This is a genomic window from endosymbiont of Acanthamoeba sp. UWC8 (assembly GCF_000730245.1).
Taxonomy (GTDB): Bacteria; Pseudomonadota; Alphaproteobacteria; order Rickettsiales; family Midichloriaceae; genus Jidaibacter.
On sequence record NZ_CP004403.1, the window covers coordinates 1381383 to 1439053 of the forward strand.

Annotated in this window: 46 protein-coding genes and 1 rRNA gene (2 of these 47 cut by a window edge); 25 read left to right on the forward strand and 22 right to left on the reverse strand. The window is 34.9% G+C overall.

Features of this window, described 5'->3' with window-relative positions:
* From I862_RS06725 to I862_RS06740, 4 genes are all read right to left on the reverse strand, one after another.
* Positions 1-321 carry the 5' portion of a DUF6468 domain-containing protein gene (locus tag I862_RS06725; protein ID WP_038540381.1) on the reverse strand. 168 nt of this gene lie to the left of the window's left edge, so 321 of the gene's 489 nt are visible here — the first part of the coding sequence; its start codon is at positions 319-321; its stop codon lies off the left edge, out of view.
* Positions 322-325: 4 nt separating this feature from the next.
* A complete protein-coding gene (locus I862_RS06730; RefSeq protein WP_052646530.1) occupies positions 326-1351 on the reverse strand; it encodes a FliM/FliN family flagellar motor switch protein in 1026 nt (341 codons plus the stop codon).
* A gap of 3 nt (positions 1352-1354) precedes the next feature.
* Positions 1355-1903, reverse strand: a complete 549-nt coding sequence (locus tag I862_RS06735) for a flagellar basal body-associated FliL family protein (RefSeq protein ID WP_052646531.1) — start codon at positions 1901-1903, stop codon at positions 1355-1357.
* Between the two features lie 75 nt (positions 1904-1978).
* Positions 1979-3766: a M3 family oligoendopeptidase gene (locus tag I862_RS06740; RefSeq protein WP_038540384.1), complete on the reverse strand. Its 1788-nt coding sequence runs from the start codon at positions 3764-3766 to the stop codon at positions 1979-1981.
* A 71-nt stretch (positions 3767-3837) separates the two neighbouring features.
* On the opposite strand from I862_RS06740, the gene lptE reads away from it, so the two are divergent.
* Positions 3838-4350, forward strand: a complete 513-nt coding sequence (gene lptE / locus I862_RS06745; RefSeq protein WP_038540387.1) for an LPS assembly lipoprotein LptE — start codon at positions 3838-3840, stop codon at positions 4348-4350.
* A gap of 32 nt (positions 4351-4382) precedes the next feature.
* Here the strand turns inward: lptE and I862_RS06750 are convergent, their stop codons facing one another.
* The 3 genes from I862_RS06750 to I862_RS06760 are packed head-to-tail and all read right to left on the reverse strand — an operon-like array spanning position 4383 to position 5877.
* Positions 4383-4811, reverse strand: a complete 429-nt coding sequence (locus I862_RS06750; RefSeq protein ID WP_038540391.1) for a hypothetical protein — start codon at positions 4809-4811, stop codon at positions 4383-4385.
* Between the two features lie 19 nt (positions 4812-4830).
* Entirely contained in the window at positions 4831-5280 is a 450-nt protein-coding gene (dut, locus tag I862_RS06755) for a dUTP diphosphatase (RefSeq protein ID WP_038540394.1), read from the reverse strand.
* A gap of 6 nt (positions 5281-5286) precedes the next feature.
* Positions 5287-5877 carry a TlpA family protein disulfide reductase gene (locus tag I862_RS06760; protein WP_158499295.1) on the reverse strand — a complete coding sequence of 197 codons (591 nt, stop codon included), beginning with the start codon at positions 5875-5877 and terminating at the stop codon, positions 5287-5289.
* 218 nt (positions 5878-6095) lie between these two features.
* Here I862_RS06760 and argH point away from each other — a divergent pair, with 218 nt between their 5' ends.
* The gene (gene argH / locus I862_RS06765) at positions 6096-7568 is read left to right on the forward strand and encodes an argininosuccinate lyase (RefSeq protein ID WP_084173816.1); all 1473 of its coding nucleotides are present in this window, start codon (positions 6096-6098) and stop codon (positions 7566-7568) included.
* 21 nt (positions 7569-7589) lie between these two features.
* Positions 7590-7712, forward strand: a complete 123-nt coding sequence (gene lptM / locus I862_RS08650; RefSeq protein WP_233485241.1) for an LPS translocon maturation chaperone LptM — start codon at positions 7590-7592, stop codon at positions 7710-7712.
* A 161-nt stretch (positions 7713-7873) separates the two neighbouring features.
* Here lptM and I862_RS07960 read toward each other — a convergent pair whose 3' ends face one another.
* The 4 genes from I862_RS07960 to I862_RS06785 form a co-directional block, all read right to left on the reverse strand.
* The gene (locus tag I862_RS07960; RefSeq protein ID WP_052646532.1) at positions 7874-9445 is read right to left on the reverse strand and encodes an ankyrin repeat domain-containing protein; all 1572 of its coding nucleotides are present in this window, start codon (positions 9443-9445) and stop codon (positions 7874-7876) included.
* A 753-nt stretch (positions 9446-10198) separates the two neighbouring features.
* The gene (locus I862_RS06775; protein ID WP_038540400.1) at positions 10199-12052 is read right to left on the reverse strand and encodes an ABC-F family ATP-binding cassette domain-containing protein; all 1854 of its coding nucleotides are present in this window, start codon (positions 12050-12052) and stop codon (positions 10199-10201) included.
* A gap of 121 nt (positions 12053-12173) precedes the next feature.
* The gene (gene ubiA / locus I862_RS06780) at positions 12174-13133 is read right to left on the reverse strand and encodes a 4-hydroxybenzoate octaprenyltransferase (RefSeq protein ID WP_052646533.1); all 960 of its coding nucleotides are present in this window, start codon (positions 13131-13133) and stop codon (positions 12174-12176) included.
* Positions 13108-13716 (reverse strand): NADH-quinone oxidoreductase subunit C, encoded by a 609-nt coding sequence (locus tag I862_RS06785; RefSeq protein WP_038540404.1) that lies wholly within the window; start codon positions 13714-13716, stop codon positions 13108-13110. The genes ubiA and I862_RS06785 overlap by 26 nt, the downstream gene beginning before the upstream one ends.
* Before the next feature lie 124 nt (positions 13717-13840).
* Between I862_RS06785 and I862_RS06790 the strand changes: the two genes are divergently transcribed.
* Genes I862_RS06790 through I862_RS06805 form a run of 4 tightly spaced genes read left to right on the forward strand, consistent with a single transcriptional unit; the run spans position 13841 to position 16397 of the window.
* Positions 13841-14596, forward strand: coding sequence for a YebC/PmpR family DNA-binding transcriptional regulator (locus I862_RS06790; protein ID WP_038540407.1), 756 nt, complete (start codon positions 13841-13843; stop codon positions 14594-14596).
* Positions 14586-15071 (forward strand): crossover junction endodeoxyribonuclease RuvC, encoded by a 486-nt coding sequence (ruvC, locus tag I862_RS06795; RefSeq protein ID WP_038540410.1) that lies wholly within the window; start codon positions 14586-14588, stop codon positions 15069-15071. Before I862_RS06790 ends, ruvC begins: the two co-directional genes overlap by 11 nt.
* Before the next feature lie 15 nt (positions 15072-15086).
* On the forward strand, positions 15087-16139 hold the full coding sequence (locus tag I862_RS06800; protein WP_038540413.1) for an AI-2E family transporter: 1053 nt from the start codon (positions 15087-15089) through the stop codon (positions 16137-16139).
* Positions 16140-16148: 9 nt separating this feature from the next.
* Positions 16149-16397, forward strand: coding sequence for a DUF2312 domain-containing protein (locus I862_RS06805; protein WP_038540417.1), 249 nt, complete (start codon positions 16149-16151; stop codon positions 16395-16397).
* A 10-nt stretch (positions 16398-16407) separates the two neighbouring features.
* Here the strand turns inward: I862_RS06805 and I862_RS06810 are convergent, their stop codons facing one another.
* The 5 genes from I862_RS06810 to glnA form a co-directional block, all read right to left on the reverse strand.
* Positions 16408-18429, reverse strand: coding sequence for a ComEC/Rec2 family competence protein (locus I862_RS06810; RefSeq protein ID WP_038540420.1), 2022 nt, complete (start codon positions 18427-18429; stop codon positions 16408-16410).
* A 25-nt stretch (positions 18430-18454) separates the two neighbouring features.
* Positions 18455-19384 (reverse strand): DUF6765 family protein, encoded by a 930-nt coding sequence (locus I862_RS06815; protein WP_038540423.1) that lies wholly within the window; start codon positions 19382-19384, stop codon positions 18455-18457.
* 65 nt (positions 19385-19449) lie between these two features.
* Positions 19450-20910, reverse strand: coding sequence for an Asp-tRNA(Asn)/Glu-tRNA(Gln) amidotransferase subunit GatB (gene gatB / locus I862_RS06820; RefSeq protein WP_038540426.1), 1461 nt, complete (start codon positions 20908-20910; stop codon positions 19450-19452).
* A 95-nt stretch (positions 20911-21005) separates the two neighbouring features.
* Positions 21006-22307 carry a hypothetical protein gene (locus I862_RS06825; RefSeq protein WP_038540429.1) on the reverse strand — a complete coding sequence of 434 codons (1302 nt, stop codon included), beginning with the start codon at positions 22305-22307 and terminating at the stop codon, positions 21006-21008.
* 140 nt (positions 22308-22447) lie between these two features.
* On the reverse strand, positions 22448-23875 hold the full coding sequence (gene glnA, locus I862_RS06830) for a type I glutamate--ammonia ligase (protein WP_038540431.1): 1428 nt from the start codon (positions 23873-23875) through the stop codon (positions 22448-22450).
* 136 nt (positions 23876-24011) lie between these two features.
* Between glnA and mfd the strand changes: the two genes are divergently transcribed.
* The 7 genes from mfd to I862_RS06865 are packed head-to-tail and all read left to right on the forward strand — an operon-like array spanning position 24012 to position 34967.
* Entirely contained in the window at positions 24012-27443 is a 3432-nt protein-coding gene (mfd, locus tag I862_RS06835) for a transcription-repair coupling factor (protein WP_052646534.1), read from the forward strand.
* Positions 27444-27499: 56 nt separating this feature from the next.
* Positions 27500-29428 (forward strand): lytic transglycosylase domain-containing protein, encoded by a 1929-nt coding sequence (locus I862_RS06840; RefSeq protein ID WP_038540435.1) that lies wholly within the window; start codon positions 27500-27502, stop codon positions 29426-29428.
* Positions 29428-30777, forward strand: coding sequence for a tRNA uridine-5-carboxymethylaminomethyl(34) synthesis GTPase MnmE (gene mnmE, locus I862_RS06845; RefSeq protein WP_038540439.1), 1350 nt, complete (start codon positions 29428-29430; stop codon positions 30775-30777). The genes I862_RS06840 and mnmE overlap by 1 nt, the downstream gene beginning before the upstream one ends.
* A gap of 28 nt (positions 30778-30805) precedes the next feature.
* Positions 30806-32656, forward strand: coding sequence for a tRNA uridine-5-carboxymethylaminomethyl(34) synthesis enzyme MnmG (mnmG, locus tag I862_RS06850; protein WP_038540443.1), 1851 nt, complete (start codon positions 30806-30808; stop codon positions 32654-32656).
* A complete protein-coding gene (rsmG, locus tag I862_RS06855; RefSeq protein ID WP_052646535.1) occupies positions 32649-33272 on the forward strand; it encodes a 16S rRNA (guanine(527)-N(7))-methyltransferase RsmG in 624 nt (207 codons plus the stop codon). The genes mnmG and rsmG overlap by 8 nt, the downstream gene beginning before the upstream one ends.
* Positions 33260-34072 (forward strand): ParA family protein, encoded by an 813-nt coding sequence (locus I862_RS06860; protein WP_038540445.1) that lies wholly within the window; start codon positions 33260-33262, stop codon positions 34070-34072. Before rsmG ends, I862_RS06860 begins: the two co-directional genes overlap by 13 nt.
* Positions 34044-34967 (forward strand): ParB/RepB/Spo0J family partition protein, encoded by a 924-nt coding sequence (locus I862_RS06865; RefSeq protein WP_038540449.1) that lies wholly within the window; start codon positions 34044-34046, stop codon positions 34965-34967. Before I862_RS06860 ends, I862_RS06865 begins: the two co-directional genes overlap by 29 nt.
* A gap of 498 nt (positions 34968-35465) precedes the next feature.
* Here the strand turns inward: I862_RS06865 and I862_RS06870 are convergent, their stop codons facing one another.
* The 3 genes from I862_RS06870 to I862_RS06880 form a co-directional block, all read right to left on the reverse strand.
* Positions 35466-36080, reverse strand: coding sequence for a hypothetical protein (locus I862_RS06870; RefSeq protein ID WP_038540452.1), 615 nt, complete (start codon positions 36078-36080; stop codon positions 35466-35468).
* An 818-nt stretch (positions 36081-36898) separates the two neighbouring features.
* Positions 36899-38399: ribosomal RNA gene (locus I862_RS06875) — 16S ribosomal RNA — on the reverse strand.
* A gap of 345 nt (positions 38400-38744) precedes the next feature.
* Positions 38745-39908: a hypothetical protein gene (locus I862_RS06880; protein WP_038540455.1), complete on the reverse strand. Its 1164-nt coding sequence runs from the start codon at positions 39906-39908 to the stop codon at positions 38745-38747.
* A gap of 361 nt (positions 39909-40269) precedes the next feature.
* On the opposite strand from I862_RS06880, the gene I862_RS06885 reads away from it, so the two are divergent.
* Complete coding sequence (locus I862_RS06885) at positions 40270-40563, forward strand: YerC/YecD family TrpR-related protein (RefSeq protein ID WP_199398802.1); 294 nt, start codon at positions 40270-40272, stop codon at positions 40561-40563.
* 20 nt (positions 40564-40583) lie between these two features.
* On the opposite strand, the gene I862_RS06890 is transcribed toward I862_RS06885, so the two are convergent.
* Entirely contained in the window at positions 40584-41282 is a 699-nt protein-coding gene (locus I862_RS06890) for a queuosine precursor transporter (protein WP_084173817.1), read from the reverse strand.
* Positions 41283-41409: 127 nt separating this feature from the next.
* The gene (locus I862_RS06895) at positions 41410-44454 is read right to left on the reverse strand and encodes a TrbL/VirB6 family protein (protein WP_038540461.1); all 3045 of its coding nucleotides are present in this window, start codon (positions 44452-44454) and stop codon (positions 41410-41412) included.
* A gap of 148 nt (positions 44455-44602) precedes the next feature.
* On the opposite strand from I862_RS06895, the gene I862_RS06900 reads away from it, so the two are divergent.
* The 7 genes from I862_RS06900 to I862_RS06925 all read left to right on the forward strand — a co-directional run bounded on the left by I862_RS06900 (position 44603) and on the right by I862_RS06925 (position 53408).
* Positions 44603-45949 (forward strand): outer membrane protein assembly factor BamB family protein, encoded by a 1347-nt coding sequence (locus I862_RS06900; RefSeq protein WP_038540464.1) that lies wholly within the window; start codon positions 44603-44605, stop codon positions 45947-45949.
* A gap of 1 nt (position 45950) precedes the next feature.
* Positions 45951-46733 (forward strand): sulfite exporter TauE/SafE family protein, encoded by a 783-nt coding sequence (locus I862_RS06905; protein ID WP_038540467.1) that lies wholly within the window; start codon positions 45951-45953, stop codon positions 46731-46733.
* Positions 46734-46814: 81 nt separating this feature from the next.
* Positions 46815-47318 carry a SixA phosphatase family protein gene (locus I862_RS06910; RefSeq protein WP_038540469.1) on the forward strand — a complete coding sequence of 168 codons (504 nt, stop codon included), beginning with the start codon at positions 46815-46817 and terminating at the stop codon, positions 47316-47318.
* Between the two features lie 306 nt (positions 47319-47624).
* Positions 47625-48671, forward strand: a complete 1047-nt coding sequence (gene hemE, locus I862_RS06915) for a uroporphyrinogen decarboxylase (RefSeq protein ID WP_038540472.1) — start codon at positions 47625-47627, stop codon at positions 48669-48671.
* A complete protein-coding gene (locus I862_RS06920; protein WP_038540475.1) occupies positions 48668-50158 on the forward strand; it encodes a replicative DNA helicase in 1491 nt (496 codons plus the stop codon). The genes hemE and I862_RS06920 overlap by 4 nt, the downstream gene beginning before the upstream one ends.
* Positions 50159-50499: 341 nt before the next feature.
* Positions 50500-50661, forward strand: a complete 162-nt coding sequence (locus tag I862_RS08445; protein ID WP_158499297.1) for a hypothetical protein — start codon at positions 50500-50502, stop codon at positions 50659-50661.
* 35 nt (positions 50662-50696) lie between these two features.
* Entirely contained in the window at positions 50697-53408 is a 2712-nt protein-coding gene (locus I862_RS06925) for a sodium:solute symporter family transporter (RefSeq protein ID WP_038540481.1), read from the forward strand.
* A 20-nt stretch (positions 53409-53428) separates the two neighbouring features.
* On the opposite strand, the gene I862_RS06930 is transcribed toward I862_RS06925, so the two are convergent.
* Positions 53429-53716: a DUF2610 domain-containing protein gene (locus I862_RS06930; protein ID WP_038540485.1), complete on the reverse strand. Its 288-nt coding sequence runs from the start codon at positions 53714-53716 to the stop codon at positions 53429-53431.
* A 136-nt stretch (positions 53717-53852) separates the two neighbouring features.
* On the opposite strand from I862_RS06930, the gene I862_RS06935 reads away from it, so the two are divergent.
* The 3 genes from I862_RS06935 to I862_RS07965 form a co-directional block, all read left to right on the forward strand.
* Entirely contained in the window at positions 53853-54596 is a 744-nt protein-coding gene (locus I862_RS06935) for a hypothetical protein (RefSeq protein WP_038540489.1), read from the forward strand.
* 86 nt (positions 54597-54682) lie between these two features.
* Positions 54683-57049, forward strand: a complete 2367-nt coding sequence (gene pheT, locus I862_RS06940; RefSeq protein ID WP_038540492.1) for a phenylalanine--tRNA ligase subunit beta — start codon at positions 54683-54685, stop codon at positions 57047-57049.
* A 125-nt stretch (positions 57050-57174) separates the two neighbouring features.
* Positions 57175-57671, forward strand: partial view of an EAL domain-containing protein gene (locus I862_RS07965; protein ID WP_052646536.1) — the 5' portion only. 808 nt of this gene lie beyond the right edge of the window; 497 of the gene's 1305 nt are visible here — the first part of the coding sequence; its start codon is at positions 57175-57177; its stop codon lies beyond the right edge, outside the window.

The following is a 57671-nucleotide window of genomic DNA, read 5'->3' on the forward strand; positions in this document are numbered from 1 at the left end:
TTCATTTCTTGCTACACCTATCGCATTTTCTAATCTATCAGCTAATTTTGCTGCAGTATTAGTCATAAATGAAAGATCGGAAATCAACTCACCCGCTTTATCAACATACTGCTGCAACTCTACAGATGAAGTTTGTGACATTACCTTTAAATCAGCTATGCTTTTATGAGTTTTTATAATTGCTGCATCAAAAGTCTGCACTAAAATCCCTAAATCTTTTTTACTGTCTTTTAACTCGATAATTTTTTTATTTAGCCTCCAGCAAAAACCGATTGTTATTATAAGTAGTGAAATTACCGTAATATTAAGTACAATATCCATTCCCTTACTTTTTATACCTCTCTAAATTAATGCTGTCATTTAGTTGTATAGCAAGCTTATCTCCGCTTTTGCCGGGTTGACCGGTGGAGATGATAGTCTCATTTAATTTTATATCCCAATCAGCTCCGACCATCTTATCAAGCATAATAGTTTTACCTACTTTCAGTTCGGCAACATTTTTTAGTCCCGCAGGCATGCCATCCAGGCTTACTTTTATTGTAACCGTTGCTTTACCGATCTCGTTCTCAAAATGCCTTGTCCAATTAGGATCTTTACTTCCTCTCTCACCTATATAAGGTTTAGACAATATTTTTTTAACCGGCTCAATTGTAGTATATGGTAAAATAATATGAATATTACCTGAGCGAGTATCCATAGTAACTTTTAAATTAAGCACTATAGCTACATCTTCAGGCCGCACAATCATTGCAAATTTAGGATTAGTTTCAACTCTATCGAGCTGGAAATTTGCGGAAGTAACCGGATTGAATGCTAAACTTAAATCATGCAAAACTATTTCAGTTATACTTTTAACCACACTATTTTCTATTGAGGTAAATGGACGTCCTTCGACTTTTAAGGAGGGTGGTGTTTTTCTTCCCCCGAATAATACCTCAACGAAAGCATAAATCATTGTGGAGTCAAAAGCTAATATACAAAAGTTATCCCACTCTATTACTTTAAATACCGAAAACATTGAAGGTGACCCGATCCTGGCCAAACAATCCCCAAAACGTTCCGTATTCATATTTTCTATTTCAACGTCAACGTTATCCGCTGTATAATTTCTTAGAGAAGTAGAGTTAATTCTTACAAATCTATCAAATGTGATTTCCAACATTGGAAGCCTGATCGAAGTTTGTAATGCTTTATCCAGCAAGAGCTCCACGCCTTTATGATTTGTAGCGGTAGAGGATTGGCCAACCCCTTCCCGGTTTAAACTTTGTGATTTCTCGTTTAATGCCTGTTCCCAAGTTTTATTAGAGCTAGGTTTTTCTGTTTCTTGGGTATTACTTTGATCTTGAGCCATAGTTTACTGAACAAATACATCTTTAAATAGGATATCATTAATCTGGGCGGGATATACAATTTTGTTAACCCTTAATAACATTTCAGTTTTCAATTTATATAGGGCTATAGAACCTTGCATATCTTCAGGTCTCAATTCTCTCAGATATATTATAAATGTATCCCTAATCTTAGGTGAATGCATTTTTACTGCGTCAAGGTTTTTACTTCCGGTTACTTGAAGAGTTATTTTAAGTTTTAAGAATCCCTGGCCTTTACCTCCGGTGTTCAAATTCATTAGTATTTCATCGAGATCAAAATAAGCTATTTCTTTTTCGGCAGCTTTTTGCTCTATTTTTCTCTTATCTTCCTCAGTTTTTTGCTGCTTTAAATAAAATAGAATTCCCCCGCCCGTACTAAGCAGCAGGATAAGAAACACAGCTATAAATATAATTTTTTTCTTACGACTTTTAGGAGGCGAAGCTGAAGAGCCTTCTACTTCGGTTTGCTCATCTTCAGTGACCCCTTCCTTATCATTTTCAGGTTGTTCCTTTTCTTTTTCTTCAGCTGCCATTTATTTCCCTTATGTAACAATACTTATTAACATATTCTTACACAAATAACATATCGGTTACAACTTTAAAAAAAATTATTCTAATTGATCAATAAAACTTACGATCATATTTAGTCCTTTTTTCCAAAATTCGGAATGTGAAGCATCAAGACCGAATGGCTTTAATAGTTCCTTGTGCCGTAATGTACCACCTGCTTGCAACATGATTATATATTTTTCCTCAAAATTTTCTATTCCGTCTAAATATGATTGGTACAGTGAATTGACTAAACAATCTCCGAATGCATATGAATAGACATAAAACGGCGAATGAATAAAATGCGATACATATGCCCAATAATATTTATATTCATCATGGAACTTAATACCTTCTCCTAAGCTTTCTTTCTGGGTTTTGAGCCAAATTTCACAAATTCTTTCCGAACTTAATTCTCCCCTTTCTCTACGCTCGTTATGTATCGTGTTTTCAAATTCACAAAAGGCAATTTGCCTGACTACAGTATTTAGCATATCCTCAACTTTATTTGCGATCAGCAATTTTTTGTTACGCTCATCTTTTTCAATATCAAGTAAGTATCTAAAAGCAAGCTGCTCACCGAAGACCGAAGCAGTTTCAGCTAATGTAAGCGGTGTACCGCACATTAAAGCTCCCTGTTTATTAGAGAGTAATTGATGTATACCATGCCCGAGTTCATGCGCTAAGGTCATCACATCTCTAGTTCTACCTAAATAATTCAGCATAAGGTAAGGATGGGCGGAAGGAACCGTCGGGTGGGCAAAGGCTCCACTTCTTTTCCCTGAACCAGTCGGTACATCTATCCAATTGTTTTCAAAAAAGTTATTAGCTACCTCCAGAATTTTTGGAGAAAAGTTAGCTAAGGAAGCTTTAACTAATTCCACAGCTTCCTGCCAGGAATATACTTTATCCGTTTTGCCGGGGAGAGGGGCATTCCTGTCCCAATAATCCAAGCTTTCCACTCCGAACCATTTGGCTTTTAGCTTATAATATCTATGGGAAAGCTTAGGATAATAGGATTTAACCGTATCAATAAGTGCTTGAACCGTTTCATCCTCAATATAATTAGAAAGATTGCGTGAAGAGATTGGCTTAGATAACTTCCTTAAAGTATCAATAGTCTGTTTTTCTTTAGCTAAAGTATTAGTAATTAAACTAAATAACTTAGTGTTTTTCCCCAGTACTTCTCCCAAAGATTTTGCAGCTATTTTTCTCGTTTCACTATCCGGTTCGGAAAGTTTATGTAAAATTTCACTACAAGTCAGTTGCTCTTCTTTAAAAGGGAATCTTAAATCAACCATAGTCTCATCAAACAAACGGCTCCAAGCTTGCCCACCGGTAACAGAAGTATGATGTAATATTTCTTCCTCTTTATCAGATAACTGATGCTTTTTAAACACCCTTAAATCTCTAAACCAAGGTTTATATCCCGCTAACTTTTCATTCTTCAGCAGATTATCCAAATGAACATCTTCCAACTGATTAATTTGCAAGGTAAAGAAAATTAAAGCCGCAGAAAGTTGAGTAAGTTGTTCCTGCATATTTTGAAAGAAAGCAGCCTTCTCGGGATTGGCCATATCAGTTGTATAGTAAAGAAAAGCAAAACTCCCTATCTTACCCATCAGATCGCTAATATTCTCATATTTAATTATAGCTGAATAAAATTCCTCTCCCGAAAGTTCGGCAATTTTGTTTTGGTATTCCTCAGCAAATTTTTGAATATCAGACTCCAGTCGGGTTAGGTCATCGGTTAAAGCCTTATCCTTCGGGCTTTGATAGAGGTCTTTCAAATCCCATTTCGGCATAAATCCAAGTTTGTTATTTTCTTCTATTTGTATACTATTCATGGAATCCTCTTTTTAATTTGCTGTTTTTGTTATAAGGTATAGTTGAGTTATAACCGATTTCAACTGAAACAATGCTACTGAGATACTTTTTTGCCTTCTTTTCGCTCTTACTTATTACTTCATGCGGCTTTCATCCTGTATACAGTGATAATAACTTAGGCAAACAATTAAGTGGAATAAAAGTGGGGAGTATCAGTTACGAGAGTAAAATTCCTACCCGTGAATCCATTGCATTGACTTCGGCTCTCGAGCAAGAATTTAACTGGTCTTACACGGATTCTACGAAAAACTATACTCTTGATCTTTCCTATGTAATTTCGATTGAAGGCGTCGCAATCCAAAGCAATGCTCTTGCAACTAGAAACAATTTAAGAGTTACCTTAAATTATGCACTCACTGATAATAACAGCGGCAAAGTTATTGAACGCAACACCTTAATTGGGGTAGAAAGTTTTGATATTCAATCTTCCCCTTATTCTAACTATGTTTCTAAAGAGGAAACGGCAGTGAAGGTGATGAAATCTTTGGCTACCGAGCTAAAGTTAAGGCTTATTGGATTGGTTGGAAATAATATTAAATTATAAGATAGTTAGTAGAAAAGAACTATCCTATCTAGTCATTTCCTCATTAGAAACCAATAAGCGCATGCAACCGTCATTGATGAGATAATAAGAATAATAGTATAAAAAATATCTATCTTATAATAACTTCCTAAAAGCCACTTAGCTATTATAAGACCGATAACGGAAGCTAAAAACAGCAAGCGCGGTAATGTAAGGAGCTTGTAGCGCCCCAGTATCCAATATAACGGCATACCAATACATAACAACCCTACATATGCAAAAATGACACCGATAAAACTTCCGGTTATCATAACTCGCATTATAAAATACACTTCACTTAAAAAGCTTTCATATGTAAATTTTACATAGCAGATGAAACAAGAATATATACCTAGAACCAGCGCTAAAGGAATAATAGAAAGCGGCGCAACCAGAAACGCTATAATCTTTTTTCTTAAACTACTTACTTTATTTTCTCTCATAATTTATCAGTAAAGAGAACTATACTCCCGTTGAACCAAAGCCGCCTGCTCCTCTTTCGGTCTCGGGTAGTTCTTCAACTATATTCCAATTAACTTTCGAATATTTAGCTATAACCATTTGGGCTATTCTCATCCCCCTTGTGATTACAAAATCTTTATCACTTAAGTTAATCAGGATAGCGCAAATTTCTCCTCTATAATCCGCATCAATTGTGCCGGGAGCATTAGCCACAGTTATTCCGCTTTTTAACGCAAGGCCTGATCTCGGCCTAACTTGTGCTTCATAACCTTCGGATAAGGCGATAGCAATACCGGTCGGGATTGCTTTTCTTTCCAAAGGCTTGAGAGTTATATCCTCTTCAATGGCTGCCGTTAAATCCATTCCTGCACTATTTATCGTTGCATAGGAAGGAATCGGTAATTCATTCAGATTTGAGAGTTTTTTAATTAAGATATTTTCAATCGACATAATATTTTACCCTATAAAAGTAGGTTGCTTTTCAGTTTTTTTGGAATTTATTTGAGGGATTATATCCTTAGATTTATTCTTGTCATCTTCTTTTAGGATTTCATTGTTGTTTGGCCTGCTTTTAACTGGTTTTTCATTTTCTTCTTTCATATTTAATATCTTTTCTAAAACGACCTCATTTGACCAATCTAACGGGCGCTTATATGAAGCAATAATATATCCGTTCTTATTAATTAGGAATGAACTCGGTAACGAGTGTACACCTAATTCACCCATTATCTCTTTTTTAGGATCAAGAAAAAAATCTATATTTTCAATATTCCTTTGTTTTAAAAATATTTGCAGCTGCTGGGGAGATTTAAAGTCAATTGTGATCGGCAGGATTACTATATCATCAACCTCTCTATACTTTAATTCGCGCGCGAGCTGATCAAGCTTAGTTAACTCATTAATGCAATCGGTGCACCAACTTGCCCATATATATAGCACAACAAATTTATTTTTAAATTCTTTTAAAAGATGGGCGCTTCCGTCTTTATTGAATATCTGAGCTCTGGGTACTTCTATTTTGCGCTTTAATATCCCCGCCTCAAGCATTTTATTTACTTCTATGCCCCTCTTGCTTTTTTGTATGTCTATTGGAGATGCTTTTGCAACACTTATACAATTAAATCCAAATTCTATAGCAAAAATAAGGGTGCAAACAAAAAAAAACGTTGATATGTACAAAAAATTTGTTACAAATCTTAAAAGAAGTTTTTTTAAAATTTTGTTAAACATTTGATAACTTATTTAACCCAATAAAAATTAGTATTATGACAGCACGCAAACTCAATAAACAAGAATTAACTCCGGATGTTGCAAATAGCAATGATAATTTAACATCCTCTATTTCACAAGTAGAAGGAGCTGTAAATCCTCTTTGGGGTGGCTTCTTCAACAATAGTACCAATGAACTTACCAGAAAAATGCTAAGCTCGTTGAATATTGATAAAAGGCTTTATGCGGTAGCTATTGAATCTACTAAAGCTCAGCTTAGAATGCATGTGAAAAGAGAAATTATTGCGGATCAGGATGGTAAGAAGCTGATTGAAGGCTTAGATATCATTAAAAAAGAGATATCAGAAGGTAAGTTCAATTTTGATAATACTCAAAATGATATTTACGATAATATTGAAAGAAGATTAGCTGAACTTTGCGGTGGTGCCGTTGAAAGCTTATATATCGCCAGATCTAAAAATGATCAGATTTCAGGAGATTTAAAGCTATGGGTCAGAGATGCATATGATAGTCTTGATAGTGGTCTACTAAACCTGCAAGCCGCATTAATCGACAAGGCGGAAGAAAACGTTAAAACATTGATGCCCGGCTATACCAACATGCAAGTTGAACAACCTATATCTTTAGGACATCACCTAATGGCATATGTTGAAATGCTCGGTCGTGATAGAGGTAGGATTAAAGATGCAAGAGCAAGGTTGAATACCTCGCCTTACGGTTCTAATTCATTAGCCGGATCCGCTTTCTATATTAACCGTGAGATGGTAGGAAGAATACTCGGCTTTGATAAAGCTGCACCGAACTCTATTGATTCAGTAACTGATAGAGATTATGTAGTTGAGTTTTTATCTTTTGCTTCTATTTGTTCTATGCATTTATCAAGAATTGCAGAAGACCTCATATTCTGGCATAGCCCTAATAATAATTTCATCTCTTTCTCAAACGCGTTTGTAGTACAAAGTTCTATAACTCCTTTCAAAAGAGATCCGAAAATTATTGAACTGGTTAGAGGTAGAACCGGGAAAGTTTACGGTGCATTAGTAAATATTTTAACTACGCTAAAAGGTCTTTCAGTCGGCTTCTCGGAAGATTTACAGGAAGCTGCGGAACCGGTATTTGAAACTTATGATACCTTATTAAATAATATAAATGTTATGGCTGCATTATCTGCTGACTTTATTGTAAACAGAAAAGAAATGAAAGAAGCTGCACAATATGGTTATTCTACGGCTCCGGACTTAGTTAACTGGTTAATTATCAATACCGGCATGAAGCCGAAGAAAGCTATTAATACAACTCAAAAAATTGTTAATTTGGCGATTCAAAAAGAATCTAAACTTTCTTTGCTTGAATTAAATGAACTCCAAGCAATTGAGCCAAAAATCAATGATGATATCTATAGTGTATTAATTGCATCAAGAGCAGTAATCAGCAGAAGGACTACCGCCGGAACCAACCCGGTACAGGTTAGAAAAGCTATAAGATCTGCAAGAAGAAGATATTTATAATAATTATTAGGAGAGGGCAAAATGATTAAGAAAACTATATTTTCTATTATGTTATCCTTAGCACTATGTTCTTGCGGTATTAAGGGGGATTTATCTTTGCCCGATGAGGAAGGTGTTTATATTCCTCCGCAAGATAATAAATAAATCCCACAATACAAGATACTGAGTATTAAAAACTCTTTTTGTACTAACCTGCAAAAAGTAGTTTTTTTAATGGAATAACTAAATATATTTTTATACAACAGTCAATTACTATTCCGAATTCCAATTTGGTAATCCATACAAACTTAGCTCATAATAAATTATTATAATTTTCTCATACCTTCTTTAGCGTCTTCTTTGGATAAAGTTACCATATCCCTAAATTTTGTTGAGTAGCTGGTATTTTCCTGTTTATTAACTGAAGTTGCAGCCTCAGTTAATGTATTAATAACCTCTTCCGATGCCGCTATTTTTCTTGCTTTATCAAGCGCGGTTTCATTTCTATTATCCTTGGAATGAATATCTCCACCATGTTTTAATAATAATTCTATATTTTTTATTTCCCCGCGCGTTACGGCCAGATGTAAAGGGGTTCTTCCAATGCGATCCTTAATATTAATATCGGCACCGTTTTCAATTAGTAATTCTATAGTTTTGGTATGGCCTCTTGATGCTGCATTAAGTAAAGGAGTGTTCCCACTGCGCTCTTTAACATTAACATCAGCACCGTTTTTAATTAGTAACTCTATAGTTTCGGTACTGCCTTTTAATGCCGCCTTAAGCAAAGGAGACTCTCCGAATCCATTTTTAGTATTAACGTCGGCACCATTTTCTATTAGCAATTTTATAGCTTCAGAATTATCTTTTAAAACGGCATTATATAAAGGAGTATTTCCATTTTTAGCTCTAGCATTAACGTCAGCACCGTTTTTAATTAATAATTCTATAGCTTTCCCTTTTTCCTCATCTACTGCTTCATGTAATAATGTTTTCCCATCTCCGGTTTTAGCATTAATATCAGCGCCTTCTTTAATAAATAGTTTAATAATTTCAGCCTGGCCATTTAATACCGCATTATGTAAAGGAGTATTTCCGTTTTCAGTTCTAGCATTAATGTCAGCACCGTTTGCTATTAAAAAATTTGCCGCTTCGGTTTTCCCATCTATGGCTGCTTCATGGAGAGCGGTTCTTCCTTCTATCTTTGTATTTACATCTGCCCCTAATTTTAAAAGATATTCCATTACTTTAACGCTTGAAGTTGCTAAGTGCAGATATTTTGCCTCCGGGTATTTTTGCCTTCCATGCTTAAGAAGTTGTGTTATATCCGGCTTAATATCAGAGAGTGTAAAGGTAGCATATTCATTTTCATAAAAAGTTCCTGCAACCCATTGCAACGTTGCTTTTAACATTTTATCCGTAAGTTCTTCAGTTAGCCCTAAGTTAGGGTCAAAAAATTTATAACGCACTTCCCCATCTTCTTTACGCAAAATTTGAATTACGGTAGCATGGCCGCCCCCATGTTTATGTAAATTAAAACTCAGATGCTCAGAATTTTCTAATTCCTGAGGTAATATATTGAGTAAAGGCTGAGTATTCTTTATGTCATCTACAGTAATTTGATAAGACTGAGCTTGTATTTGACTTTGAGTTTGAGTTTGCGCAAGAGTCACGCGCTCTAAAAAATTTTTACTTAGCTTACCATTTATTTTAGTCATATAATCTTCACGTGCAATATCACCGGGATGCCTTAATGTCTGAGCTACAAATAATGCGCAAATTGCATAGCAAACTCCCTTAGGATCAAGCGGAACACCTATTTCCTCAGCAGATTTATAAATGTCAAGTTGTGAAAATGGTGCCCACTCAATATTTTCAATACCATAATATCTTGGCATAACTTCTTATTCTCCTTTTTATCCCCTATTAATAAATGGTATCATAAAGAAAGTTTGGGTCAATATTTTCATTTTATTATACAAAAGCTTGGCTTTATTAAGATTTATTTTAAATACAAGGATATTTACAGCTAATGCAATGAACCTAACCACCCCAGCTAGCAGAGACAGCGGAAGAAAGTGAGCAAATATTTTCCTAATATCATATCAGTAGATTTACTATATAATTTAAACCTGCAAAAAGAGCTTTTTAATGCTTTGGCCAATTATTAAATCTGAATATTCAAAGTAATAAATGCCAATGTTATTAGTGAAACAATAGAACTTATAGCTACTATAGTTTTAACATTTTCCTGCTCAATGGAAAATTGCTTAGCAATCAAGTAAACAACAAAAGCCGTCGGTGCAGAAGCGGTAATGACTATAATGAATTAATTTGAATATCCAGTGTGTTTATTCAAATATAATAAGTTAAAAGTTTAATATACTCTAGCCTATACCTGAAAATCAGATAATAAGAATAGTAAAGCACGCGCCTAGCCGCCATTTATGGCGCGTGCTCGTATAAATGACATAGTCATTTATACGTAAACTTGGTTTATTTTTTTATAGCTCAACTATGCTCCCAATGTAGGGTCTTCAACTTAATTTACTATATAGCATAATCAGTCAATAGCCTACCCCTTAAGCCCCCTGACTCATATTTATTTTAATCTTAATAGGGTATTAGCTTGATATTATAATAATGAATCTTTAAGTATGTACTTCCTCAATTTTTCCCTGCACCTTAATCCAATCAGCTTCTATAACTTCCATATCTTTTAAAACCAAAGAAAGTGACTTATTCAAATTTTCAATTTTGCTATACTCACCTTTAGTTGAATAATCTGCAATCTCGCTTTCAATAAGTTCTTTTTTGTTGGTGAGCTCCGCTATTTTTTTCTCTAATTGCTTAGATTCTTTATCTAACTTAGAAAGTTCTGTTTTATTCTGATTTGATTTATTTTTATTTTGAGATTTTTGCTTAGTACCAGAACGTTCTTTTTTGCGTTGCATGATAACCAAATCACGATAAGCGGCTATATCTTCCTCATAAGGTTTGCAGGTGCCATTTGCCACCAACCATAATCTATCAGCAACCGCGCCTACCAAATGTGGATCATGGCTGACTAGAATTACTGCACCCGTATAGTTATTCAGTGCCTGGGTTAAAGCTTCGCGGGCTTCTATATCAAGATGGTTAGTCGGTTCATCTAGCAACATAATATGAGGAGCATCAAAGCTCATAAGTGATAATAAAAGCCTTGCTTTCTCACCACCTGAAAGCTCTTCTACCTTAGTATCCGATTTAAATTTGTCGAAACCGAATTTTCCTAAGGCTGCCCGAACTTTAGCTTCAGCTTGATCTTGCATTTCTCTACGCATTAGTTCATATGGAGTTTGCGTTATATCCAGCTCCTCTGCCTGATGTTGCGAGAAATAGCCGATTTTTAACTTACTTGGTTTCTTTACCTCTCCGCTTAATGGTGCAAGACGACCGGATAATAATTTCACCAGGGTGGATTTACCGTTACCGTTTGCTCCAAGTAGCGCAATACGGTCATCCATATCTATATTAAGGCTCAAATTACGCAATACAGGCACATTTTCATAACCGACATCAACATTATCCAATACTATCATAGGAGAGTATAACTGCTCAGGCTCAGGGAATATAAAGGGCTTTGTGCGTTCAGCAATTACCGCATCCACAATATCCATTTTCTCAATGGCTTTTAACCGACTTTGCGCCTGTTTAGCTTTACTTGCCTTGGCACGAAAACGCTCGACAAATTTCATCATTTTATTTTTTTGTGCCTGTTGCTTTTCATGTATAGCTTGTTGGCTAATTAATTTTTCTGCACGTCTGCGTTCGAATTGATCATAATTTCCGGTATAATTTTCTAACCCAAGATTATTAAGATGAACTATATGAGTTACGGTTTTGTTTAAAATATCCCTATCGTGACTGATAATAATTAATGTTTTTTCAAAACGCATTAGGTAATTTTCAAGCCATACCATTGCTTCAAAATCCAAATGGTTAGTCGGTTCATCAAGCATTAAAAGATCAGGATTACGAAATAATGCCGCAGCAAGCGCAACCCGCATACGCCACCCCCCGGAAAATTTTGATATAGCACTATTTTGCGCTTCTTCGTCAAAGCCAAGTCCGGAAAGTATACTTGCTGCCCTTGCAGGCGCTTCATAAGCCCTTATTTCTTCTAACCGGGTGTATATGTAACCGATACGATCGGGATCCTCCGTAGTCTCCGCTTCCTTTAAAAGGCTATCTCTTTCTGTATCCGCTGCAAGCACGACATCTATAAGTTTAGTATCATCATGAGGCAAATCCTGCCTTACCATACCGACGGAAATGTTCCTTACCAGCGCTATTTCTCCGGAATCGGGAAGCAGTTCCCCACAAATAAGTTTGAGTAAAGTAGATTTCCCTGTACCATTAGCCCCGACTAGTCCGATTCTTTGGCCGATGGAAACTTGCAGTGAGGCATTGTTAAATATCATCCTTCCAGCAATTAGATAGGTAAGATTTGTTACTGAAAGCATATATTCTAACTTATAATAATTTATGTAAATTTAGGGTTAATATTACATAAATTTGCTTCAAGAACAATCTCTAATATTTTTTATATATTTACGGATAAAAAGAAAAGTACTTAGCTAACTATTAAAATTTTATTTTCCCTATCCATATTGCAAGTAATACTAAGAGCCCGTATTGCAGATTAGATCTGAATTTTTTGCCTGCATCGTTCGCATCATGTATGTCCACAGTTTCCGCCTGCCAATAGAGATGATAAGTCGCAAGTCCCATGAGTATATAAAATCCCCAGTTCATGTGAGTGTTTAATCCGACTATAAATAAGCATATGGCAGCAATTCTATATAAAACCCAAATTACCTGGCTAGCAGCATCACCAAGCTTAATTGCAAGCGATTTTACACCGACTTCAAGATCATCTTTTTTATCTTGAAGGGCATAAATAGTATCATAAGCAACCGTCCAGGATACAGCGGAAATATAAACTAATAGGGGTATTAAAGAGAAGGTGGGCGAAACAGCCGCCCATGCCATAATCACCCCTAAATTAAACACGAAACCTAGAAATACTTGAGGATAATAAGTATACCTTTTTAAAAAAGGATAAATAACTATAGGAATTATACTTACAATCCCGATAAAAACTGCTGCTTTGGGTAAAAACATAAGTAAGAAGAAAGCAATTGCAAGTAGCATACAGAGGAGTATATATGCTTCTTTTAAAGAAACCTCATTACTTGCGAGCGGCCTATTTTTAGTACGTTCAATCTTGGCATCAAAATTTTTATCCACAATATCATTAATTATACAACCTGCACTTCTAGTCACCATTGCACCGAAAGCAAATAATAATGAAAATAGTACTTTTTGTAAAAAAGTACTGGTTGCAAACCCGATTGACCATAAGCAAGGCAACATTAAGAGTAAAGACCCTACAGGCTTATCCAGGCGCATTAACCTCGCATATTTATTGCCGCTGATAAATTTTTGTAATGCTTTAAGGCACTCAAAATCTAAATTTGCAAACTTTATCAGTCCTTCCGATAAAGCGCTATTAATACTACTTATCTTGTTTTGCTTTTTCATCGCCAGGCAATATATATTCGGTTCCTTCCCACGGGCTTAAAAAATCAAAGCTTCTAAATTCTTGAGTAAGCTTGACCGGCTCATATACCACCCTTTTCTTTTCAATATCATACCTGACCTCAACATGCCCCGTAAGCGGAAAATCCTTTCTCATCGGATGCCCTTCAAAATTATAATCAGTCAGGATTCTTCTTAAATCATTATTATTGGAAAAGAAAACTCCATATAAATCCCAAGCTTCCCGCTCAAACCAACCTGCACAGCTAAATACCGGAGTAGCACTAGGAATAATAGTTTCCTCATCCGCAAAAACTTTTAATCTTATTCTCATATTATATTTTAAGCTAAGCAGATTATAAACAACTTCAAATCTCTTTTCTCTCTGCGGATAGTCCACCCCGCAAATATCAACTAACATACTAAATAAACATTTCTTATCATCACGCAGAAACTTTAAAAATCGCTCTATAGCTTTTGCTTCAAGCTCAACGATTAATTCATCATTCTTGATTGAGGTCTGTGTAATATCAGCCTTACGCTTAGAATTTAGTAAATATTCCTTTAGTTCTTCCAGCTTTTGCATAAAGTTCTCTTGTTTACTATACTTATAAACATAACAAAATCATTTAAGAACTGCAAGCTAGTGCTTGAGAAAAACGAATGAAAGCTTATGATGTAGTATTGAATAACAATTTAATGATAAAATTATGGCAGGTCATTCAAAATTTAAAAATATTATGCACCGTAAGGGAGCGCAAGATAATAAAAGAGCTAAGATGTTTACTAAGCTGGTAAGAGAAATTTATGTAGCGGCAAAATCCGGGCTGCCTGATCCTGATTCCAACTCGAGATTAAGAGCCGCGATAAATGCCGCACGAACGGCAAATATGCCTAAAGACAAAATAGAAAATGCCATTTCCAAAGCGACCAATCCCGGAGATGTAGATAATTTTGAAGAAATCAGATATGAAGGTTACGGCTCAGGCGGTGTAGCTATAATTGTGGAAGCATTAACCGATAACCGAAACCGTACTGCCTCCGATGTGAGGTCAGCTTTTACCAAACACGGCGGAACTTTAGGAGAAACGGGAAGCGTAGGCTTTATGTTCAGTAAAGTAGGCGTTATAACTTACCCAGCAAGTAAAGGTTCAGCGGAAGTATTTTTAGACGCAGCAATCGAGGCCGGAGCTAATGATTCTATTTCCGATGAAGAAACCCATGAAATTATTTGTGATCCGGAAAATTTTAATGAAGTGAGAGACGAATTTGAACATAAATTTGGCACTTGCCTTTCAGCTGAGATTACTTGGAAGCCGAATAATACTATAATGTTGAATGAAGAAAGTGCTGAAAAAGTTATTAAAATGGTAGATGCCTTAGAAGATAATGATGATGTACAAAGTGTAGTGGGCAATTTTGAATTTCCGGAAACAATTTTAAATAAGTTTAAAAATGAAGACTAAAATAATCGGGATTGACCCGGGGCTGAATTGCACGGGTTGGGGAATAATTGAAATGTGGGGTAGTAATTTAGGCTATATTGCTTCAGGGGTAATTGAGACTAAAAGTACCAATTACCTCTCTTCCCGATTAGCTTTAATATTTATGACACTAAACGGCATATTAGAAGAATTTACCCCTAATGCGGCTGCAATTGAGGAAACTTATGTAAATTCAAACTTCGGGTCTTCATTAAAACTTGCTCATGCAAGGGCAGCTGCTATGCTAAGTTTAGAAACGAAAGGGCTCCCCCCAATATCTTATCAGGCAAAGCAAGTGAAAAAAGCAGTAGTAGGGTACGGCGGAGCTGATAAATTACAAATGATCAGAATGATTAACTTACTCCTTCCTACTGCAAAACTACAAAAAGCCGATGCTGCCGATGCAATTGCAATTGCGATTTGCCATTCAAGTTATCACAATTTTAAAGCGTTATAAAAAGGATTTTTAAAAATGCTAAAAGACAAAACTTTTCTACTCGGCTTAGGTGTTTTAGGGTTATTATACCTGTCTTATTTAATTAAAGGCATAATGCTGCCTTTTGTTATGGCTTTAGTTTTTGCATATCTGCTGGATCCGTTTGTGAGGAAATTGAGATATTTTAAAATTTCAAGAACGATAGGAACTATAATTGTGACTTTGGTTTTCTTTATCATAGTCGGCTTCATTTTAATGATGATAGTACCTATGATGTATAACCAAATTTATAAACTCACAGATTTCTTACTTAAATATAAAAGCTCATTAAATAACCAAATAGTACCTACGCTAATTTATAAAATAAAAGGAATCCCTCCCGAATATACGAGTAGAATAGAACAAGGGTTAAGCGATGCGTCAGGGTATATAGTCACATTTACTACTAACCTGTTAAAAGAAATTTTTCATTCGGGCGCTGCGGCAGTAAATACCATTTCTCTAACATTACTTACCCCGATTATAACCTTTTATGTGCTAAGAGATTGGGAAAAAATTCCTCGCACGGTTAAAACTTTCGTTCCTAAACGCTTTTATACTTCGGCTAACCGACTATTTAAAGAACTGGATATAACTCTTTCAGGATACTTGAGAGGGCAAACTTACGTATGTCTCATTTTGGGCGGTTACTATGCGACTGCATTAAGTATAATGGGACTTGAATCGGGATTGTCGCTCGGCATTCTAACCGGTATGTTCAGCTTTATACCTTTTGTAGGGATATTATTCGGAACAACCCTTGCGGTCATTACGGCGGCCTTACAGTTTCAAAGCTTAAGCTACGTGCTTGGGGTAATAGTAATATTTGTCTCGGGTCAGATCATGGAAGGCAGTTTTATCACGCCTAAACTGATAGGGGATAAGGTCGGGCTTCACCCAGTTTGGATTATTTTCGGTCTTCTTGCATTGGGGGCATTATTTGGATTTGTCGGAGTTCTTGTTGCTGTACCCTTGACTGCAATCGTCGGAGTAGTTATAAGGTTTTCAATTACAAAATATAAACAAAGTAAATTTTATAATAGTATATAGAGGAGTATTATGGCAGTCGGTGGAATAGCTTCAGATGTTTTAAAACAGTTTATTGAAAGAATTGAAAGACTGGAGCATGAAAAAAGGGAAATATCCGAAAATATTAAAGACTTATTTGCTGAAGCGAAATCAGGCGGGTTTGAACCGAAAATAATGAAGCAAGTAATCAGGGCACGCAAAATGAAAAAGGAAGAACTTGCCGAGGAAGATGCATTACTGGAAACATATAAGCGGGCTATCGGCTTAATCATTGAATAAACCAGCATAATTAGTGCCAGGGTCTTAACTTATGCACTGAGCCGCTGTAGGTTATTTTTATATTATTTTCAGCTAACCATATTGCAAGATTACCGCCCCTTTTAAGCTCGGGAAGACCAATTATTTTAGTTTGAGCAGGGCATTTTATATAATCTTTGCCTAGATTTACAGCTAAATCCGGCTTAATAGCATCACAGTTTATCTCGCCTTTAGAATAGATTAGTATATTTTTGCCGTGCTTGTTATATAAACATGAAGCTAAAGTACATGTCGGGATTTGTAGTTGTTTCAGGGTCTTCACCTCTTTTTGCATATATGCTTGCTTCCATGCTTCACGGGTAAACTTTGCTCCCTGTTTAGAGGAAAATATTAATTCTCCTCCTACTCTGATTGCAAATATTTTCCCGTTATTTTCAATAAGTATATCCGGATCAAGGTAAGGGTTTTTAGTAAATAGTCCGATAAGCAAGGGGATAACAAATATAAACCTCAAGTGAGTTACTGAAACAAATAAACCTATGCTCCCCAAATATATCAGAAATATACCTATATTGGAAAAACTCGGGATACTAAAAGAGGAATACGGAAGCGCACTTATTATACTTGCTACCTTAAAGATTAAGCTAATCCCATAGCCCATCACGGCTATAGGAATCTGTTCTGCTCCCAAAGGCATGAGAATTAAAGATAATAATCCGAAAGGCATTACCCAAAAATCATTAATCGGTATAGCAATTAAATTAGTTAAAACACTATAAGGCGAAAACTGATTAAAGTGATAAACGATGAAAGGCGCGGTAGCAAGACCAGCAATAAGAGTTGAAAATATAATTGATATAAAATAATTAAATAATTTTATATACCTCTTATCACTATTTTTAATTAGAAACTTATTGAAAAACCCGAAACTTGAAATGAGCGCGAGGGAAGCAACAAACGACATTTGCAAACTTGGGCTCAGTACCTCTTCAGGAGTTATCACTAAAATAATAATTGCTGCAATTGCCACAGCTCTCAGCGCTGAGGAATTATGATCCAAAATTATTGCAAGCAGTATTATACTCGACATTATATAAGCTCTCTGGGCGGAGACAGGTGCTAAAGTTAGCAGCAAATATAAAGTGCTTCCTATTAGAGCTACACCTGCGGCCGCTTTTTTAGCATCAATTCTAAGCGCAAGGTATTCCGACCTAATTATTAAAAACCGAATACTGATGAAAAGTATAGCAACCACTACCACCATATGCATTCCGGAAATAGCTAGTAGGTGAGCAATCCCTGAAATTCTGACTATATCATAATCAGCTTTTGATATAGAGCTGGAATCACCGACTAATATACCGTTTGCAATCCCCGCCATTGGCTCGGAAAGGTTTGCTTTAACTCTTTCAATAACCTTATTTCTAAGATTAACAAAAAAGTTTCCTAAGCTGCTTTCGGATTTTTCTACCACTCTTATTTTATTTACTGCATAGCCTATCGCACTTAGGTTCTTAAAATAAGCATACCTGGAAAAGTCATACCCGTGCGGGGTAATCGGCTTTGGGGGCGGAAGCAGAACTGCTGCCAGTTTTACGGTATCACCTATACTTAATCCTTCGGATTTTGTTCTTATACTAAGTCTAACATTATTAAGTCGGTTAACATTTTTATCATATATTTTTACGTCTCTTAATAATATTCTCTTTCCTACTTGCATATGCTGAATTTGAGCAACTTTACCCTTTACCCAAACTTTTCCCGTTTCTTTTTCTAAAGTTTTCGTATCCGCAGAATAAGTTCTAAGTAAAGCTGAACTGAACCCGAGCGCGATGCAAAACATCAGCAGCGAAACTTTAAATAGATTAAACTTTTTAAAAAAAGATATAACAAGTATTATAAATAAGATCCCGCTAAGCACAAAACTAAAATATAAAGACGGTTCTATAGGCAGTATAAAATAAATTAAAATACCGAAACTTAAAAATACCGGAATCCAAGCAAAGTAATTTTCAAATTCTTTTTGAAGATATTCTTTTAATTTTCCCGTCACTTATTTAATATAAAGCTATTTTCAGCTAATTATTAACTCGTTTATAAATTAAGTTCCAGGCATATTTTTTATAACTTTTTGCAGCTTTTTGAAATAAATACCAATCACTTCTCAAATAATCATCTTTCCATCGGTACCCTTTAGCGGTTTTAAGGTATGCTGAATTTTTCCATAAATTTTTATTATATAATATTATTCTTCGGTTAGAGTATTTCAGCGCTAAATTCTGATAGTTATTAATTCTCTCTCTATAACTATATTGCCCCATCTCTCCGATGGCTTGCTCCAAATCTGAGCTAAGTTCTCTCAGTTCCGTCTCTATCGCACGCCTTGAAGATAAAAGATTGCTGTATTCTAAAAACAGCTCTTTTGCAGCAGCAATAAACTTTTTTTTATTATTAACTTCAGAAGCTTTTAATCTATCATCATGCCAAATTAGGTCTATCCTATCCGGTTTATTAAAATAATCAGCATGCCCCAGATTAGGAATTAATGAATTTAATAGGTTATTTCCGCTGTTGAAATCACTGTAAGTACCAACAAAATTAGCATGTGCCCAAGTATCGGCAAAAGCATGTGAAGCAACCCCTATTCGGTAGAGATCTTGGGAATCAAGAGAAGCTCTTAGTATTTTGCGAGCGAAGAAACTACCGGGAGTGGTTGCAAGCAGATGTTTTGCATTATCTTTTCTTAAACCAGCAGCTTCTATAAACTCCCCGGGAATAAAATGAAAACATAAGTAGGTTTGCGCTAACTTGCTTTGGCTGATAAAAGGAATATAACTTTGGGTTAAAACAGAGTTGAAAGGCAGGTTATCTTTATCATAAACCACTATTCCTTCAGTGTTATCATCAACAAATTGTGCACTATAAGCAATTTTATAAGCTTGATTTAAATTAAATCCTGCTTTCACGGCAATTAAATAATTAATATAGTAGTGAAATTCAATATCCATAAATATAACTAAAAAGGGTAAGAAATGCTATCTTACCCTTTAAGCTTATATCTACGGAAGCCCCTTTAACCTTTTAATTTTTGAACAAGCAAATCATTTACGATCGACGGATTGAATTTACCTTGAGATAGTTTCATTACTTGCCCGACAAAGAAGCCGAACAGTTTATCTTTGCCGCTTCTATACTCATTAACCTTATCCTGATTTTCAATAAGCACTTGCTCGATTAATTGCTCAATTGCTTTAGTATCGGAAACTTGTACCAAGCCTTCCCTTTCAACAATTGCTTTAGGCTCGTCACCTGTTTCAAACATAATGTCAAAGACTTGTTTAGCAATTTTTCCTGAAATGGTTCCGTCTTTTATTAGTTTAACCAGATCTCCCACCTGCTTAGCTTTAATCGGTGATTGTTCGATTTCAAGGCCGGCTCTATTCAATCTGCCGAAAAGCTCTGCGGTAATCCAGTTAGCTACAAGCTTCGCATCGGCATTTTGTGCCGCTTCTTCAAAATATTTTGCTACCTCCTGATCAGCTACTATTACCCCTGCATCATATACGGATAAGCCCATCTGTTTTATATATCTCTCTTTTTTTTGATCGGGAAGTTCAGGTAAACTTTTTCTGATATTTTCAATATATTCATCAGTTAAAGTAAGCGGTAAAAGGTCAGGATCAGGAAAATACCGGTAGTCCTGTGCATCCTCTTTACTTCTCATTGATCTTGTCTCATTAAGCGAAGCATCAAATAATCTGGTTTCCTGATCGACTATTCCGCCGCCTTCAATTAAATCGACTTGCCTTGCCGCTTCAAATTCAATTGCTCTTATAATATTTTTTATTGAATTAACGTTTTTTATTTCCGCTCGTGTACCGTATTCTTTAGCGCCTACCCTTCTTACGGAAACATTAGCATCGCATCTTAAGGAACCTTTCTCCATATCCCCATCACATGTTTCAAGATAACGGAGTATTGAACGAAGTTTTTTCATAAACTCACCGGCTTCTTCACTACTTCTGATATCAGGCTCGGTTACTATTTCCATTAAGGCAATACCTGAACGGTTTAAATCGATATAAGTCTCGGTCGGACTTTGATCATGAATGCTCTTACCGGCATCCTGCTCAAGGTGGATTCTAGTAATCCCTACTTCTTTTACTGAACCGCCAGGCATATCCACATGCACTACCCCCCTCCCTACGATCGGGTCTTTGAATTGTGATATCTGATAACCTTGCGGAAGATCAGGGTAAAAATAATTTTTTCGATCAAAAACGGAGAATTTATTAATTTGGGCGCCAATTCCCAAGCCGGTTCTTACTGCCTGCTCAATACATTTTTCATTGATTACGGGCAACATCCCGGGCATAGCGGCATCTACAAATGAAACCTGGGTATTCGGCTCAGCTCCGAATTCAGTTGAGCTCCCGGAGAACAATTTAGATTTTGAACTTACCTGAGCATGAATTTCAAGACCAATTACCAGTTCCCAGTCACCGGTTACACCTTTAATAATTTGAGCTACCATATTTCTTTATAATTCAATCAATAATTTATGCAGGAAAAATTAACATTTTTCCAACAATTGATCAAGCAACAGTTATTCCAAGCCTACTAACCTTATTACATTCTTGCAGGGTATTGCTCAAACCCTCTTCTCTCTTGAGCAAGTTGCTGAACATATGAAGGCAGGGGCTCACTATGTCGTGAGATTTGTGAATTTTCACTCGGAGCCTGAGATTTCTTTTCATTTTTAATTTTAGCTAATAAATCTTCATATTCTTTTAATTGGTTATTTTGGCTGAAGAAATTTTGCATAATACCGAACAATTTGCCGTTATAAGGTTTATCCAATAAATCATTTAATTCGAGAACAGCCTTAGCGGGGCGTAAAACTTTTCCTTCCTCATTTATACAAAGGTAATAATCCTTATTATATATAAAGCTTACAATTGCACGAGAATAGATATAAATATCCTTTTCTTTCTCACTAGTTAGATTAGTAAAATCTTTATAAATTTCTTCTTTTAAGTTTAAGATATCTGAAAATCTTTTTATAAACTCAAAATATATCGAAGGGTTTAAACAGGCTCTGATGATTTCGGTTGCTTCTTCATTTCTTAAGTAAAGTGCAGGGTTGAGTTGAAATATATCAAGCAGGTATTCCGCACACTCCGAAAAATAATCTCTCTTATCTTTATCAGGATTATCATATATTTCAAAAAGAGCTTTTTCCAGTTTCTTATAATAATTAATAGAAAGGGGGGCAGATGATTCTATTTTTAGTTCTTCATTATTAAGAGCTTGTAAATTTTTCATGAATTTAAGGATTATTACGCAGCTTTTAATACGATTTATATGGCTTTGTACTAAATCAGCACAAAACTCCTCTCCCTCTTCTGTTAAGTACTTATTTACTTTCCCTAAAATTCTTATATTAGCGGCACATCTATTATTAAAGTTTGTATTAATGTTGCTTATTACAGAAATTATATTTAATGAAAATGAATTAATATAAGGGGTTATTATATCATTATCAGTAATAGTTTTGCTGATGTATAAAATTTTTAAAATACTTGAATACAACGAGCTGATTTTCATATCCGCATTTATTATATGCCCCTGAAACCCTTGATTTACAATATTCTTAAGAGTATCCAGTTTTGAACAAACTTTAAAATATAATTCGTTATTCAAGTAAGAGCGTATAAAGCGTTCGGTAATTAAATCATCTTCAAGAATTTCTATATGTAGTAACAACACCTGCACAAAATTATATACTATATGTCTTTCAATTTCCCCTTTATTCGGAAGATGCGGGCTATAAATTTTACTAATTTCTTCAAGCCGCTCAATATATCTATCAGCTGTATTATTATATATTATTCCATCACCCCATAAACGAGAAGCTATATTACTTTTCATAGTATTATAATACTTTATAAGTTGTTATAGCATACTATTACAAAGCAAGTCATAAATTAGCTAGTTACTTTTTGCTATTCTTCTATTAAATAAAAGTTTATTTTCTTATAAAATTATAACAATAATGCTATTAATGCTTTTTAACCGGCATAATACATCTCAAATTCAATAGGATGCGGCCTTCTTTCCAACTGTTCGACTTCTTTCATTTTGAGAGCGATATAAGCATCTAACATGTCATCACTAAATACCTCACCTACTTTTAGAAATTCTCTATCTTTATTTAATGACTCAAGTGCTTCCCTTAGTGACCCGCAAACAGTCGGGATTTTCTCAGCTTCTTCTATGCTTAAATTGTATAAATCATTATCATTTGCCTGCCCCGGATGGATCTTGTTTTTAATCCCGTCTAAGCCCGCCATCAACATAGCTGCAAAGGTTAAATAAGGATTAGCGGTAGGATCAGGGAACCGAACTTCTATTCTTTTTGCTTTAGAGTTATAGACATAAGGTATCCTAATTGCAGCAGAGCGATTGCATGCTGAATATGCAAGTTGAACCGGAGCTTCATATCCCGGAACTAACCTTTTATAACTGTTGGTTGCAGGGTTGGAAAACGCATTGATTGCTTTAGCATGTTTAATGATACCCCCGATATAGTATAGGCACATTTCAGAAAGCTCAGCATAGCTGCCGTTCTTATCAAAAAACAGGTTATTATCTTTTAGCCAAATCGACTGATGGGTATGCATCCCAGAACCGTTATCTCCATATACAGGTTTAGGCATAAAAGTTGCACTTTTCCCATATGATGCGGCTACGTTTTTAATAATATATTTAAATTTTTGGACATTATCGCTTGAGGCTACCAACTCGGCATATTCAAAGCCTATTTCACACTGGCTTTCCGCAACTTCATGATGATGAACGCTTGCTTTTAAACCTACTGATTCGATGGCTAAAACCATCTCCGATCTTATATCATGTAATAAGTCTATCGGGGGCACAGGAAAATATCCTCCCTTAACGCCCGCTCGATGCCCCGCATTGCCAGAATCATATTTTTTGTTGCTGTTACATGATGCCTCTTCCGAATCAAGAATAATTCCCGATTCATGGGGTGTATTTATAAACCGAACGTCATCAAATATAAAAAATTCAAGCTCAGGTCCGAAGTATGCCTTATCACCTATTTTATTAGTATATAAATATTGCTGCGCTTTTTTAGCTATGGTTCTCGGGTCGCGGTTATATCCTTCTTGTGTTTTCGGGTCAATAACATCACAGATAATTACCATGGTAGCTTGACTGGTAAACGGATCAATAAACGCGGTTGAACAATCGGGTTTGATTATCATATCCGAGCAGTTTATTTGCTTCCACCCGGCAATTGACGAGCCATCAAACATAAGGCCGTTAATTAATTCATTTTCGCCGATAAAGGAAGATTTATAAGTAGTATGATGAAATTTACCTAAAGTATCGGTAAATCTAAAATCAATGAATTGGATATTCTCATCTTTTATTCTTCTCAGCACATCATTAATAATAGATTTTTCTGATAACATACTACTCACTCCCATGTTTTTTTATCTGAGTTATATAGCATTATAATTATATTGTGCAATGCAAGATATGATGTAATGCTTGGCAAAGTAAAATTTAAAAGATATACTGAGCGCCTGTTTATTGCGGATTTACGGCATGCTTAGACAAGATTTTTTAAAACAAAAGAGATTATATTTACCTAAAAGCACTGAAGCAAAAGTTATTACTCAGTATTTGGAAACCTCTGACTTTGTTTGTTATGTTGCAGACCAAGAATCTGAAATTGATAATATAGCAGCTGCCGTTAACTTTTTTATGCCTTCAGCTGAAATAGTATATTTCCCTGCTTGGGATGCTCTCCCTTATGATCGGGTTTCTCCCGGTTCTGAAGTATGTCTACAAAGAATAAAAGCCTTGAGCAGGCTACTTGAATCTAAAAACCGTAAGAAAGTTTTAATTACTACTTTTGCTAATCTTTTGCAAAAAACTTTTCCTAAAGATTTACTCCTCGCAACTATAATTAATATTAAAATAAATGATAAGGTTTCACGGGATGCGTTTTTAAATAACTTAAATACTTTAGGATATCTAAGATCTGCAACTGCAAATGAGCCCGGTGAGTATGCTATAAGGGGTGGAATTATTGATATTGTTTCAAATAATGAGAATTCCGGATTTAGAATCAGCTTTTTCGGTGATGAAGTAGACTCACTAAAACTCTTTGATACTGAAAATCAACTTAGTTTGGAAAAAGTTGAACGCTGTACGATTTATCCCGTTAGTGAAATAGTGCTTAATGATGATACGGTTGAGATCTTTAAAAATAATTATAGAAAATTATTCGGTGTTTTTAATGATCCACTTTTAGAGGCGGTCAGCGCTAAAAGTAAATACACCGGGATGGAACATTGGCTACCGCTGTTTTATGATGATTTAAGCAGCTTGTTTGACTACATTCCCGCTTCTGCGGTAATTTTATATCACGATAAATTAACGGATGATTTAAAGGAGCATTATCAGTTCATTGAAGAATCCTATACTACAAGAATTAAGCTATCATCCGATAAAAGTTATCACCCTATAAGCCCTTCGCTTTTATATATTGAACCCGAGCAGTGCGGAATTATTTTAAATAAATATATTACTAAAACCCTTTGCAGCTTTCAGTCAGAGCATGATGTACAATATTTTTCACCCGCTAAAAATCTCTTTATCGAGTCTAAAACTAATAATCTTTCCACTTTAGAAACTTTAAGAAACTATATAGAGCAACTAAAACCTTCGTTCCAAACTAAAGACCGTAAACAAAGAAGGTTTGTCATTTGCTGCTTTACCTCAGGTTCCAGAGGGCGGTTAAAAAATATGCTTTTGGATAATAATTTTCACGCAATTGATATTAATTGTTCGGATGAAATAAACAATCTTTCAGGGAAAACTTTAGGACTTGCGATTTTGCCTGTTGAGCAAGGTTTTACTTTTGAAAATTATGTTTTTTTAAGTGAACAGGACTTGCTTGGTGAAAGGTTGTCGCGTGCACGAAAGCGAAAAAAGAATGCGGCTAAGTTTATACAGGAAGCAGCAACTCTTTCCGAAGGGGAGTTTGTAGTTCATATTGATCACGGAATCGGTAGGTTTGAAAAGCTTGAAACTTTAGAGGTAGCAGGTGCTGTACATGACTTTATAAAAATTATTTATAGAGACGATGATAAACTTTATGTTCCGGTTGAAAATTTAGAGGTAATTTCAAAATACGGCGGAGATGATATTGCCGTAACTCTCGATAAATTAGGCGGAGTAGCTTGGCAAACCAGAAAAGCTAAGCTTAAAAACAGGCTAAAACTTGCAGCTGAAGAACTGTTGAAAACCGCTGCAAAACGTGAAGTTGAAAAAGGTATTGTTTTAGAGGCAATACCTGACATGTATGACAAATTTTGCCGCAAATTTCCTTATATGGAGACTGAAGATCAACTTGCTGCAATAGAGGATATAGAGCAGGACTTAAGAAGCGGTAAGCCTTTGGATCGCCTTGTCTGCGGTGACGTCGGATTCGGTAAAACCGAAGTTGCCTTAAGGGCGGTTGCGGTTGCCGTGCTTTCGGATGTTCCTCTGCAGGTTGCGGTCATTGTTCCGACAACTCTGCTTTCCCGCCAGCATTATCAAAATTTCAGTAATCGGTTTGCGGACTTTCCGGTAAGAGTTGCTCAGCTCTCAAGGTTCGTGCCTAGAAAAGAAGCCGATCAAGTCAAGAAAGATTTGGAAGACGGTAAAGTCGATATCATTATCGGTACTCATGCGCTTTTAAGTAATGATATAAAATTTAAAAATTTGGGGCTGATAATTATTGATGAAGAGCAGCATTTCGGTGTAGCTCAGAAAGAAAAACTTAAGAAATTGAAATCCTATACTCATATCATTACACTTTCCGCTACTCCTATTCCCAGAACCTTACAAATGTCCTTAAGCGGAATTAAAGATTTAAGTTTAATTACTACCCCTCCCGTAGATAGACAACCGATTAAAACTTATATAATGCCTTATGATGCTTTTATAATCAGGGAAGCAATATTGCGCGAGTGTGCAAGAGGGGGCAGAACTTTTTATGTTACACCGAGAATAAGCTATCTTGACGAGTTGGAATTAAAGCTTAAAGAGATACTTCCCGAAATTAAGACGGTAAGGGCTCACGGCCAAATGCCTGCTTCAAAGCTTGATCAAATTATGAATGATTTTTATGACGGGAAGTTTGAAGTTTTGCTATCGACTACTATTGTTGAATCAGGGTTGGATATACCTTTTGCTAATACTATGATTATTGATAGAGCGGATATGTTCGGGCTTGCGCAACTTTATCAAATTAGAGGAAGAGTAGGCAGAAGTAACAATAGGGCGTATGCTTATCTGATACCCGGTAAAGGGTATAACTTAAATCCGATTGCTAAAAAGCGTTTGGAAGTTATTCAGTCTCTCGAGACATTAGGCGCGGGCTTTACGGTCGCTTCACATGATATGGATATCAGGGGGCACGGTAATTTAATCGGTGAGGAGCAATCGGGGCACATAAGAGAGGTAGGGCTGGAGCTTTATCAGGATATGCTTGCCGAAGCAATTGAAAAATTAAAACTTAATGAGTCAGATGAAGAATCATCTAATTGGAGCCCGACAATTAATATCGGGGTCTCGGTACAAATTCCGGAGAGCTACATCGGTGATGATTCCTTAAGGCTTTCCATATACCGTAAAATTGCTCAAATTTCTGATATTAAAGAACTGGAAAGCTTTGCTGCAGAATTGATTGATAGATTCGGTAACTTACCTGAAGAAGCCGAGCAACTTTTTGCAATAATAAAATTAAAACAACTTGCTAAACAGCTCAATATAGAAAAAATTGATTTGGGAGATAAAGCTTTAGTAATTAATTTTAAAAACGGAAAGCCCGGTAATAAAGCAAACCCTTTGGAATTTATTCGCAAGCATTCGGATCATGCTAAGCTTAGAGCTGACGGCAAGCTCCTAATTATGAGAGAATGGAAAACTCAAAATGCTAAAATTAAAGGAGTGGAAAACATATTAATCCAACTAGGGGTTTAATTTCTTTTCTACTTAATATATAAATATAGTAACAACATCATCTATACAGAAATACAATGTATAAGCTACTGGGATTCTTATCTGCATTTCTATTATGCAGTTTCACTGCTAATGCTGCCAATATTAATGACCAACAAATCACCCTAGCGCTAAAATATGCCAAGACGAATGACTGGGAGAAAGCATATAGCTTAGCACAAGCTTCTTCCTCCCCTAAGCTTGCAAATTCCTTAGTAAAATTTAAAGAGTTGCTTAGCGGAAAATATCCCCTTTCCTCTTTAATTACTTTTCATGATGAAAATCCCTGGTTCCCTGTTTGCAGGTTTCAAGATGATATTGAGAGGAAAATCGGAATAAGCTCTACCCTACAGTCAATAATTAGTTGGCATAAACTCTGTCCGGCTAAACATGAATCTGCAAGGTTTTTAGAGAATTATGCTACTTCTTCTTTAAATAATACTATTCCGAGCAGCAAGTTTTTTGAGCACTGGGCTAAGATTAGCAACCTAAACCCTTTAATTGACCAACAAATTTTTGATGTATATCGTAAACAAATTCCTTCTTCTCTAATTACCAGAAAAATTCAAAATTTTATGTGGCAGGGTAATTATGAACAAGCAATATATTATAGCAAGTTTATATCACCACGTGAGCAAATGCTGACTAAAGTTAAAGTAAGTTATGCTAATAACCTTTCCGGCTATGAAATGTTGGTAAAGAGATATCCTAAGCTTAAAAACGATGAATACATAAAATTTAGGCATATAAGGAAATTATTAAAAGAAAAACAAGATGCTGAAGCTTATAATGAGTTTGCATCGATAAAGCATTTCTCAAACCCCGAACAGTGGTGGAAAGCAAGGCATACCATTATTAGAAATTTTATACGTGAGAAACAATATAAACGAGCTTATAAGATTGCCGTACATCACGGCACTAAAACAGGCGATGAGTTTCAAGAGGCAGAGTGGATCTCAGGATGGGTTGCACTTAAATTTCTGAATACTCCTAAAGCTGCTGCTAACCATTTTTATAATTCTTATATGGATTGCCAATATGCTTCCTGCAAATCGAGAGCTGCATACTGGTTGGCGAAAAGCTATGAGAAACTTAATGATAAACCCAAGATGGAAGCTTGGTATGATACGGCAGCTAAGCATAAAATGCATTTTTACGGTATATTAGCTATTACCGAACACCCTAAATCTTTAGACAAAAAGTTTTTTGATTATTTGTCAGAAAAGAAACCTGCTCAACAGAATATAATTACGCCGGAGATAGAAAACTTGGTAGCTTCGACTTATTATATGAGTGAATCCGGCAATAATCATATAGCTCGTATATTGTCAAAATATATTGCTGATAGTGACCTCGACCCTAAAATTAAACACTTGGTTGCTGAGCATTTAAAAGATAGAAAGATTTTGCCGCTACGTATTCAATATGCTAAGTTTTTATCTAATCATAAAGGTCCTTTTCTTGAATGCGGGTACCCTACTGATATCCATATTTCAAATAACAAAAATTCTAAATCTCTTTACCTTGCGATCATCAGACAGGAAAGTAATTTTGACCAATCGGCTAAAAGCCCGGCCGGAGCTATTGGCTTAATGCAGCTTATCCCTTCGACCGCAAAAAGATGTGCCAAGACTCTCGGGCTTCATCATAATGCGTTTAGAACCGATCCTAAGGCGAATGTTGCAAAGGGTGTTAATTATCTTGACGGATTAGTTGAATACTTCGGTAATATTGCGCCTGCAATTGCAGCATATAATGCAGGAGAAAAAGCGGTTGAACGTTGGATTAGAGAGTTCGGCGACCCTGCAACCATGCGGAGTGTATCTGAAGTGCTGGATTGGATTGAATCTATTCCTTATGCCGAAACCAGGACATATGTTAAAAAAGTATTGGAAAATATGGTGGTATATGAGAGTATACTGCAACCTGATCAACCGCAATTTTTAGCTAGTCTCTTAGGAAAGTAATGACTGATACTATATTTGCCCTTGCAACCTTAATGGGGAAATCCGGGGTTTCCGTGATAAGGATTTCCGGTGAGCATGCTTTAAGTGTGCTCTATGCTTTAGGCTTTAAAAAGACGCCTACTCCTAATCATGTATATTTTTCCAAATTGTTTACCCCTGATACTTCAGATCTATTAGATGAAGGAATTGTGCTTTATTTTAAAGCTCCCCATTCATTTACGGGAGAAGATATTATTGAATTACAATTACACGGTAGTATAGCTGTAATTTCCGATACTATTAATGCCCTCTCTCAGCTTCCTTATTTACGTCCTGCTGAAGCCGGTGAATTTGCCAAAAGAGCTTTTATGAATAATAAGCTTGATTTAACTAAAGCTGAAGGATTGTCTCTACTTATAGACGCTGAAACATCGGTTCAAAGAAAGTTAGCTATTAACCAACTGCAAGGTAACCTTGAAACTTTATATGAAGGTTGGCGTAAAGAATTGATTTCAATACTTGCAAAAATTGAAGCTTATATAGATTTCCCGGATGATGATATTCCTACCTCAGCTATTACCGAAGCTACCGAAGCTATTAACAATTTAACCGGTAAAATTGAAAAGCATGTATCTGATGATAAAAGAGGAGAAATTTTATTCAAAGGCATCCATGTTGCAATTATTGGCGCTCCTAATGTCGGTAAATCCTCACTACTTAACTTAATTGCTAAGCGTGATGTTGCGATTGTTTCAAACATTGCCGGTACTACTCGTGATGTGATCGAAGTGAAAGTTAATCTTGAGGGCTATCCTGTAACTTTCTTCGATACCGCAGGTATTAGAGAAACTGAAGATATTATAGAATCAGAAGGAGTAAAAAGGTCTCTTTCTACCTTAGAATCTGCCGATATAGTAATTTTTGTTTGTGACGATATTTCAAATTTAGATGCAACTAATCTTCTAAGTAGTTTACAAGACCCTGGAAGTACAATTTTATTACTCAATAAAGTCGATATTTTAGATTATAGCTCTCAAAAAGATTTTTCTGCCTTTAACTTACCTTCTAATCATATCCTTGAAATTTCCGTAAAAACCGAGTATGGTATGGAAAATTTTTTTGATATATTACTAAAAAATATTAAAGATAAATATAACCCTTCTTCTGAACCCGTCATTACTAAAGCTAGGTATAGAAAAGCCTTACAAGAATGTGTAACCTATTTAAAGCAATTTAGTAATATTAAAACTCTTGAATTAGCTGCCGAAGATTTAAGACTGGCCGCTTATTTTATAGGGACTATTACCGGCAGGGTTGACATTGAGGAAGTTTTAGATGAAATTTTTAGTAATTTTTGTATTGGGAAATAATTGTTCCACGTGAAACATTTTTAAGGTAATTATGAAATATCATTTTGATGTTATTGTGATCGGAGCCGGACATGCCGGCTGTGAAGCTGCTGCCGCCGCTGCAAGAATAGGAGCTAGAACTTGCTTAATTACTAATAAGTCGGATAATATAGGTGAGATGTCATGTAACCCCTCAATCGGAGGAGTAGCAAAAGGTATTATTGTCCGAGAAGTTGATGCCTTAGACGGAGTGATGGCAAAAGCAATTGATCAAGCCGGCATCCATTTTAAAATGTTAAACGCAAGCAAAGGCCCTGCTGTATGGGGGCCGAGGGCACAAGCTGATCGTAAATTATATAAAAAAGCTATGCAGAATATTTTATATAATTATCCTAACCTTGAAATAATAGCTGCGGAAGTTACTGATTTAATTATTAATAATAATGAGATTCAAGGCATCGCTTACGGTTCAACTCAATTATATTCAAAATCCGTGGTATTAACTACAGGTACTTTTTTAGGCGGAATAATCCATATCGGCACTAAAAAAACTCCGGCCGGTAGAGTTGATGAAAACCCTTCGATTGAACTGGCTAGAAAAATCAGAGCAATAGGGTTTAATGTAGGCAGGCTTAAAACCGGCACCCCTCCAAGAATTCATCGTGACTCAATAAATTGGAATATATTGGAAAAGCAATATGGAGATAATCCCCCTATTCCCTTTTCATATATGACTGAAGAGATAAAAGTACCCCAAATCGAGTGTTCTATTACGCACACAACCACAAAAACTCATGAAATTATTAATCAAAACTTACATCTATCCCCTATGTATTCCGGGCAGATTGAGAGTGTAGGTCCAAGATATTGCCCATCTATAGAAGATAAAGTTGTCAAATTCGCCTCAAAAGAACGACACCAAATTTTTTTAGAGCCGGAAGGTTTAGATAGTGAAGTGGTTTACCCCAACGGTATCTCTACCTCCCTACCCGAAGAAGTACAATATCAGATAGTTCATTCAATTATCGGTATGGAGCAGGCAAATATCTTAAGACCCGGCTATGCTATCGAATATGACTATATAGACCCGAGAGAATTAAAGCCGACCTTGGAAACTAAAAAAATAAAAGGCTTATTTCTTGCCGGGCAAATTAACGGAACTACCGGCTATGAAGAAGCTGCCGGACAAGGTGCCATCGCAGGTATTAATGCAGCACTCAGTATAGATAATAAAGATTATACTCATTCACGATCCGACTCATACATTGGTGTAATGATTTCAGATTTAACTACGAACGGTACGATTGAGCCTTATCGAATGATGACCTCAAGAGCCGAGTATAGAATAAGGCTAAGACCTGATAACGCAGATCTAAGACTGACTGCGGAAGCAATAAAACATAATATAGTTTTATTTGAAAGAACAAACTTTTATAATAACCAGCAAGAAAATTTAGCAAGTATTAGAAATGAACTTAACCAAATAACTTATACGCCAAACCAACTTGCTGAGCTCGGCTACGAGATTTCAAAAGATGGAGTGAGAAGAAGTTTATACCAATTGCTTGCTATTCCGACTTTTAACTTAGAAAAGCTAATTAAAATACATCCTGAAGCTAATAAGCATCCTAGAAAATATTTAGAAAAGTTACACATAGAATCAATATATTCATCTTATGAAGATAGGCAACGTAAAGACCTGGAGCTTTATCACGAAGAAAAAGATATATTGATTCCAAGTGAGATTAATTATTTAGAGATCGGCTCATTATCCAATGAAGTTCGGTTAAAACTTAATAAAACAAAGCCGAACTCAATTGCTGATGTTAAGAGAATTCAAGGGATAACCCCTGCTGCCATCATTGCACTTCAAATTTTTATTAAGAAAAATTATGGTTGATTTATTATTTGAATTGATGGAAGAAAACTTTCCTAATGTTCCACGTGAAACAATTTTACAATTAAATACCTATTTAAATTTAGTTGAGAAATGGAATACAAAAATAAATTTAGTCTCAAAAAACTGTCCGAGAGAAGAGCTGGTTACCAGGCATTTGCTGGATTCCTTACAACTAATAGAATATATTGATAGCCCAAATGCATTAGTCACCGACTTAGGCAGCGGTGGTGGCTTTCCGGGTTTAGTATTGGCTATTGCAGGTAATAACTGCAACTTAGTTGAAATCAACACTAAAAAAACTATTTTTTTAAAAGAGGTAGTTTTAAAACTAAACCTAAAAAGTAAAGTGCTGAATCAAGACTTTAAAACCTTAACAGGGTACAAAAGTGATTACATAGTCTCACGGGCGGTCAGTAATATTAATTATTTACTTAACGCAAGCAAGGCGATAGTATCGGAAAAGACGGTTTGTTTATTTTTAAAAAGCAAAAATCAGATAAAAGAAATTAAAGAACTGGAAAATTCCTGGTCTTTTGATTTAGCAATACATGAAAACAAATTTGATAATGACGGCGTAATAATAGAAATAAAGAAGTTAAAAGAATGGGCAAAATAATCTGCGTAGCTAATCAAAAAGGTGGAGTCGGTAAAACTACGACTGCAATTAACCTTGCAACTGCGATGGCAGCAGTAGATAAACGGACTTTGCTTATAGACTTAGATCCGCAAGGCAACGCCAGCACGGGTTTAGGAGTTGAGAGCACTGAGAGAGATAAAACTATTTATGAAGTACTGATTAGCGGTCTCAATACAAAAGATGCAATAGTAAGAACCGATATACCAAAGCTCGAGATAATTACCTCAACCATAGATTTAGCAGCAGCTGAAGTTGAACTTTATGAGTTTAACAGCAAAGAAACAATCTTAAAAAGTAACCTATCTTCAATTATAAAAGATTATGATTTCATAATCATCGACTGCCCTCCTTCACTGGGCTTACTAACCATTAATGCATTAACTGCAGCACACTCGGTTATAATCCCTCTGCAATGTGAATTTTTTGCATTAGAAGGACTTGCTTATTTAACTAATACAATAAACTTAATAAAGAAATCGTTAAACCCAACTTTACATGTTGAAGGTATTCTTCTTACTATGATGGATAGAAGGAATAATTTATCCGTACTTGTAGAAAAAGATGTCAGAAATACTTTTAAAAACTTAGTCTACCAAACGGTTATACCTAGAAATATAAAGCTTTCGGAGGCACCTTCACACGGCAAGCCTGCTCTAATTTACGATATTAGATGCGTAGGCTCCGCGGCATATATAATGCTTGCCAAAGAAGTATTAAATAATAATAAAACTAATGATAATGAGATAAAAGATGAGCAAAGAAAGAAAAGTGCTGGGTAGGGGGTTATCAGCTCTAATCTCTCAAACTAATACCTTAGATTTTGATCCGGATAGTAATTTAGCTACGGATGACCAGCGAATACATAATATTGATATAAGAAAGATATCTCCTAATCCTAATCAGCCTCGTAAAGTGTTTGCTGAAATGGAAATTAACGAACTTGCAACTTCAATTTCAGAGCATGGTGTAATACAGCCCATATTAGTAAAAGCTTTAAATAACGGCTTTTATGAACTAATTGCAGGGGAGAGAAGATGGCAGGCATCTAAGAAGGCGGGTATGACGGAAATTCCTGCTATTATAAAAGAAGTAAATGAAATGAAATCTTTTGAATATGCAATGATTGAAAATATTCAAAGGCAAAACTTAAATGTATTAGAAGAAGCTTTAGCTTATCAAAAACTAATAGAAGCTTATGGGTATACTCATGACCAACTTGCTAAAAAGCTGAGCAAAAGTCGCAGTCATATCTCTAATTGCTTAAGAATTTTAAACCTTCCCGGAGAAGTAAAGCAGCTGGTAGAAGAAAACAAACTTTCATTTGGGCATGCAAGAACCTTAATTAGTGCAAAAAACCCTACGCAGCTTGCAAATCAAATTATTGAGCAAGGGTTATCGGTAAGAGATGCAGAACAAATTGCTAAAAATGACGGCATTTTAAAAAGGCAATCTACCGCAGCACCGCCTAAATTTGAGAATGACAATTACACACTCGCTCAGGCGGAAGGTAATGAAGATATATTAGCTATAGAAAAAATGTTAAAAGAAAGCTTAAAACTACCTATTAAGATAGTCAGCACTGAAAACGGCGGCCAGGTACAGATTGGTTTTAATACTTTGGATGACCTGGATAATCTGATTCAAGTTTTAGGCTCCAGAGGGCTTAATTTTTAAAGCAATACCTAAAACTATTTTTTAGCTTTTAAGCCCCTATACGGATGTTTAATAAGGAAAGTGAGCACGCTTGTTTTGCTATCTATTATAAAGCTTTTTCTAATTGTTTAACACAATTGTGGAGCCGGCTATACATTTCTTCTTGAGAACATCGGCTACTCATTTCTAGTCGTAATAAAGTTAAATTGTTGTACATTTCATCACATTTATGCCAGTACTCACTGCTATTATAGACCTCTTTATCTATAAATCTTCTGGTTAAAGGAGACTTAGGGTTATTTTCATTTACTATAAACCCAATAACCTTAGATAATACTTTTATGCCTTTATCCGCGGTTATTAGCCATGAGTCTTGAGTATAACTGTCTATCTTCTTTAATTCTGAGCGTCCGGCTATTCTATAATAAGTAATGTCTCGTGCTGCATTTAAGCAATTTTTAAAAAGCTCTTCAACTGTTTTATATTTTTTAATAAAGTTTTTTATAAGGTATTTACACCTTAATTGTGAGTTATGGTTCTTAATAGCTGAATAATCGAAAAAAGCGAATTGGCAATTTCAGTTTCTAGAGCACTAATATTATTAGCTTCAAAAGCCATATAAGTTATATATTTCTTAAACCTTGCGAAAGAAGGAAGCTCTTTAAATTGCTTATTTATAAAATTTATTTTTAACAAGGATAGATAAGGAATAACATAATGAAATTTTTCTTGAGAATTAAGGTTTGTAAAGTTTTGGGAGTTTTTAAGCTCAGCAACATCATCAACTGTATTGTGAGCATCATAAAATCTAGGAAGATATTTTGTTAAAAACAAATTAAAGTTTTTATGCATTTTAATTTTATATTCTTCATTTGCTTCCATTAATGCAAGACCGGAGGAAAGGAAAATATATTCCAATTCATTTAAGGATTTAACTAATAATGCTAGGTATGAAGTATGGTAAGCTACCTTATTTTCTATAACTCTACTCATTTCAGCAAGAATATTTAAATCAACTAATATTGTTGTTTCAATATTTTTATAATGATTTTCTCTACAGCGCTTGCTCGATAGTATTGGAAAATCATCTAACGAGTTACGCAAAGGTTTAATATAACAAAATCCGGAATCCATAAAATATTTAAAAAATTGAAGAGAAGATATAATGTATTATTTTACTATATTTTAAAAGTTTTGGATTAAAAAGATTTTAATAATTTGAATATAATTATTTTATATAGAATGAGAATGGTTGATACTCAATATATAAATTTAACGAATTTTTATAAGGTTTTATTTGTGAACTTCAAAAAAGCCCTACCTCATATGTATGAGTGCTATACTAATCCTAGTTTGCAGGCAATTTATTATACCTGAGCATAAAATTAGCAATTTCCAGCAATTTAATTTATAAGACATCTTCTAAAACAATAAGAAGCATTACAAGAGCCAAACAAGCGTTAGCACCCATCTAAGCAGCACACCTACACACTACAGGAAAGTTAAATACTCATAAGCGCTTAAAAACGAGCACTTTTAGCGGTTCTAATTTAAAATTATCAGAGATTAATAAATACTTCATAAGTGAGCAATATATTATATTTAGATTAACTAAATACTTTTTAAATAAATTATCAATCATCTAAAAACCAGACAAGATAAACATCATGCTATTCTTAAGAACTTATTTTAACAATAGATAACTTTTTAAGGTTAGTACTTAATTATTAAAAAACAGGCAATTATTGTAAAAAACTTTTCACTATACAAATTTACTTGGTAAATAAAAAATTTAATGACAACAAATAATATAGCCTAGTTTATTATACAAATCAGCAAAATATGAAAAATAGATTTGAATGAAATTGAGTAATTAAATTTAAAGACGGTGGTACTTTGTTCTTTGACTATAGAGCTAATTGCAATGAAGCACTTTGCTCAAAATTGTCTTGAAAGGAGGTAATCCAGCCGCAGGTTCCCCTACGGCTACCTTGTTACGACTTAACCCCAGTCATCGACCTCACCGTGGTAGGCTGCCTCCTTACGGTTAGCACACCTACTTAAGGTAAGACCAACTCCCATGGCTTGACGGGCAGTGTGTACAAGACCCGAGAACGTATTCACCACAGCATGCTGATCTGCGATTACTAGCGATTCCGACTTCATGTACCCGAGTTGCAGGGTACAATCCGAACTGAGGTGGCTTTTAGGGATTTGCTCCAGGTCGCCCTATTGCGTCCAATTGTCACCACCATTGTAACACGTGTGTAGCCCAGGCCGTAAGGGCCATGCTGACTTGACGTCATCCCCACCTTCCTCCGGCTTATCACCGGCAGTTTCCTTAGAGTGCCCAGCATAACCTGTTGGTAACTAAGGATGAGGGTTGCGCTCGTTGCGGGACTTAACCCAACATCTCACGACACGAGCTGACGACAGCCATGCAACACCTGTGATGGTCCAGCCGAGCTGACTCGTGAATCTCTTCACGATATGACCAACATGTCAAGGCCTGGTAAGGTTTTTCGCGTAGCATCGAATTAAACCACATGTTCCACCGCTTGTGCGAGTCCCCGTCAATTCCTTTGAGTTTTAATCTTGCGACCGTACTCCCCAGGCGGAGTGCTTAACGCGTTAGCTTTGACACTGAAAATTAAATTCCAATATCTAGCACTCATCGTTTACTGCGTGGACTACCAGGGTATCTAATCCTGTTTGCTCCCCACGCTTTCGTGCAACAGCGTCAGTGTCTAGCCAGATAGCCGCTTTCGCTTCCGGTGTTCCTCCTAATATCTACGAATTTCACCTCTACACTAGGAATTCCGCTATCCTCTCTAGTACTCTAGCCAGGCAGTTTTGAAAGCAATTCTAAGGTTGAGCCCTAGGCTTTCACTTCCAACTTACCAAGCCGCCTACGCACGCTTTACGCCCAGTAATTCCGAGTAACGCTTGCCCCCTTCGTATTACCGCGGCTGCTGGCACGAAGTTAGCCGGGGCTTTTTCTGTAGGTACCGTCATTATCTTCCCTACTAAAAGAGCTTTACAACCCGAAGGCCTTCATCACTCACGCGGCGTCGCTGGATCAGGCTTTCGCCCATTGTCCAATATTCCCCACTGCTGCCTCCCGTAGGAGTCTGGACCGTGTCTCAGTTCCAGTGTGGCTGATCATCCTCTCAAACCAGCTAAAGATCGTAGCCTTGGTAGGCCATTACCCCACCAACAAGCTAATCTTGCATGGGCTCATCTTAAAGCAATAAATCTTTCACCTCTCGGCAATATCCGGTATTAGCTGTCGTTTCCAACAGTTATCCCAGACTTTAAGGTAGATTCCCATGTATTACTCACCCGTCTGCCACTAGCAGAACTCCGTATTGCTACGGCTCTTACTCGTTCGACTTGCATGTGTTAAGCACGCCGCCAGCGTTCACTCTGAGCCAGGATCAAACTCTCAAGTTTTATCCTTGGCTATAACTCAAAAAATGTACTGACAGATTGTAGTACGTTAAGTTATATTAATCTTTTCGTACCACCGTCTTTAAATTTAATTCTCTCAATTTCAAAAGATCCGGCAATCTTTTTTATTATCTTGCCGTGTGTGTTTGGAATTTATAGCCATTCTTTTCTCTACTGTCAAACCCTTTTTTCAAATTTTTTTCATTTTATTTCATATTTAATTTCTTAATGATGTAAGAGCCACGGCTAAGCTATTGTAACATCTAAATATCTTTATAAATTTATTACTTCCAATTTGCCATTGAATTTTTCCATTATAATAACCACCACAATTATTACTTATATTACTTAGCAATAACCACAATCAATACCGCTACTGAACAGAATATCACAGCAAGGCAGTTCCTCTTCAAGAAATTCAGCCTCCTGATAAGCTATATTCTGAGTATTATTTTCATGCACATCAATATAGCTGCTAAAATTTTCAGCCATTAAGTTACTAAACTTGTTTAATAGCTTACCGAAAAAGCTTTCTTCAAAAGGTTTATTAAAAGCAGTAGTAGTAAGATATACAAAAGTTTTAGCAAGCCCGGTAACTAAGCAAGACTCAATATGCTCTTTAGCTTCCGTTCTTTCACTATCCAACTCTGCTTTGTACCCCTTAATATCCTGATATTCATCTTGTAATTTGATCTCAATAATTTCAAAAGTGTCAGGATCAGTATAGCTTTCGATTATTATATTTTTATTCCAATCTAAAACAGCTTTTTGTTGCCATAATCGGTTATTATCTAAATAACTTTTATACCCGGCTTCAAAACCTTCCGGCCAACTTTTGACTATTTTAAAATTTATCGGCTTACCTGTTTCAGCATCAAATTGATTCATTAAATTTTCCATTGAATGCTGCTTTACTGAATATATGATATAATCAGTTAATTCAACACCTGTAGGATTAGTAAAATAATCAACCTTATAAAAATTATTTGCTATGTGTTTGCCGTGAGTATTTATAAAATTCGGGTCAGTAAAATATGTAGTAATATTATCTCCTTTAATCTTATCCGGATCATTTAGCGCAGCACTTGCCGCATGATATGCACCCGGTGTTTCAAAAGAAATTACCGGCTGCTTTAAGCTCAGCCCGACAACTTCTGCAAGCAACCCTCCTAATGAATGGCCTGTATGCAAATATGTGAAAATTGAGGTATACTTATCCTCAACGAATTTTGAAAATTTTAGAGCATAAGGAAGCTGAGTCAGTGGTTTATTGTAAAAAATACTAACATCGTTTTTAATGTCATCTAAGCTTCCTACCTCAGTGCCCCTATGCGCTATTATAATAGTATTATTAGCACCAAATGCTGCTCCAAAATAACCATTCTCATCTCTGTTTTTAGAAGATTCTAAAAGCTCCCACCCTTCTAAATTAAGATAACCCCCATCTTTATAAAGCGGATTTGCATCATTATAAACCACACTGCTAAATTTCGCAGCAATCCTATCAAACATAACTCCCTCCCTGAATTAATGAAAACAACCTATCTTACAGCATAATCAAGTATAAATTACCTATAACTGTTAAATATAGTTATTATTTATTATATTTATATTAAGTTTTATTTCAAACACATTTGTTTAATGATAAATCTCAACTACTTAACTCGTTATTTTCCATTTTTATAAATTGATACTATTTGTAGCTAAGAACCTAGCTCAATCCTAGGTTGTATCGTTTTATGCCAATTTCTATGTTATATTAAAAGCTTTAAGCTATTAACTAAATTTATACAAAACCTACTCAACTTAGGGTTGCTATTTCTAGTAAGAATATTATAAATTTTAACTATTAAATAAGGTTAATGCTAAAATTATGGATAATATAGATATGAGTAAAATAAAAAGTTACGAAAATGAACTTTATGAAGTAATATTAAAACTTAAAACATTAGAAGATTGCTATGCTTTTTTCAGAGATCTTTGCACCCCGGCAGAAATTAAAGCTATGCAGGAAAGGTGGCATGTAGCACAGCTTTTACATGCAGGAGACCTTTCTTATCGCGATATATATAACAGAACAGGCGTAAGCATTTCAACCATCGGAAGAGTAGCAAGGTTTTTAAAACATGAACCTTACGGCGGCTATAGAAAAATTCTTTCAAAATAAAGTAAAGCTCAAAATAATCATCAATTTGAAATTGAGAAGGGATTAAACGATGTTTTATAATCATAATAATCAATACCGTCTTTATTTTTAAGAAAGCTCACTATTTTATAGGTTAAAGGTAAAGCAATTATTTCATAAAATAATTTAAAGAAATATCCGGTAATTATAATATTCCAAATCACCGAAAGCTCCATAATACCAAGAAATGCTATAAAGCAAAAAATAGTATTTTCTACAAATACACCTAATGCGGAACTTAATATTGCTCTAAACCAAAAATGCTTACCTTTAGTCTTTATTTTAAGCTTTGCTAAAACAAAAGCATTTATAAACTCACCAAATAAAAAACTGATAAAAGAGGCTAAAAGCACTCTAAACGATTGATGGTATATTCTGTCAAAAGCTTCTTGATTCTGCCACTCGGCAGCCGGCTTAATAAGCATTACTAAATATAACCCGGCAATAACTACAAGATTACTGAAAAACGCCAGCCAAATTATCTTTCTACATACTTTAAAACCATACACCTCAGTCAGAACATCATCAAATATATAGGTAAGCGGAAAGAATACTAACCCACCGGCGAAATAAAAGCCGTAGATCTCGCAAATTTTATTTTCTGCAAGGTTTGATAAAATTAAAAATGCACTAAATAATACTCCGATAACTAATAAGCTATTAGTATTTTTTTGGTAAGACATTTTTGTGGTAGTGTTCATTACTAAGAATACGGATCAATTTTTTTTGAATTTTATCTGTATTTTTATTAATAATCAATTTCTGTTATATGAATAACAATATTAAAAATTGCTTTGGACTTAATTAAATTAAGTAATCCATAATAAATTAATTTTTATCCTTTTCCATAACACTATCGAGCATGGCACCAGCTTTCTCTCCGGCTTGTTCAACTCCCTCCCCGGCTTTATTAGCTACCTGGCCTACTCCCGGAGCTGCTGCATCTCCTACAGCCCCGGCGGTTTTAATACCTGCTGAGGCCATTTGGGTAGTAGTGCTTATTGCAGTTTTAACAGTGTTCTTCATAGCACTCATTGTAGCATCAGCAGGTGCGGCAGCACTAGCCTCTCTGAAGTTTCCGGTGATCAGTACCCCACAAACACCTGCGATAAAGCCGGTAAATTTATACATTGAATTGCCTAATAAAGCAAATGCAAGCGCAGTTGAAACAACATTACCAGGCATAAAGAAATTCGGTACATCTCCGGGAACATTCATTGCAAGTGTCGTTCTATATCCGGGAATCCAACATTCATTATACAAAGATCCTAAATCAATCCCTAAGATACAAAATTCGCATGCTGTGAAATTCAAACAAGTATAAAGCAAAACCATTATTACTAAGTTGAAAATAGCTATTGCGGCAAACACCATTACAGGTTGTAAAGTATAAGAAATTAAATATTTCCACCAACTGTCAAACAATGATTTCGTAATCTCAAACAACAGACAACAAATGAATATCGGAGCCGTGGTGATCAAAAGTGCGATACCGACCAGCGAATATATATATACAAGAGTAGCTTTCAGTAAAGATAATACATAAATTATTGCACAATACATAACTACTAATGCAACTATAAGACCTAAAAGCCCCGTACATATAAGAGCATATATTTTTTTCCAGACAGCTGAGCTGAATATTTGAGAAATCGGACCGTCAAATAAACTGAATACAGCAAAAGGATCTCTGGTAACATTCACAACCTCACTGCTGAAAGAACCTGAGACTATTATGGCAATTAACTCAATTCCGCCTTCTATAAACATATTAAGCAGATAAGTACCGAAGAAATCCCATGAGTTAGGAGAAATTAAAGTTATTATTACTCCTACTTTCACCATACGAATTACAGCTTCTTGTTGATTAAGTTTTATAGTGCCGATTAAAAACCCTACGCCGAAAAATGCAACATAGAATACTAAAAGCGCACGTACTAAACCTATATATTGAGCATCCCTTGTAATTGATGAAAAAATTGATTGGGCTGCACCGGGTCTTCCGTCACCTGAGCCGACTAATACATCATGAATCATATTTATAAATTCACAAATAGTACCGCAGGTAATAGTTGCATCAGGTTTAAGTAGCTCGGCTACTATATAATATTGGCCGAAGTAGCTGCCAGGACTCTCATAAAGTTTTTTAATTTCAGCAGATGAGCCTGCCGGAGGTGTTATAGTTTTTATTCTGAAGAATAAGGTTCCGGGATCGTTAAAATCAATATTCAAATAGTTTCCTTGCAGATATGAACTTTGCGGAACATCTTTCCACATACTCTCGGTAATAGCACTTCCTGAGGAAGCAACTGCATATTGAACATTTTCACCGTTATATTTCGGGCACCCGCCCCAACTGATATCGACATTATATCCGCCGAAGTTATCACTATACCACATCTTCATTGTTTCAATGTCCGTATGTCCGTCATTATGCCTGATTGCAAGTGGTGTTCTCTCGGAACTGAACCCTTTTAGTATACCGGAATAATTATAATGAGGCGTACCTAAATCATCAATTTGTACGCATTCCGCTTTATCGGAATTTTTAATTTTAGCGATATTAGGATCAGTAATCGTAGCATCATTCATACAACCGGGAATGCCTGTCAGAAATGTAGTTTTTAAATTCTCATCAAATACGCTTCCTTGGAGGCCTAGTAATGTAGTTCTTTTTACTTTCGGATCAGTTTGAAAGGAAGTGGTGCCAATCGGAGTTAAGCGCGTAGCTTCACCGTTCATAACTATACCCGGAATAGAGGATAGATTAAATCCTGATTGGCGTGCAGGCTTAATTTGGATTGAACTATCAGCATAAAATGAATCAAAACAAGCTTTCCTGATAGTTGAGGATTTTTTAGGATCAGTCATGCACTTTGCCAAGCCGTTAGTATCTAACTCTCCCAGGTCATGACTAAAATGACTATACCTGCCGCTCCAACTAATTGATAATTCATCACCATCAGCTACATTTATTCCTGTATCGGTATAGTTATAATTCCTCGCGCTCCATTTGCAGGGACCATAAATGCTATTTAAATTTGAAGGAATACTCTCCTTACAAAAGCTGCTGTTGTCCGGTGCACTTTGGGCAGTAGAAGTACCAAGGTTAGTAGCATTTATTTTTTCATTAATCCAATCAATATCTATAGGTTCATTATTTGTTTGGTTATTAGTTTGCCCTGAAACACACTTAGAAGGGTACCGTTGGCTGAGTGGCGAATAATTTAAACTCCATAACTTATAATTTGTAAGACTATTCCATTCACTGTTACTCATATAGTAAAGACACTCATGCTGCGCCGGGCTTGTCCATTGTGTTTGGCTGGAATTATTTTCCCAATCGGATGGTTTTGAAGAACTGAAAATCGGTTGAAATGAAACATCTTGTTTTCCGCATAGATAAACTACATTAGCGCTTGCATTTCCGGCTATAGACAAACGTATTTTATCACCTTTTTTTACGTTAATATTAGTTGCATATGTGTTATTTTTAGCCCATTCATTATCTCCGCAGTGGGTTTGTATGGCAACCGGAGGTTTAATTTCTATAGTGGGCGGGATTGTAGAGGCATCTTTAATATCATAATAACTACTTGAGTAATAAACTCCGTTTTGGCAATCTGTTTTGCATGCAGTGATTACTGATTGATTTAATTCTACCCCATTAATCTCTCTTGAAAAGCTATTGCATTCAATATTACAACGATCTTGGCAGACAGGGTTTAAAGGTGTAAGAACCATGTTTTCTATTTTATTGGATCCACCAAAATCATTTCCGGCAATACAATTAGTATAAAAACTCCCTGCAAAGGCTACTTTACAAGTAAAAATGATTACTATAGCTAGTATGTTATTAAGCAGTTGCGGCATATAAGTGCTAAGTGCCTATAATATAATAAGTTAATTATTTCAAGGTTAAAAGTTTATTCTTTTTTACACAATAGAAAACTTACTTTTATTGAAAAGTAGTTTTCTTTATGCTAGCAATTCTTAACAGTTAGAACTTTATCCTTTTTTTATGAAATATATAAATTTTAGTATTACAGCTTTATCCTTATTAGCTTTAACCGGTTGCAGCAGTATGTCAAACTTATGGCTTGGTGATGATAAAAAAGAAAAATTAGTTGGCGAAAGACTTATTGTTTATCCTTCCGTTTTCTCAACTAGTATTGATGAAAGCTATAAAGGCACATTAATTTCCATTCCTCAAGCTCAAAATATAAATGAAATTAAAAGTTCAAACGGCATCAATTCCGTTTTATTTCCTAATTTAACTTTCGCAGCTAATTTTAAAAAATCTAAAGAATTTAGCTTTAGAGGTTCAGATACTTTTTCTAGTATTACTCAACCGATATTATTTGATAACCAAATAATAATTTTAGACTCCGCCGGTAAGTTATTAGCTTATGACCTAGATTCTAATAAAAAATTATGGGAAACTGCTGAGCTTAGAAAAAAATCAAGCGCCGGTTTGTTTCATATATCTCCAGATTTTTACCACGGCGGTATAACTCTCAAGGATAATATTCTTTTTGTAACTCTGGGGTTAAATACCATAACTGCTATTAATGCTGATGACGGCAGTATTATATGGTCGAAAGAGATAGCAAGCCCTACTCGTTCTACTCCTGCTATTGCTAATGATTTACTGTTTGTTCAAACACTTGATAATTCAACATATGCATTAAATGCTAAAACCGGTGAGATAGTTTGGGCGCACTATGGGGTTAAAAGTGATGTTAGTACAGTAGAGACCTCTTCACCTGTTGTGGTTAGTAATATTGTATTAGTTCAATATAGCTCAGGGGAAATCGTTGGAATAGAAACAACGACCGGTAATGAGCTTATGTCCTTAAGTAATAATAGCGGACTTGAAAGGCTTGGTGCGCATAAGCAGTTTCATAGCGTAGTTCATAAAATTATTTTGGAAGGAAGTTTATTAATTTTTTATGATAATGAGGGAATCGTTTCCGCGCTGAATTTAAAAGACGGTAAACAGTTGTGGAGTAATAAACTTGGTTTTAATAAACCACTTTGGTCATGCGGAGAGCTCGCAATCGGAATTAATGAATCCAAAGAGCTTATAGCTTTCAATAAATATGACGGCAGAATAAAGTGGCAAACTAATCTGAAGTTATTTGAAGATCAAAAAAATAAACATAATACTGTTTGGTCGGAACCTATTGTTGGAAATAATAAAATTTTAATAGTAAATTCTCAAGGACATTTACTCGAATTTGACATAAATAGCGGTGAAAAACTATTTCAAAGAGAAGTAATTAAAAATGTAATGACGGCTCCGATTATTTTTAACGGTAAATTATATTTAATTTCCAATAACGGTAAAATTGTAGAGTATTCTTAAATTGGCACACTGCGAACATCATCATAATCATAGCTCTTTTAATATAAATGAAATTTTATCGTTTTTAGGGCTTGATGCGGGTGGTGAGGGTTTAATACTAACCCTATTTTTAACCGGGCTTGCTGCAAGTTTTACTCATTGCATCGGTATGTGCGGACCTATAGCTTTAACACAAATGAGCATGAGGCTAATGCATTTGCCTAAGGAAAAGATGCAGGAAAAATATAAATTAAATGCTGCACTTTCCTTACCATACTATTTCGGTAAAGCCTTTACTTATGTAGTGTTGATGTTAATTGCGATGATATTTTCAAAAAGCATAAAAAATATCCCTTATATAAAGTGGGCGGCTCTGATATTATTGATGATTACTGCTCTTCTGTTTATAAAGTCAGGCATTACTAAAACTTTCCAACTCTTTGATTTAAAGCTACCTTTTAAAAATAAACTTGATAACTTTTTTGCCGGGAAAGTAAGTAAGTTAAATTTAAGCCCATTCGGCTTTAAAGGATTAATTATGGGAATGATTTTAGGGCTTATTCCCTGCGGCATTGTATATGCTTCTATAATTACCGTTATATCACGAACTGATAGCTATTTTACAGCTACAATAGCTATGTTTATGTTCGGGCTTGCCACCATCCCGGGCTTATTTTTGGTCTCATATCTTGGAGGGCAAATACTTAGTAGCAAAAAAGCTATTTTTAACTCTCTCTATTCACTAATGATGTTTGTTAATGCCTACCTAATAATTTCATATGCTTTTAACTTAACATCCCAATAAATTAATATAAGCATATTATTAAAAACTAAAAAATAAATTATATTATTAATACTAAAATATAGTTATTTTTTATATTATTTAATGAAAAAATTATTTTTACTTAGACATGCCGATGCTCCTTTTACCAGCGGTCAATCAGATTTTGATAGAGCTTTAAGTAAAAAGGGTAAGGAGGAATGTTTATATCTAAACAAATATTTTCAAAATAACCCTGTTCCTGAACTCATTTTATGCTCTAATGCCATACGCACTAAGCAAACAGCTGAAATAGTTCTTAACAATTTATCCGATGAAACCAATCTGATATTTAAGCAGGAATTATATAACTCACCTATTAACAACCTTATAAGCATTATTGAAGATACAAATGATGATATAAACACTTTAATGGTAATCGGCCACAACCCTTCAATCACGTTGCTTTCAGAAATTCTATTTCCTACCAATACGCACGTATTTCCTGAAGTTTCAGATTATGAAATAACTGCTAAATTAGTGGTGCTAAATATAGATACTAACAACTGGTTTCCTCTTACAAATCACCAAACTTCTATATTAGATCTAGTTTTCCACAAAACTTACTAACATTTTATGTTAATAAGTTGTGAGCAATTTATCTCCTGTTAGTAACTAACACTTTATTAGACACTCCTAATAGTTATTCACACGTATTATTAACATGTGAATAAAAATTTTGAGGTAAATGTTGATATGTTGATAACTCATTTTATAAAATCCTTCCAGAGCTTTTAAAATATATATTTATAAGATGGTTTTTACATAAAAAGTTTTTGTTGATATCTATGTTGGTAATGTATTTAAAAGTTTTAATTAACATTTCAACACTCCTATATTATCTATTACTTATTAAAGTATTTAAGATAAATAATAATGATAGTAGAAAAGCCTCTTTTAAAAATTTTGAATGATAAACAACCTACAAGTAGAATTCCGGTATGGTTAATGAGACAAGCCGGGAGATATTTACCCGAATATAGAGAGATACGAAAAAATTTTAAAAATTTCCTGGAATTTTGTTTTACTCCCGAAGCTGCCGCTGAAGTTACCATTCAACCGTTGAGAAGATTTGATTTAGACGCGGCAATTATTTTTTCCGACATACTAACCATACCTCATGCTTTAGGTGTTGAAGTTAATTTTAAGCAAGGCGAAGGCCCTCACCTGGAAATTATAAAAACCGAAGAACGTATAAACCGACTTGAAATGGTGAATATAAAAGATTTGGAAAAAGTTTTTACGACGATAAAATTAGTAAAGAAAGAACTGGATAGCAACTATCCTGGTAAAACTTTAATCGGGTTTGCAGGTTCTCCCTGGACAATTGCCTGCTATATGGTGCAAGGCGTAAGTGACCAAAAATTTGGGAAAGTTAAAGTTTTTGCAGAGGAGAATCCCTCTGTATTTCAAAAATTAATTGATAAAATAGTTGAAGCAACTGTCTATTATTTAAAAGAACAGATTAAAAGCGGAGTTGATGTAATAAAATTATTTGATTCATGGGCAGGGGTGCTGTCAGGTGACGAATATCAGAGGTGGGTAATAGAACCGAATAAAAAAGTTATAAAAAAAGTCAGGGAAGAATTCGAACAGATCAAAATAATAGGGTTTCCTCGAAATTCCGGTGAACAACTATATAAGGAATATGCCTCGCAAACAGGAGTGGACTGTTTAAGTATATCAGATGATATCTCACTTCAATGGGCAAAAGATAATATTAAGGATAAGGTAATACAAGGAAACTTTAACAATCTTTTGCTTGCAACTTCCAAAAAAGATATTAAACAAGAGGTGGAAAAAATTTTGAGAATTACTCATGGCCACCCGTACATTTTTAATTTAAATCATGGGGTGGTTCCGGAAACTCCGATAGAAAATGTACAAGAACTTATAGAAAATATTAGAAACTTCAGAATATGAAAGCCGAAAGCTTAGAAAATATACATATTGAGCAAAACATAACTCAAGTACTGCGTGAGCAACCTAGTAACGTTGAAGCCGAGCAGGGATTACTCGGTGCTTTACTTAACAACAACGAGCATATTAATAAGGTTGCTGATTTCCTTATTGCCGATCACTTTTACCTGCCTCTACATAAAAAGATTTATGAAAATATTATAAAATTTATTGAAAAAGGTTTAGTAGCCAATCCGATTACCCTAAAAAACTACCTTGAAAAAGAAGAGGCGTTACAGGAATCAGGAATAAAAAGCTTCGATTATTTAGTTAAGCTTGCTGCAAGTGCAACGACAATTGTGAATGTGGAATCATTTGCTCGGCTTATTTATGAATGCGCAATTAGAAGAAAGTTAATAACTATAGGGGAAGACATAGTAAATGATTCTTTTATCAATAATTCGGACGAAGATGGCTTTAAGCAGATAGAGAAAGCTGAGCAAAAGCTGTTTAATTTAGCTGTACAGGGTCAATCCGACTCAAAACTTCTTACCCTAAAGGACTCGATCAAGATAACTTTAAAACGACTTGATACGGCTTTAAAACGCGGTGGAGGATTAAGTGGGGTAACTACAGGGTTTATAGAACTTGATAATCTGCTTGGCGGATTACAAAGCTCTGATTTATTGATACTTGCTGCCAGACCCTCGATGGGTAAAACTTCACTTGCTATCAATATGGGTATACATGCGGCAGAAAGTTTTCTTGAAGAAAATAAGAAATCAGGTGAAGGTAAACCTAAATCGGTTGCTATATTCTCACTTGAGATGTCAGCTGAGCAAGTTGCTATGAGGATGCTTTCCGTAAAAACTAAGATAAACGGCAGTAAAATAAGGCTAGGAACAATCAGGCAGGAAGAGCTCGCCCTGCTTTCCTCGGAAACTAACAATTTGAATCAGCTTCCGGTATTTATTGATGATACTGCTGCTATTTCAATTTCCGCCTTAAGAACAAGGGCAAGAAGATTAAAAAGGCAGCATAATTTAGGTTTGGTAATTGTAGATTATTTACAGCTTCTAACCGGTTCCGGATCAAGTGACAATAGAGTGCATGAAATAGGTGAAATTTCCCAAGGTTTAAAAGCTATTGCAAAAGAACTGGATGTTCCCGTGCTTGCATTGTCACAGTTATCGAGAGCGGTAGAATCAAGAGAAGATAAACGTCCGCAGCTTTCGGACTTACGTGAAAGCGGTAATATTGAGCAAGATGCGGATGTAGTAATGTTTATCTATCGGGAAGAGTATTATCTTGAGAGAAGAAAACCGGTATCAGACCCCGATAAAATGAATGAGTGGCAATTAAGCCATGATAGGGTGCATAATACCGCGGAAGTAATCGTTTCCAAACAAAGGAACGGCCCAATCGGTAGCAAGTTACTATACTTTGATTCTTCAACTACGGCTTTTGGGAACTTGGATATTAATATGGATCATCATAATCCGGATTATTAAAATTTAAAAAATTGAAGAGAAGTAATATGGCTAAAAATGGTGGTTAATAATTTAAGTACCATGTATTATAAAAACAATATTTTTTATTTCTTTAATTTTAATATTCTTTCTTAAAATTTTATTAATAAGCTTATATCCAAGGGTGGTTTTTGTGTTTTTATTGTTTTATAATAAGAGAAATATGCCTATTTAAAATTTAATAATTAACATTAACTATATATTTAATATAGGGATATCCCATTACTAAATATAAGCTTTACATAAAAAATATTGAATGATAAATGAAAATGGGTAATTCTAAGATCAGTTAATTAAACTAATTAAATTTTAGGATTAAAAATATGAATAAAAAATTTGTAAGTCTTTTAAGTGTATTTGCAGTTATGGTTGTTTTAGCAGCTAAAGAAGGTAGTAGAAGGGATCCTGATTACTTAGTTTCTCCTCTTGAGAATGTGAAGTTTGTTGAGCAATCTATGGATGCTATGGCTATGGGATGGAAGTAAAAAGAAAGTTAAATCCAATTATAGGATAAATAATATTGTTATATATCACGGTAGTATGCTTAATATTTAGTTTTATTATTGCATTTTGGAAAACACATAGAATAAGAAGTATTAAACAATTTGCAGTTGGATATTATAAGATAACTACCGTTAATTCTTTGATTTTTGCTATTTTTGCTTCCTCGGTCGGTGGGGGGAGTACAGTCGCGTTATCAGCAAAGCTATATCTCATGGGAGGTATTTTAATTTTCGGTCATTATTTATTCCAGCCAATATCCTGGATGATAATGTCTAAAATAGTTGTAACCGGTATAGAAAAATTTAAGGGGTGCATATCAGTCAGTGAAATAATGTATAAGCTTTATGGTAATTATGCTAGGAATGTAACTAGCATTTTTGCAATAATTATTGGGATAGGGGTAATTACTGCGCAAATAACTATATTAGCAAAAGTACTAAATTACCTTTTTAAAATTGAACTAAGCCATGGGATGTTGATTGGATCTGGGGTTTTAACATTATATTCTTTATTATCTACGTTTAAAGGTCTTTATTTTTTAGAAATCTTAAAATTTATAATAGCCTTCCTAATTTTTCCAGTAGTATATATTGTTACCTTTACTGAAATAGGTGGTTTTGAGATCATGATCGAAAATCTTCCTCCTGCATACTATAAAATAGAACTAACGTATGATAATCTTATAATGTTGTTAAGCTTGATGATTTTTAGCTTGTTACCAGAGTTTACTCCTCCTTTTATTCAAAGATGCTTAATGGCGAACAATGCTAAACAACTAAAAGAAAGCTTAAAGTATATAATGTACATATTTATTCCCTTTATCTTATCTTTGTGTGCCATAACATATATAACCAAAATATCTGCCAATAACATTAGCCCTGATGAAGTATTACTGTATTTTATTAATTATTTATTACCAACCGGCTTTAAAAGTATAATGATTGTTGGGATAGTAATTATAATTACAGTAATGGCAGGATCCTGGATGAACTCAATAAGTATTATTGGTATAAATGATGTAATCAAACCATTATATCCAAATATTAGTGAAAATAAGCAATTAAACTTTTTAAGAACAATAACGGTAATTTTCATATTTTTGTCAACTATAATATCTTTTAAAGTAAAAGAATATACCAGCCTGCTATATTCTATTACTTTTATCTGGGAAGCTATAATTCTCATCCCACTATCTGTGGGTTTCTTAGGATTTAAAACAAACTCTTTATCATTTATAATGAGTTCAATATTAACAATAGCATTCACTTGTATTAGCGGCTATGTTAGCGGCGAATTTGCCGTGTTCAGTTTATGTTTCGGTATCATAGGTAGTGCGATCGGTTTATTCGGTATGCATTATTTACAAGTGCTGAAAGGAAAGATAGAAGTTGAATTTAAAGAAACAGTTAAATTTAATTTTTCAGAACTTATCAAACATAGAGCTAAGCGGATAAAGCAAATATTGAGCAAACCACTTAAAGCTATCCCGCAGGTCTTCAAAAAGAAAAGCGAACATATTAAATATCACGGTTTCTGTGCTTTTACTTTAACCTATTACTTTATTTATACCTTAAGCTTAACTTCCGACCCGGCACACAAGATATTTGCCTATATAATTTCTACAGGCTACTTACTATGTATGCTTTTATTATTAAAAGATTTTGTATTTCCTAAATCTTTTCAGCAGAAATATTTACACTTATATTGGTATTTTACCGTAACTTTTTGTTTACCGCTTGCTTCAAGCTTTATGTTATTCGCAAGCCATGGTGATAATTTCTGGGTAATTAACGGTGTGCTGGCTGCTATTTCACTTTATTTATTCGTTGATGCAATAAGCTTTTTGGTTCTACTTTCTATAGGGGTAGTGTTCGGGTATGTTATCTTTACGCTTGCCGGGCAAAAGGTAGGAAATACAGAAGATTATAATGCGCTCACAATCGGCTATATTTATCTCTTTTTAATGTTTATCTCCTTATTCTTTTTTAGAAGAAAAGAAAAAGAGCAAGAGGAGCGTGTACAGAATATGCATATATTCGGAGGAGCTATGGCTCATGAAGTAAAAAGCCCGCTTGCCACCCTTAATATGTGCGCTTCGACAATAACAGGTCAGTTAGAAAAAACTTATAATGAAAGCCATGATAAAGAGCACTTTTCTATACAAAAAGAAGATATGGAAATATTGCTTCAGTTCAGCAAAATGCTGGAAAAAGTAAGCGTGCAGGGAATATCCACCGTAGACGGTCTTCTTACCTCTTTAAAAAGTGATGTTATTGCAGATGATAAAGAAGTTTATTTTATTAAAGATTGCGTCTTACAGGCAGTTTCCGAGTATCAGGCATTAAATAATAACTTAAATAAAATTAGTATCAAATTAACTAATAACTTTAAATTTTACGGATCGCTGCATTATCTAAAGCATGTACTTTTTAACCTGCTTAGCAATTCATATAAATACGGCGGTAGAAATATTGAAATTGATATATGGACAAAAGGCAACCAGTTATACTTTAGAGATAAAGGCAAAGGAATAGCGGAAGAAGATTTACCTTATATATTTGATAGGTTTTACAGCAAAAATAAAACCGGTACAGGTATAGGGCTTGCATTTTGTAAAATGGTTATGGAAGATATAGGCGGGAATATTAATTGTAAATCCAAGCTTGGAGAATATACCGAATTTGCTCTTTTCTTCCCGGAAATCAGTAAAGTACACAAGCTCTATTGAAAACTTCGGTATTTAATAAATTATTTTTTTTCAGCCGCAGTGTCGGGATTATCAGTCGAAGGCTTACTTAACGCGGCAGTTAATGCATATTCGCATAACTCTTCAAAGGATACCCCGTTTTTATCCGCTATAGCCTTGAGTTTTTCAAGGCTATCCATTACTTCCTGCGGGATTACCCCACCTCTTTGCTTCATTAGCCATTCCGCTTGGAAATAGAGCGGATGATGACTCTGATCAGGGTTACCGATATATACGGTAAAAGGAGCCTTTACTCCGTTAAAATTACATGGAATAGTAAATTTTTTCATATTAATCCCTTAAGCTTGAAATCCCTCTATTATATAAGAATACTATCAAAATTATATGTAAGCAATAATTAGTGTTGACAAGAACTTAAGCATAAATGAGAATGATTCTCATTTTCATTTAATATAAGGAGGAATTATGACAATAAAGTGTGAAAAATTTCTTGCAACCGTAGATAATATTAAAGTAGGTAACCAGATATACAGTGCTTACCAACTTGCTAAGCTTATGCTTTCTCTGCCGATCGAGATGTTTACCGATTCGTTTGTATATAGTGGTGTAGGACTGGTAAATACTATGCTTTGCGGAGGTATACGTTTAGGCAAAGACTATCTGTATAACGGATATGAAGATAAGGACAAAGAAAACCAGTTTGAAACATTAACCTCAAACTTTACCCGATTATCTAAAAGTCTACCTGCATATATAGAGCAGGAGTATGAGCAATTCTCAATAAAGTATTTTTTATCAGATCATATGGAAGAGCTTAAAACCGGTGCACTTGTGCATCTGGCCTTAGAAAATCTTGCTTCTAAAAATATATATAATAAGATTGCCGGCTTTGATGATAAATTCAAATTCATTGATATTGATATTCCAAAAGATACTTTTTTACATAATTTCCATATGACCTATGATTATAGTCATAAAGGGGCGCATTTTGAGCATTCAGTAATTAACCCTCCGTTGTGTGTTCTATATGAAAATAGACCTTTAGTTGAATGCTTATCAATTTATATCAAGGAACCGGTAGAGCATGCATTGTTTGCAATAGAAGTTTATAAGTATATGTTTATTGAAATCCCGCATGATACTGTGACGGCAATATGTGAATATACGGAAATATTTGATTATATGCAGGATAAACATGATGAGTTATAAATTACTAAAAATATAGATAGCACAATCAAAGTTTACCATTTAACCAAACCCTGCTATATTTTCAAAAAAAATCCGGAAAGTAGGATATGAAATTTACATTAGCTTGGTTAAAAAGACACCTAAAAACCGAAGCATCAATTGCTGAAATTACTCATGCTTTAACAAACTTAGGGCTCGAGGTGGAAGAGGTGATAGATAATGCAAAGGCGTATCAATCATTCATAGTTGCTGAAATTGAGGAGGCAGTGAAGCATCCTGATTCTGAAAAATTAAAGGTTTGTAAAGTACATAACGGTAATGAAACTTTGCAGATTGTTTGTGGGGCACCAAACGCACGAGTAGGCATAAAGGTAGTTTTAGCTCCAATCGGAACTAAAATTCCTCTAAACGGCATGGAAATAAAAGCTTCAAAGATTAGAGGCATTGAAAGTAATGGTATGCTCTGCTCAGCTGAAGAGCTAGGTTTAAGCGGAGACGGAGAAGGAATAATAGAACTTGGAAGTGATGCAAGGGTAGGACAAAAATTTGCAGAAGTAGCTGGTTTAAATGAAACAATATTTCATATCGGTCTTACCCCTAATCGGGGAGATGCCGCCTCGGTTTATGGAATTGCCAGAGATTTAAGTGCAACATCAATCGGAGAGTTAATTACCCCTAAAAGCAGTTATTCTTTTGAGAGCAAAGCAGAATCTAAGATCAAAGTTACTATTGAAGATAGGACGGGGTGCTATGAGTTCTTAGGAAGATATATAAGGGATGTAAAAAACTCAGTTCTTGCGGAAAATATTGCAAAAACTCTCCAGTTAATCGGTTCTAGCCCTAAAACCGCCTTGGTAGATATTTCAAATTATACCATGATGGAATTTGGAAGACCTAACCACATATATGATGCCGATAAGATAGAAGGCGATATTGTGGTAAGAAAAGCAAAAAGTGAGGAAAAATTTATTGCTTTAGGAGGAGAAGAGCTGCAGCTTGATGAGGATATGCTTGTGATTGCCGATAATAAAAAAATTTTAGCAGTAGCAGGTATAATAGGCGGTGAATTAAGTAAAGTTGATGAAAATACCAAAAATATTTTTATTGAAGTAGCAAATTTTAACCCTTTAAATATAGCACGCACAGGTCGAAAATTAAATATAAATACCGACGCTCGTTATAGGTTTGAAAGAAGGGTGGATGCAGGTATTTCCGAATTCTTTATAAATCACTTAACCGAAGCGGTTATGACAAATTGCGGTGGAGAAGCGTCAAACTTAGTTAGCATATGTGGTGAGCAGCCCAAGTATATTTCAGAAATTAAATTTTCTCCGGCTATTATAAGTAAAGTAGCAGGCTTTGAAATTGAACAAACTAAGATAAATGAGATATTGCAAAAGCTAGGTTTTATTATTGAAGAAAATAAGGTGAAAATCCCTACCCACCGTAGAGGTGATATAACAAGTGAAATAGATTTAGTAGAGGAAATTTTAAGAGTTTACGGTTTTGAAAATATTCCTTCCGCTGAAATATTAATCAAGGCTTCCGAGCTCTTTAGCAAATCCCTGGAAAAAGAAAAGAGAATATCTGAAAGGCTTAGGCTAAAGGGACTTGATGAGGTAATAAGTTGGTCATTTACAGATGAACAAACTGCTAAAAATTTCGGATTTGATAACTTGATTATGCTTGAGAACCCGATCAGTAGCGAGCTTTCAGTAATGAGGCCTACAATTATACCAAACCTTTTAGGGTTTATAGCAAAAAATTTAGTACGCGGTTTTAATAATTTCGGGCTATTTGAAAGAGGGGAGATTTTCGGTAAAGAATTTAGAGATTCGCAATCAGCTTGTATTTCTGGAGTTAGGGTAGGGAATATGAGTGATAAAACTGTACATAAAGAAGAAAGAAAGGCTGATTTTTATGATATAAAATCAGATGTTTTTGCAATATGCAGTGAAGCACTGCTAAACCCTGAGAATTTAAGCGTAACTAAAAATGTACCGCAATATTATCATCCTTATAGAAGCGGCGCATTTAAACTTGGTAATAAGCTTATAGCTTTTGCAGGGGAAATACACCCTAATATCCTTAAAACCCTGAATATAAAAGAAAACGTTGTAGGGTTTGAAGTATTTTTAGAAAATATACCGAAAGTAAATCCTAAAAATGCTAAAAGCAAACTGGAGTTATCGGATTTTCAAGCAGTAAACCGTGATTTTGCTTTTATTGTGGATGAAGCTTTAGAGGCACAAAGCATATTAAAAGTTATTAAGTCAGTAAACAAATCTCTTATAGAAAATGTATCAATTTTTGATATTTATAGCGGTAAAGGGGTGGAAGAAGGCAAAAAATCAATTGCGCTTAGCATTAAAATCCAACCTAAGGATAAAACTTTATTTGATAAAGAGATTGAAGAAATTTGTACAAATATCATAAATGAAGTATCGATAAAATGCGGAGCGAAATTACGTTAATAAAAATTTGAGTACACTTGACTGAAGTATATTTTAGTTAAAATGTTAAAAAAATACAAAAGGTTATAGACTAAAAATAGTTTACCATTTATATACTTACAGGTAAAAAAGACTTTGTAAATTATATGGTTTTAGGGTTATTTAGAGATGGTAATGGCAAGTTAGGAGGAAATAATAGTTCCTCTCATGCTGCTTTTGCTGAAAACTCTTTAAATAATATTTCAAATTTTATAAAAAAGAAAAATGCGGACAAAAATATTTTAGGTATTATTCAATTTCAAAACTTGCCTGTTATTATTTTCAGTTATGGAGCGGAATTTTCCAAAATTTTAGCAGAGAATATAATTAAAAATTTTTATGATAAATTTCAGGATAATATATATCTTGAAAAAATTAGCTCTGATTCACTTCTATTCTGCATAGCAGAAAGTGACGTGGAAAAAGCATACGATACTTTAAGAGAAGTTTTTAAAGTTTTAAAAACTCAATCTTCTCAAGATACGGAAAATTCGGTTTATTTATGTTTTAACTGTGGCACAAGTGTGCTCGCTTCCTCACTTAAGGAGACAATAAATCAAGCATATATGGCCTTATTTGAATGCAAAAATAAAGATGGTTATGT

Coding starts and splice junctions, on each gene's coding strand:
- I862_RS06910 (WP_038540469.1), top strand. CDS start 46,815: ATGAAAAAATTATTTTTACTTAGACATGCCGATGCTCCTTTTACCAGC.
- I862_RS06930 (WP_038540485.1), bottom strand. CDS start 53,716: ATGAAAAAATTTACTATTCCATGTAATTTTAACGGAGTAAAGGCTCCT.
- lptE (WP_038540387.1), top strand. CDS start 3,838: ATGCTACTGAGATACTTTTTTGCCTTCTTTTCGCTCTTACTTATTACT.
- lptM (WP_233485241.1), top strand. CDS start 7,590: ATGATTAAGAAAACTATATTTTCTATTATGTTATCCTTAGCACTATGT.
- hemE (WP_038540472.1), top strand. CDS start 47,625: ATGATAGTAGAAAAGCCTCTTTTAAAAATTTTGAATGATAAACAACCT.
- I862_RS06825 (WP_038540429.1), bottom strand. CDS start 22,307: ATGAAAAGTAATATAGCTTCTCGTTTATGGGGTGATGGAATAATATAT.
- glnA (WP_038540431.1), bottom strand. CDS start 23,875: ATGTTATCAGAAAAATCTATTATTAATGATGTGCTGAGAAGAATAAAA.
- I862_RS06730 (WP_052646530.1), bottom strand. CDS start 1,351: ATGGCTCAAGATCAAAGTAATACCCAAGAAACAGAAAAACCTAGCTCT.
- I862_RS06785 (WP_038540404.1), bottom strand. CDS start 13,716: ATGCAAAAGCTGGAAGAACTAAAGGAATATTTACTAAATTCTAAGCGT.
- ubiA (WP_052646533.1), bottom strand. CDS start 13,133: ATGAAAAAGCAAAACAAGATAAGTAGTATTAATAGCGCTTTATCGGAA.
- I862_RS06735 (WP_052646531.1), bottom strand. CDS start 1,903: ATGGCAGCTGAAGAAAAAGAAAAGGAACAACCTGAAAATGATAAGGAA.
- I862_RS06790 (WP_038540407.1), top strand. CDS start 13,841: ATGGCAGGTCATTCAAAATTTAAAAATATTATGCACCGTAAGGGAGCG.
- I862_RS06800 (WP_038540413.1), top strand. CDS start 15,087: ATGCTAAAAGACAAAACTTTTCTACTCGGCTTAGGTGTTTTAGGGTTA.
- I862_RS06900 (WP_038540464.1), top strand. CDS start 44,603: ATGAAATATATAAATTTTAGTATTACAGCTTTATCCTTATTAGCTTTA.
- I862_RS06890 (WP_084173817.1), bottom strand. CDS start 41,282: ATGAACACTACCACAAAAATGTCTTACCAAAAAAATACTAATAGCTTA.
- I862_RS06885 (WP_199398802.1), top strand. CDS start 40,270: ATGGATAATATAGATATGAGTAAAATAAAAAGTTACGAAAATGAACTT.
- I862_RS06840 (WP_038540435.1), top strand. CDS start 27,500: ATGTATAAGCTACTGGGATTCTTATCTGCATTTCTATTATGCAGTTTC.
- ruvC (WP_038540410.1), top strand. CDS start 14,586: ATGAAGACTAAAATAATCGGGATTGACCCGGGGCTGAATTGCACGGGT.
- argH (WP_084173816.1), top strand. CDS start 6,096: ATGACAGCACGCAAACTCAATAAACAAGAATTAACTCCGGATGTTGCA.
- mnmE (WP_038540439.1), top strand. CDS start 29,428: ATGACTGATACTATATTTGCCCTTGCAACCTTAATGGGGAAATCCGGG.
- I862_RS06935 (WP_038540489.1), top strand. CDS start 53,853: ATGACAATAAAGTGTGAAAAATTTCTTGCAACCGTAGATAATATTAAA.
- I862_RS06880 (WP_038540455.1), bottom strand. CDS start 39,908: ATGTTTGATAGGATTGCTGCGAAATTTAGCAGTGTGGTTTATAATGAT.
- I862_RS06740 (WP_038540384.1), bottom strand. CDS start 3,766: ATGAATAGTATACAAATAGAAGAAAATAACAAACTTGGATTTATGCCG.
- I862_RS06920 (WP_038540475.1), top strand. CDS start 48,668: ATGAAAGCCGAAAGCTTAGAAAATATACATATTGAGCAAAACATAACT.
- I862_RS07960 (WP_052646532.1), bottom strand. CDS start 9,445: ATGCCAAGATATTATGGTATTGAAAATATTGAGTGGGCACCATTTTCA.
- I862_RS06760 (WP_158499295.1), bottom strand. CDS start 5,877: ATGCTTGAGGCGGGGATATTAAAGCGCAAAATAGAAGTACCCAGAGCT.
- I862_RS06750 (WP_038540391.1), bottom strand. CDS start 4,811: ATGAGAGAAAATAAAGTAAGTAGTTTAAGAAAAAAGATTATAGCGTTT.
- I862_RS06860 (WP_038540445.1), top strand. CDS start 33,260: ATGGGCAAAATAATCTGCGTAGCTAATCAAAAAGGTGGAGTCGGTAAA.
- rsmG (WP_052646535.1), top strand. CDS start 32,649: ATGGTTGATTTATTATTTGAATTGATGGAAGAAAACTTTCCTAATGTT.
- I862_RS06815 (WP_038540423.1), bottom strand. CDS start 19,384: ATGGATATTGAATTTCACTACTATATTAATTATTTAATTGCCGTGAAA.
- I862_RS06895 (WP_038540461.1), bottom strand. CDS start 44,454: ATGCCGCAACTGCTTAATAACATACTAGCTATAGTAATCATTTTTACT.
- dut (WP_038540394.1), bottom strand. CDS start 5,280: ATGTCGATTGAAAATATCTTAATTAAAAAACTCTCAAATCTGAATGAA.
- I862_RS08445 (WP_158499297.1), top strand. CDS start 50,500: ATGAATAAAAAATTTGTAAGTCTTTTAAGTGTATTTGCAGTTATGGTT.
- I862_RS06775 (WP_038540400.1), bottom strand. CDS start 12,052: ATGCTTTCAGTAACAAATCTTACCTATCTAATTGCTGGAAGGATGATA.
- gatB (WP_038540426.1), bottom strand. CDS start 20,910: ATGGTAGCTCAAATTATTAAAGGTGTAACCGGTGACTGGGAACTGGTA.
- mfd (WP_052646534.1), top strand. CDS start 24,012: ATGCTTAGACAAGATTTTTTAAAACAAAAGAGATTATATTTACCTAAA.
- pheT (WP_038540492.1), top strand. CDS start 54,683: ATGAAATTTACATTAGCTTGGTTAAAAAGACACCTAAAAACCGAAGCA.
- I862_RS06870 (WP_038540452.1), bottom strand. CDS start 36,080: ATGGATTCCGGATTTTGTTATATTAAACCTTTGCGTAACTCGTTAGAT.
- I862_RS06865 (WP_038540449.1), top strand. CDS start 34,044: ATGAGCAAAGAAAGAAAAGTGCTGGGTAGGGGGTTATCAGCTCTAATC.
- I862_RS06805 (WP_038540417.1), top strand. CDS start 16,149: ATGGCAGTCGGTGGAATAGCTTCAGATGTTTTAAAACAGTTTATTGAA.